Annotated in this window: 52 protein-coding genes and 2 pseudogenes (1 of these 54 only partly in view); 31 read left to right on the plus strand and 23 right to left on the minus strand. The window is 71.4% G+C overall.

Features of this window, described 5'->3' with window-relative positions; all coding sequences use genetic code 11:
* Positions 1–38 precede the first annotated feature (38 nt).
* From BS75_RS09425 to ctaC, 4 genes are all read right to left on the minus strand, one after another.
* Positions 39–1448: a L,D-transpeptidase gene (locus BS75_RS09425; protein ID WP_052069302.1), complete on the minus strand. Its 1410-nt coding sequence runs from the start codon at positions 1446–1448 to the stop codon at positions 39–41.
* Positions 1449–1647: 199 nt separating this feature from the next.
* The gene (locus tag BS75_RS09430) at positions 1648–2046 is read right to left on the minus strand and encodes a cytochrome c oxidase subunit 4 (protein ID WP_034087891.1); all 399 of its coding nucleotides are present in this window, start codon (positions 2044–2046) and stop codon (positions 1648–1650) included.
* A complete protein-coding gene (ctaD, locus tag BS75_RS09435) occupies positions 2043–3803 on the minus strand; it encodes an aa3-type cytochrome oxidase subunit I (protein WP_034087892.1) in 1761 nt (586 codons plus the stop codon). The genes BS75_RS09430 and ctaD overlap by 4 nt, the downstream gene beginning before the upstream one ends.
* Positions 3800–4672: an aa3-type cytochrome oxidase subunit II gene (gene ctaC / locus BS75_RS09440; protein ID WP_034087893.1), complete on the minus strand. Its 873-nt coding sequence runs from the start codon at positions 4670–4672 to the stop codon at positions 3800–3802. The genes ctaD and ctaC overlap by 4 nt, the downstream gene beginning before the upstream one ends.
* Positions 4673–5006: 334 nt before the next feature.
* Between ctaC and BS75_RS09445 the strand changes: the two genes are divergently transcribed.
* Positions 5007–6455 carry a cysteine desulfurase/sulfurtransferase TusA family protein gene (locus BS75_RS09445; RefSeq protein WP_034087894.1) on the plus strand — a complete coding sequence of 483 codons (1449 nt, stop codon included), beginning with the start codon at positions 5007–5009 and terminating at the stop codon, positions 6453–6455.
* Between the two features lie 51 nt (positions 6456–6506).
* On the opposite strand, the gene BS75_RS09450 is transcribed toward BS75_RS09445, so the two are convergent.
* The gene (locus BS75_RS09450) at positions 6507–7481 is read right to left on the minus strand and encodes a carbohydrate kinase family protein (RefSeq protein WP_034087895.1); all 975 of its coding nucleotides are present in this window, start codon (positions 7479–7481) and stop codon (positions 6507–6509) included.
* 194 nt (positions 7482–7675) lie between these two features.
* On the opposite strand from BS75_RS09450, the gene BS75_RS09455 reads away from it, so the two are divergent.
* On the plus strand, positions 7676–7912 hold the full coding sequence (locus BS75_RS09455; protein WP_034087896.1) for a hypothetical protein: 237 nt from the start codon (positions 7676–7678) through the stop codon (positions 7910–7912).
* 110 nt (positions 7913–8022) lie between these two features.
* On the plus strand, positions 8023–8613 hold the full coding sequence (locus BS75_RS09460; RefSeq protein ID WP_034087897.1) for a hypothetical protein: 591 nt from the start codon (positions 8023–8025) through the stop codon (positions 8611–8613).
* 70 nt (positions 8614–8683) lie between these two features.
* Here the strand turns inward: BS75_RS09460 and BS75_RS09465 are convergent, their stop codons facing one another.
* Positions 8684–9037 carry a HesB/IscA family protein gene (locus BS75_RS09465; RefSeq protein WP_034087898.1) on the minus strand — a complete coding sequence of 118 codons (354 nt, stop codon included), beginning with the start codon at positions 9035–9037 and terminating at the stop codon, positions 8684–8686.
* A 221-nt stretch (positions 9038–9258) separates the two neighbouring features.
* On the opposite strand from BS75_RS09465, the gene BS75_RS09470 reads away from it, so the two are divergent.
* Complete coding sequence (locus tag BS75_RS09470) at positions 9259–10143, plus strand: GNAT family N-acetyltransferase (RefSeq protein WP_034087899.1); 885 nt, start codon at positions 9259–9261, stop codon at positions 10141–10143.
* Positions 10144–10158: 15 nt separating this feature from the next.
* Here BS75_RS09470 and BS75_RS09475 read toward each other — a convergent pair whose 3' ends face one another.
* The gene (locus tag BS75_RS09475) at positions 10159–11523 is read right to left on the minus strand and encodes a pyridoxal phosphate-dependent decarboxylase family protein (RefSeq protein WP_231607728.1); all 1365 of its coding nucleotides are present in this window, start codon (positions 11521–11523) and stop codon (positions 10159–10161) included.
* A 220-nt stretch (positions 11524–11743) separates the two neighbouring features.
* On the opposite strand from BS75_RS09475, the gene BS75_RS09480 reads away from it, so the two are divergent.
* Positions 11744–12334 carry a Uma2 family endonuclease gene (locus BS75_RS09480; RefSeq protein WP_197091920.1) on the plus strand — a complete coding sequence of 197 codons (591 nt, stop codon included), beginning with the start codon at positions 11744–11746 and terminating at the stop codon, positions 12332–12334.
* 12 nt (positions 12335–12346) lie between these two features.
* Here BS75_RS09480 and BS75_RS09485 read toward each other — a convergent pair whose 3' ends face one another.
* Both BS75_RS09485 and BS75_RS09490 read right to left on the minus strand, forming a co-directional pair.
* Positions 12347–12829 carry an Lrp/AsnC family transcriptional regulator gene (locus BS75_RS09485; RefSeq protein ID WP_331281409.1) on the minus strand — a complete coding sequence of 161 codons (483 nt, stop codon included), beginning with the start codon at positions 12827–12829 and terminating at the stop codon, positions 12347–12349.
* A gap of 28 nt (positions 12830–12857) precedes the next feature.
* Positions 12858–14051 carry a low temperature requirement protein A gene (locus BS75_RS09490; RefSeq protein ID WP_042439305.1) on the minus strand — a complete coding sequence of 398 codons (1194 nt, stop codon included), beginning with the start codon at positions 14049–14051 and terminating at the stop codon, positions 12858–12860.
* A gap of 211 nt (positions 14052–14262) precedes the next feature.
* Here BS75_RS09490 and nadA point away from each other — a divergent pair, with 211 nt between their 5' ends.
* Positions 14263–15480: a quinolinate synthase NadA gene (gene nadA, locus BS75_RS09495; protein WP_034087901.1), complete on the plus strand. Its 1218-nt coding sequence runs from the start codon at positions 14263–14265 to the stop codon at positions 15478–15480.
* Positions 15481–15542: 62 nt separating this feature from the next.
* On the opposite strand, the gene pspAA is transcribed toward nadA, so the two are convergent.
* Entirely contained in the window at positions 15543–15821 is a 279-nt protein-coding gene (gene pspAA, locus BS75_RS09500) for a PspA-associated protein PspAA (RefSeq protein ID WP_034087902.1), read from the minus strand.
* A 10-nt stretch (positions 15822–15831) separates the two neighbouring features.
* Complete coding sequence (locus BS75_RS09505; RefSeq protein WP_081982211.1) at positions 15832–16596, minus strand: PspA/IM30 family protein; 765 nt, start codon at positions 16594–16596, stop codon at positions 15832–15834.
* Positions 16597–16863: 267 nt separating this feature from the next.
* On the opposite strand from BS75_RS09505, the gene BS75_RS09510 reads away from it, so the two are divergent.
* From BS75_RS09510 to BS75_RS09520, 3 genes are all read left to right on the plus strand, one after another.
* A complete protein-coding gene (locus BS75_RS09510; RefSeq protein ID WP_034087903.1) occupies positions 16864–17457 on the plus strand; it encodes a DUF3043 domain-containing protein in 594 nt (197 codons plus the stop codon).
* A gap of 119 nt (positions 17458–17576) precedes the next feature.
* The gene (locus BS75_RS09515) at positions 17577–18302 is read left to right on the plus strand and encodes a class I SAM-dependent methyltransferase (RefSeq protein WP_034087904.1); all 726 of its coding nucleotides are present in this window, start codon (positions 17577–17579) and stop codon (positions 18300–18302) included.
* A gap of 39 nt (positions 18303–18341) precedes the next feature.
* Entirely contained in the window at positions 18342–19346 is a 1005-nt protein-coding gene (locus BS75_RS09520; RefSeq protein ID WP_034087905.1) for an aldo/keto reductase family protein, read from the plus strand.
* Between the two features lie 69 nt (positions 19347–19415).
* Here BS75_RS09520 and BS75_RS09525 read toward each other — a convergent pair whose 3' ends face one another.
* A complete protein-coding gene (locus tag BS75_RS09525) occupies positions 19416–19619 on the minus strand; it encodes a hypothetical protein (protein WP_034087906.1) in 204 nt (67 codons plus the stop codon).
* 52 nt (positions 19620–19671) lie between these two features.
* Positions 19672–20163: an Ig-like domain-containing protein gene (locus tag BS75_RS09530; RefSeq protein ID WP_034087907.1), complete on the minus strand. Its 492-nt coding sequence runs from the start codon at positions 20161–20163 to the stop codon at positions 19672–19674.
* A gap of 211 nt (positions 20164–20374) precedes the next feature.
* Here BS75_RS09530 and BS75_RS09535 point away from each other — a divergent pair.
* From BS75_RS09535 to BS75_RS49185, 9 genes and pseudogenes are all read left to right on the plus strand, one after another.
* A pseudogene (locus tag BS75_RS09535) lies at positions 20375–20950 on the plus strand (bifunctional adenosylcobinamide kinase/adenosylcobinamide-phosphate guanylyltransferase); the annotation flags it as partial.
* A gap of 27 nt (positions 20951–20977) precedes the next feature.
* The gene (gene cobT / locus BS75_RS09540; protein WP_034087908.1) at positions 20978–22051 is read left to right on the plus strand and encodes a nicotinate-nucleotide--dimethylbenzimidazole phosphoribosyltransferase; all 1074 of its coding nucleotides are present in this window, start codon (positions 20978–20980) and stop codon (positions 22049–22051) included.
* Between the two features lie 6 nt (positions 22052–22057).
* On the plus strand, positions 22058–22894 hold the full coding sequence (locus tag BS75_RS09545; protein ID WP_042439308.1) for an adenosylcobinamide-GDP ribazoletransferase: 837 nt from the start codon (positions 22058–22060) through the stop codon (positions 22892–22894).
* A 199-nt stretch (positions 22895–23093) separates the two neighbouring features.
* Positions 23094–24605 (plus strand): leucyl aminopeptidase, encoded by a 1512-nt coding sequence (locus BS75_RS09550; RefSeq protein WP_034087909.1) that lies wholly within the window; start codon positions 23094–23096, stop codon positions 24603–24605.
* 282 nt (positions 24606–24887) lie between these two features.
* On the plus strand, positions 24888–26276 hold the full coding sequence (gene lpdA / locus BS75_RS09555) for a dihydrolipoyl dehydrogenase (protein ID WP_034087910.1): 1389 nt from the start codon (positions 24888–24890) through the stop codon (positions 26274–26276).
* An 87-nt stretch (positions 26277–26363) separates the two neighbouring features.
* Positions 26364–28181: pseudogene (gene sucB, locus BS75_RS43260) on the plus strand (2-oxoglutarate dehydrogenase, E2 component, dihydrolipoamide succinyltransferase).
* 158 nt (positions 28182–28339) lie between these two features.
* A complete protein-coding gene (locus BS75_RS09565; protein WP_034087911.1) occupies positions 28340–29710 on the plus strand; it encodes an esterase/lipase family protein in 1371 nt (456 codons plus the stop codon).
* The gene (locus BS75_RS09570; protein WP_052069303.1) at positions 29703–34748 is read left to right on the plus strand and encodes a tetratricopeptide repeat protein; all 5046 of its coding nucleotides are present in this window, start codon (positions 29703–29705) and stop codon (positions 34746–34748) included. Before BS75_RS09565 ends, BS75_RS09570 begins: the two co-directional genes overlap by 8 nt.
* A gap of 206 nt (positions 34749–34954) precedes the next feature.
* On the plus strand, positions 34955–35476 hold the full coding sequence (locus BS75_RS49185) for a DUF4240 domain-containing protein (RefSeq protein WP_034087912.1): 522 nt from the start codon (positions 34955–34957) through the stop codon (positions 35474–35476).
* Here BS75_RS49185 and BS75_RS09580 read toward each other — a convergent pair.
* Positions 35464–35997, minus strand: a complete 534-nt coding sequence (locus tag BS75_RS09580; protein WP_042440840.1) for a GNAT family N-acetyltransferase — start codon at positions 35995–35997, stop codon at positions 35464–35466. The genes BS75_RS49185 and BS75_RS09580 overlap by 13 nt on opposite strands.
* Before the next feature lie 44 nt (positions 35998–36041).
* Here BS75_RS09580 and BS75_RS09585 point away from each other — a divergent pair, with 44 nt between their 5' ends.
* Together BS75_RS09585 and BS75_RS09590 are read left to right on the plus strand one after the other, a co-directional pair.
* Positions 36042–36941 (plus strand): TIGR01777 family oxidoreductase, encoded by a 900-nt coding sequence (locus tag BS75_RS09585; RefSeq protein ID WP_034087913.1) that lies wholly within the window; start codon positions 36042–36044, stop codon positions 36939–36941.
* 466 nt (positions 36942–37407) lie between these two features.
* The gene (locus BS75_RS09590; protein WP_081982214.1) at positions 37408–38748 is read left to right on the plus strand and encodes an NAD(P)/FAD-dependent oxidoreductase; all 1341 of its coding nucleotides are present in this window, start codon (positions 37408–37410) and stop codon (positions 38746–38748) included.
* Positions 38749–38873: 125 nt separating this feature from the next.
* Here the strand turns inward: BS75_RS09590 and BS75_RS09595 are convergent, their stop codons facing one another.
* The 3 genes from BS75_RS09595 to BS75_RS09605 form a co-directional block, all read right to left on the minus strand.
* Positions 38874–40448, minus strand: a complete 1575-nt coding sequence (locus BS75_RS09595; RefSeq protein ID WP_042440839.1) for a hypothetical protein — start codon at positions 40446–40448, stop codon at positions 38874–38876.
* Positions 40449–40968: 520 nt separating this feature from the next.
* A complete protein-coding gene (locus BS75_RS09600; protein WP_034087914.1) occupies positions 40969–41556 on the minus strand; it encodes a TetR family transcriptional regulator in 588 nt (195 codons plus the stop codon).
* Between the two features lie 13 nt (positions 41557–41569).
* The gene (locus BS75_RS09605; RefSeq protein ID WP_034092728.1) at positions 41570–42571 is read right to left on the minus strand and encodes an aldo/keto reductase; all 1002 of its coding nucleotides are present in this window, start codon (positions 42569–42571) and stop codon (positions 41570–41572) included.
* A 187-nt stretch (positions 42572–42758) separates the two neighbouring features.
* Here BS75_RS09605 and lipB point away from each other — a divergent pair, with 187 nt between their 5' ends.
* From lipB to BS75_RS09625, 4 genes are all read left to right on the plus strand, one after another.
* The gene (lipB, locus tag BS75_RS09610; protein ID WP_034087915.1) at positions 42759–43577 is read left to right on the plus strand and encodes a lipoyl(octanoyl) transferase LipB; all 819 of its coding nucleotides are present in this window, start codon (positions 42759–42761) and stop codon (positions 43575–43577) included.
* Between the two features lie 254 nt (positions 43578–43831).
* The gene (gene lipA, locus BS75_RS09615; protein ID WP_034087916.1) at positions 43832–44788 is read left to right on the plus strand and encodes a lipoyl synthase; all 957 of its coding nucleotides are present in this window, start codon (positions 43832–43834) and stop codon (positions 44786–44788) included.
* A gap of 234 nt (positions 44789–45022) precedes the next feature.
* Positions 45023–45214, plus strand: a complete 192-nt coding sequence (locus BS75_RS09620) for a hypothetical protein (protein WP_042440841.1) — start codon at positions 45023–45025, stop codon at positions 45212–45214.
* Between the two features lie 103 nt (positions 45215–45317).
* On the plus strand, positions 45318–46001 hold the full coding sequence (locus tag BS75_RS09625; RefSeq protein ID WP_034087918.1) for a DUF4191 domain-containing protein: 684 nt from the start codon (positions 45318–45320) through the stop codon (positions 45999–46001).
* Positions 46002–46171: 170 nt separating this feature from the next.
* Here the strand turns inward: BS75_RS09625 and BS75_RS09630 are convergent, their stop codons facing one another.
* Complete coding sequence (locus BS75_RS09630) at positions 46172–46642, minus strand: RDD family protein (protein WP_034087919.1); 471 nt, start codon at positions 46640–46642, stop codon at positions 46172–46174.
* A 311-nt stretch (positions 46643–46953) separates the two neighbouring features.
* Here BS75_RS09630 and glnA point away from each other — a divergent pair, with 311 nt between their 5' ends.
* From glnA to BS75_RS09645, 3 genes are all read left to right on the plus strand, one after another.
* Positions 46954–48369 (plus strand): type I glutamate--ammonia ligase, encoded by a 1416-nt coding sequence (gene glnA / locus BS75_RS09635; protein WP_034087920.1) that lies wholly within the window; start codon positions 46954–46956, stop codon positions 48367–48369.
* 309 nt (positions 48370–48678) lie between these two features.
* Positions 48679–49332 carry a hypothetical protein gene (locus tag BS75_RS09640; protein WP_152646349.1) on the plus strand — a complete coding sequence of 218 codons (654 nt, stop codon included), beginning with the start codon at positions 48679–48681 and terminating at the stop codon, positions 49330–49332.
* A 115-nt stretch (positions 49333–49447) separates the two neighbouring features.
* Positions 49448–50431 carry a hypothetical protein gene (locus tag BS75_RS09645; RefSeq protein WP_034087922.1) on the plus strand — a complete coding sequence of 328 codons (984 nt, stop codon included), beginning with the start codon at positions 49448–49450 and terminating at the stop codon, positions 50429–50431.
* Between the two features lie 95 nt (positions 50432–50526).
* Here BS75_RS09645 and BS75_RS09650 read toward each other — a convergent pair whose 3' ends face one another.
* The 4 genes from BS75_RS09650 to BS75_RS09665 all read right to left on the minus strand — a co-directional run bounded on the left by BS75_RS09650 (position 50527) and on the right by BS75_RS09665 (position 53484).
* Positions 50527–51339: an ExeA family protein gene (locus BS75_RS09650; RefSeq protein ID WP_034087041.1), complete on the minus strand. Its 813-nt coding sequence runs from the start codon at positions 51337–51339 to the stop codon at positions 50527–50529.
* Positions 51336–51542, minus strand: a complete 207-nt coding sequence (locus BS75_RS09655) for a hypothetical protein (protein WP_034087040.1) — start codon at positions 51540–51542, stop codon at positions 51336–51338. Before BS75_RS09655 ends, BS75_RS09650 begins: the two co-directional genes overlap by 4 nt.
* Positions 51532–52971: a DDE-type integrase/transposase/recombinase gene (locus BS75_RS09660; protein WP_231607680.1), complete on the minus strand. Its 1440-nt coding sequence runs from the start codon at positions 52969–52971 to the stop codon at positions 51532–51534. The genes BS75_RS09655 and BS75_RS09660 overlap by 11 nt, the downstream gene beginning before the upstream one ends.
* Positions 52972–53067: 96 nt before the next feature.
* Positions 53068–53484, minus strand: a complete 417-nt coding sequence (locus tag BS75_RS09665) for a hypothetical protein (RefSeq protein WP_197091886.1) — start codon at positions 53482–53484, stop codon at positions 53068–53070.
* Between the two features lie 391 nt (positions 53485–53875).
* On the opposite strand from BS75_RS09665, the gene BS75_RS09670 reads away from it, so the two are divergent.
* On the plus strand, positions 53876–54145 hold the full coding sequence (locus BS75_RS09670; protein WP_034087923.1) for a hypothetical protein: 270 nt from the start codon (positions 53876–53878) through the stop codon (positions 54143–54145).
* 352 nt (positions 54146–54497) lie between these two features.
* Complete coding sequence (locus BS75_RS09675) at positions 54498–54791, plus strand: hypothetical protein (protein ID WP_034087924.1); 294 nt, start codon at positions 54498–54500, stop codon at positions 54789–54791.
* A 692-nt stretch (positions 54792–55483) separates the two neighbouring features.
* On the opposite strand, the gene BS75_RS46285 is transcribed toward BS75_RS09675, so the two are convergent.
* Positions 55484–55720: a DNA alkylation repair protein gene (locus BS75_RS46285; RefSeq protein ID WP_269330732.1), complete on the minus strand. Its 237-nt coding sequence runs from the start codon at positions 55718–55720 to the stop codon at positions 55484–55486.
* Positions 55721–55774: 54 nt separating this feature from the next.
* Between BS75_RS46285 and BS75_RS09685 the strand changes: the two genes are divergently transcribed.
* Positions 55775–57124: an IS701 family transposase gene (locus tag BS75_RS09685; protein WP_034087588.1), complete on the plus strand. Its 1350-nt coding sequence runs from the start codon at positions 55775–55777 to the stop codon at positions 57122–57124.
* 447 nt (positions 57125–57571) lie between these two features.
* A protein-coding gene (locus tag BS75_RS09690) for a hypothetical protein (protein ID WP_034087926.1) crosses the window boundary here: on the plus strand, positions 57572–57671 show its 5' portion. 1004 nt of this gene lie beyond the right edge of the window; only the first 100 of its 1104 coding nucleotides appear in the window; its start codon is at positions 57572–57574; its stop codon lies off the right edge, out of view.

Consider the following 57671-nt stretch of genomic DNA (forward strand, 5'->3'; position numbering starts at 1 on the left):
AGCGGATTGAGGGAGTTGGGACTTGTCCCGGGTCGGCGTCAGGCGGCCGGGCGGAGGTAGCCGGGACGGCTCTGCTCCTGGTCGGCGACGGCGCCCGCGCCGGTGTCCACCACCCGCTGGAGGGCGCTGTGCGACTTCCAGCGGTCCCAGTCGACGTTCCAGTCGCCGAAGCCGTTGCCGAAGGGCTCCATCATGTGGCCGTAGCTGTTGACCACCTGGACCAGGTCGCCCCGGCGGAAGGTGTCGTAGAACCAGTGGGCGTTGCCGGTGCTCATGCCGACGCAGCCGTGGCTGATGTTGGCCACGCCCTGGGCGCCGACCGACCAGGGGGCGGCGTGGACGTACTCGCCGCTCCAGGTGACCCGGGTGTCCCAGGCCACGTCCTTGTGGTACGAGTCGTCGGTCCCGTCCGGGATGCCCACGGTCGAGGAGTTCATGAAGACCACCGGGGACTGCTCCAGCACCACCTTGATCCCGCTGCGGGTGGAGAACCCGGGCTTGCCGGTGGTCACCGGGATGGTGTTGATGGCGTTGCCGTTGCGGTAGACGGTCAGGTAGTGGGCGGCGGCGTCGGTGAGCGCCAGCAGCTTGTCGCCGGTGCTGAAGGAGATCCGGCTGGCCGGACCGCCGTAGAGCTTGCCGCCGATCAGCCGGCCGTCCAGGTCGAAGGCGGCGCCGATCCGGGCGTGGGCCGGCCAGTAGCTCTCCGGGCGGAAGTGCAGGGTACTGTCGTCCACCCAGTACCAGGCGCCCTGGACGCCGGGGCTGGAGCTGACGCTCAGTCCGCCCTCCACCACCCGGCGCTCGGCCGGGTCGTGGATCGGGTTGCTGAGCGTGGCGGTGATCGGCTCGCCGACGCCGTAGACGGCCCCGTCGCCGGGCGTCAGCTTGGCGGTGAGGGTCTCGGGGGCGGCGCGGGTGGTGAAGGTCGCCACGGTGCTGCCACGGCCGCCCTGGCCGTCGTCCACGCCGACCCGGACGGTGTAGCTGCGCCCGGCGCTCAGCGGGCCGGTGGAGCTCCAGCTGCGGTCGTCGGCGGAGATGGCCCCGGCCAGCTGGGTGCCGTCCGGCCCGGCGACGGTGACGTCGGTCAGGGTGCCGTGCAGCGCGCGGACCACCACCGGCTGGTTCGGGTCGACCGAGCCCGGCACCGACGCCACCGGCGCGGCGGCGGCCGACGCGCCGCCGTCCTTCGCCGCCGCGCCCTGAGCCGCCGCGCCCTGAGCCGCCGCGTCCGATCCGGCGGCGGCCTTGGACGCGGAGGCGTTGGCGCCGGGGGCCGCGGCCGGGACGGCGTCGGAGGCCGTGCCCGGCCGCCCCGCCGGGCTGATGTTCACCATCCGGGCGACGTCCCCGGCGGAGAGCCGGTCCGCCCTGCTGCCGGAGCAGCCGCAGAGGGCCAGCGGTGCCAGTACGACCGCGACCGCTACGACAGTACGAGCCCTCATGGGCGTGGTCCCTTCCAGAATGTTCCAGAGCTGCGGGTGACGCATCGTCAGCCGACACACTGTCATATTCTATGAAAAATAGGACACAGCACCACTCGCAGGCCACCCGTGCGAGTGAACGCCGCAGGGGCCGGACGCCGTGGTGCACGACGTCCGGCCCCTGCCGGTACAGCGGTGGAACGACCGACTCAGCGGTGGATCACTGGGTCTGGTTCTCGCCCCGGTAGTACTCGAACACCCAGCCGAAGATCCCGATGAACAGGATCGGCAGCGAGAAGTACAGCAGCCACCAGCCGAAGATGACGCCCATGAACGCCATCGCGCCGCCGATGCCCAGGGAGAGCGGCTGCCAGCTGTGCGGGCTGAAGAAGCCCATCACGCCGGCGTCGTCGGAGACCTCGGCCTGCGGGTTGTCGCCGGCCCCGGTGTCCACCCGCTTGGCGGTGAACAGCAGGTAGAAGGCGATGAACGAGCCCAGCCCGAAGGCCAGGAACAGGCAGGTGGTACCCGTCGGGTCCTTCGACCAGATGCCGTACCAGATAGCGATGCCGAGGACGAAGACGGCGAAGCCAGCGAAGATCTTGCCCTGTTCCCTCATCGGTCACCCGCCTCCTCTTCCATCGCGGACTTGGCTTCGAGCGCGGCGATCAGGTGCGCGGGCACCTCGCCGTGGTTCTCCAGGTAGTCCTGCGCCGCGATCTCCGGGTGGTGCAGGTCGAACGCCGGGGACTCGGAGCGGATGCGCGGGAGGGTGAGGAAGTTGTGCCGCGGCGGCGGGCAGGAGGTCGCCCACTCCAGCGAACGGCCGTAGCCCCACGGGTCGTCGACCTCGACCTTCTTGCCGTACTTCGCCGTCTTCCAGACGTTGTAGAGGAACGGCAGGATCGACAGGCCGAGCAGGAAGGAGCCGATGGTCGAGATGGTGTTCAGCGTGGTGAAGCCGTCGGAGGGCAGGTAGGTCGCGTAGCGACGCGGCATGCCCTCGGCGCCCAGCCAGTGCTGCACCAGGAAGGTGGTGTGGAAGCCGATGAACAGCGTCCAGAAGGTGATCTTGCCAAGGCGCTCGTCGAGCATCTTGCCGGTCATCTTCGGCCACCAGAAGTGGAAGCCGGCGAACATCGCGAAGACGACGGTGCCGAACACCACGTAGTGGAAGTGCGCCACGACGAAGTACGAGTCCGAGACGTGGAAGTCGATCGGCGGGGAGGCGAGCAGAACGCCCGTCAGACCACCGAAGACGAAGGTCACCAGGAAGCCGACGGTCCACAGCATCGGGGTCTCGAAGCTCAGCGAGCCCCGCCACATGGTGCCGATCCAGTTGAAGAACTTGACGCCGGTCGGAACCGCGATCAGGAACGTCATGAAGGAGAAGAACGGCAGCAGCACCGCGCCGGTGACGTACATGTGGTGGGCCCACACGGTCACGGACAGACCGGCGATGGCGATCGTCGCCGCGATCAGGCTCTGGTAGCCGAACATCGGCTTCCGCGAGAAGACCGGCACGACCTCGGAGATGATCCCGAAGAACGGCAGGGCGATGATGTACACCTCTGGGTGACCGAAGAACCAGAAGAGGTGCTGCCAGAGGATGGCGCCGCCGTTGGCCGGGTCGAAGACGTGCGCCCCGAACTTTCTGTCCGCTTCCAGTGCCAGCAGCGCGGCCGCGAGCACGGGGAAGGCGAGCAGCACCAGAACGGCCGTCAGCAGGACGTTCCAGACGAAGATCGGCATCCGGAACATGGTCATGCCGGGGGCACGCATGCAGAGGATGGTGGTGATGAAGTTCACCGAGCCGAGGATGGTGCCGAAGCCGGAGAGCGCCAGACCCATGATCCACATGTCGGCGCCGACACCCGGCGAGCGGACCGCGTCCGACAGCGGCGAGTAGGCGAACCAGCCGAAGTCGGCCGCACCCTGCGGGGTGAGGAAGCCGCCGACGGCGATCAGCGAGCCGAACAGGTACAGCCAGTAGGCGAACATGTTCAGCCGCGGGAACGCCACGTCGGGCGCGCCGATCTGCAGCGGCATGATCCAGTTGGTGAAGCCGGCGAAGAGCGGGGTGGCGAACATCAGCAGCATGATCGTGCCATGCATGGTGAACGCCTGGTTGAACTGCTCGTTCGTCAGCACCTGACCGTTCGGCTGGGCCAGCTGCGCACGCATGGTGAGCGCCAGCACACCGCCGACCAGGAAGAACGCGAACGACGTCACCAGATAGAGGGTGCCGATCGTCTTGTGGTCAGTGGTGGTCATCCACTTGATGATCTGGGTACCGGACTTGCGCTCGAGCGCAGGCTTCCGGCCCACCACAGCGGTGCCACCGCTGAGGCCCTGGGGTTCGTTGAGGATCGTCATTTCGCGTTGTTCACTCCCGTGGTCGTGATGCCCGAGGGCACCGCGCCGCTCTGGCCCAGCGCGCGCAGGGCGGCGATATGGGCTTCGTACTGCGCCGGGGTGACGACCTTGACGTTGAAGAGCATCTGCGAGTGGTCGACACCGCAGAGCTCCGTGCACTTGCCACTGAAGGTGCCCAGCTGGGTGGGCGTCACCTGGAACTTGTTCACGACACCGGGGATGACGTCCATCTTCATGAGGAAGTCGACCGGCCAGAAGCCGTGGATCACGTCACGCGAGGTCAGCTCGAACTCGACCGACTGACCCTGCGGCAGCCACAGCGTCGGAATCGCGTCCGGGGTGCCGATGTCGTAGGCGCCGGGACCGTTGTCCCCGGCGGTGCTGGACTGCTCCTGCGGATTGACCGAGTGCTCGTAGTTGAACGCCCAGCTCCACTGGAAGCCCACCACGTTGATGACGTGCTGAGGCTTGTCGATCTTGAGGAGGTAGTCCTCGTCCCGCGCGGTGTAGAAGAAGAAAACCGACACCATGATCAGCGGAACCACTGTGAACAGTGCCTCAAGGGGCATGTTGTAGCGGAACTGCGGCGGGACCTCGACCTTGCTGCGGCTGCGCCGGTGGAAGTACACGCTCCACAGGATCAGACCCCAGACGAGAGCACCGACGGCCAGCGCCGCGATCCAGGAGCCCTGCCAGATGAAGAGGACCGTCTTGCCCTGCTCGTCGCGCGGAGTGGGCAGGCCGAGCCGAGGCAGTTGCGAGGATGTGCAGCCGGTGGCGGTGGCAAGGACGAGGCCCAGCGTCAGCGCTGAAAGCAGCTTCCGCCGCATCGAGCGCCGCGGCGAGCGGTCGGAGCCGTTGGGACTCACGTAGCGCCTTCCCGAAGTCTCGCCCGCTCACGCGCCAAGGGGACTGTGGGCCCGTTGGCCCGGTTTGCGGGCAGGGTTTGGATGTTTATGCGGGCCAAACCCTACTCCAGGCGTATCGGAGCTTCGCGGGCAGGTCCGGCTAACGCGCCGATACGGCCCCCGGATGGCCCCCGGATGGGTGGATCTGCAGGTCAGGGCGGCACTTACGGGCCTCCGTCAACCTTCCGGGTGACATGCCGGAGCAATCGGCTGACACACCATAAGCCACCCAAACGATCACGGCTCGGGCCGCCCCCTGACGAGCCGACAGCGAGGTGCTCGCTACCGTAGGAAGGTGCCGTACTTCGACGCAGCCTCGACCGCGCCGCTCCATCCGCTCGCCCGTCAGGCCCTGCTGTCGGCCCTCGACGAGGGATGGGCCGATCCGGCCCGGCTCTACCGGGACGCCAGGCGGGCCCGGATGCTGCTGGACGCGGCCAGGGAGACGGTCGCGGCGGAGCTCGGCGCCCGCGCCGACGAGGTCGCCTTCACCGCCTCCGGCACCCAGGCCAACCACCTCGCCGTGCTGGGCGCGCTCGCAGGGAATCACCGGAAAGGGGTCCGCCTCGTACATTCCGCCGTAGAACACTCCTCCGTACTGCACGCGGCGGAACTCCACGAGGCGTCAGGCGGCAGCACCGGCACGGTCCCGGTGGACCGGAGCGGACGGGTCTCCGCCGAGGGGTTCGCCGAGGCGCTGCTGCCCGGCACCGCGCTCGCCTGCCTCCAGTCCGCCAACCACGAGGTGGGCACCCTCCAGCCGGTCGCCGAGGTCGGTGCGCTGTGCGCGGCGGCCGGGGTGCCGCTGCTGGTGGACGCGGCCCAGTCGGCCGGACGGCTGCCGGTGCCGGCGGGCTGGTCGCTGCTGACCGCCTCCGCCCACAAGTGGGGCGGCCCGGCCGGGGTCGGGGTGCTGGCGGTCCGCAAGGGCGTCCGCTACCGCTCCCCGCTGCCGGCCGACGACCGCGAGTCCGGGCGGGTGCCCGGCTACGTGAACCTGCCGGGCGTGGTCGCCGCGGCGGTGGCGCTGCGCGCCGTCCGGCAGGAGGCCGAGCAGCTGAACGCGGTCCAGTCGGCGCGGATCGCCCGGCTCCGGGCCGAGCTGCCGCGGCTGGTGGCCGACCTGGCGGTGCTCGGCGAACCCGAGCGGCGGCTGCCGCACCTGCTGACCTTCTCCTGCCTCTACGTCGACGGCGAGGCGCTGCTGGGCGAGCTGGACCGGGCCGGCTTCGCGGTCTCCTCGGGCTCCTCCTGCACCTCCAGCACCCTGACCCCGAGCCATGTGCTGGCCGCGATGGGGGTGCTGACCGAGGGCAACATCCGGGTCTCGCTGCCGCCGGACTGCACCGACGCGGACGTGGACCTGTTCCTGGAGGTGCTGCCGCGCGCGGTGGCGACGGTGCGCTCGCAGCTGGAACCGCCCCCGGCCGCGCCGCCCGCACCGGCGACCGGCGGCCCCGCTGCTCCGGACACAGCTGGTCCGGACACCGCTGGTCCGGACACCCTGGTCCTCGACACCCTGGGGCGGCGCTGCCCGATCCCGGTGATCGAGCTGGCCAAGCACATCGGCGAGGTGCCGCTCGGCGGGCTGGTCGCGGTGCTCTCCGACGACGAGGCCGCCCGGCTGGACATCCCGGTCTGGTGCGAGATGCGCGGACAGGAGTACGCGGGCGAGTCGCCCGCCGCGACCTACGGCCCGGACGCCCCGCTCGGCGTCGCCTACCTGGTCCGCCGCCTGAGCTGAGCGCGGGCCCCGGGGCGGTGTCCGTGCGGACGCCGCCCCGGGGCGGCCGGCTCAGGCCAGGCGGGCGCCGACCTCGGCCGCCGCCGCGTCGCCGTAGGCGGCGGCGAAGCGCTCCAGGAAGGCCCCGCGCTGCAGGGTGTACTCCTGGGTGCCGAGGGTCTCGATCACCAGCGTCGCCAGCATCGAGCCGACCTGCGCCGCGCGCTCGAAGCCCAGCTCCCAGCTCAGCCCGGCCAGGAAGCCGGCCCGGAAGGCATCGCCGACACCGGTCGGGTCCACCTTGGCGGTCTCCGCCGGGACGCCGACCACGATCGGCACCTCGCCCTTGCGGTCGATCCGGGCGCCCTTGGCGCCCAGGGTGGTGACCCGGACGCCGACGCGGTCCAGGATCTCGCTCTCGGACCAGCCGGTCTTGGTCTCGATCAGCGCCTTCTCGTACTCGTTGGAGAAGAGGTACGCGGCGCCGTCGATCAGGGTGCGGATGGCATCGCCCTCCAGCCGGGCCAGCTGCTGCGAGGGGTCGGCCGCGAAGGCGTAGCCGCGCTCGCGGCACTCCTCGGTGTGGCGGACCATCGCGTCCGGGTCGTCCGCGCCGATCAGCACCAGGTCGAGCCCGCCGACCCGCTCGACGACCGGCAGCAGCTCGATGTTGCGGGCCTCGCTCATCGCACCGGTGTAGAAGGAGGCGATCTGGTTGTGGTCGCTGTCGGTGGTGCAGACGAAGCGGGCGGTGTGCCGGGTCTCCGAGATGTGGACCGAGGCAGTGTCCACGTGGTGCCGGTCCAGCCAGCCCTGGTACTCGGCGAAGTCGGTACCGGCCGCGCCGACCAGGATCGGGCGCAGACCGAGCAGCCCCATGCCGAAGCAGATGTTCGGGGCGACCCCGCCGCGCCGCACGTCCAGGGTGTCCACCAGGAACGACAGCGACACGGTGTGCAGCTGCTCGGCGACGAGCTGCTCGGCGAAGCGACCAGGGAAGGTCATCAGGTGGTCAGTGGCGATCGAGCCGGTGACGGCAATACGCACAGCGGTTCTCCCCAACGGGTGGCGGCCGGGACTGGCAGCGGGAATCGGACCGCCCCACGGTACCGTTCGCCGACCGACCGTCACTCCTTCACCCCCGAGTGGTTACTCTCTGGTAGGACTGGATGGCGGGGCGCTCCGGATCTAGGGTCGAAGCAGGGCTTCTGCCCTGCCACCTGCTGCATCGGAGTTCCGCCATGATGCCCAGCCACAACCCCGTGCACATCCCCGCGCACCTGCGCGGCGAGGCCGACAACGAGACGCTCGACGAACTGGTCAGGGCCGGGCGGCGGATGGGCCACTTCTGGCCGCTGCTGGCCGTCAACGAGCCGGCGCGCCCGCGTCCGGCCCGCGACCCGAAGCAGGGCTCCCCCTACCAGGTCAACCCGCGTTCGGCGGCGCTGCTCGACTCCTGGCTCGGCCTCGGCGACTGAGCCGGCCGCCCCGGGCCGCGACACGAACGGGCGGTCCGGCGGCGGAACCGATTGCCCGACCTCCACGTCCCAGTACCGTTCACCCAGGGACAGCTCCAGGAGGCGGCACCGTGCAGATCCACTCGCCCAAGCAGCAGACAGCCCTCGGCCGCCTGGTCAGGCTGGCCGCGCTGGCGGCCGCGACCGCAGCCGCAGCGACCGCGTGCGCATCGTCCGGCACCGCCTCGGCCCGGCCGAGCTCCTCGGTGGCCGGCAGTGCGACGCCCTCCCCCGGCGGCCCGGTCACCGGTTCCGCCACTCCGTCCGCCACGCCGTCCGGCAGCGCGAGCGTCAATCCCGGCGGGCCCGCCAGCGGTGTGTCGCCCTCCCCCGGCCAGCAGGTGATCCACGGGCTCGGCTACACCTCGAACGGCGACGAGCTCACGGTGAAGTTCTACGCCGGGATCTGCGAGAAGTACGGGCTGGACGCCGACCAGTCGACCGCCGGCGAGGTGAAGGTGCGGATCGTCGTCACCACTCCCGCCCCGTCCGGTCGGCCCTGCCCGATGGTGATCACCGAGCAGTCGGTCAGCGCCGACCTCGGCTCCCCGCTCGACCAGCGCAGCGTCATCGACGCCAGCACCGAGAAGCCGCTCCCCCAGCTCGACGCCGCGAGCGGGGTGAAGCACTACTCCCCCGGCCCGATCAAGATCGGCGGCTGAGCGGCCGCCCGAACGACGGAGCGCCCCGTCCGGAAGAACCGGACGGGGCGCTCTCGCGTCGGACCGCCGACTAGCTGAACGAGTCGCCGCAGGCGCAGGAGCCCGTGGCGTTGGGGTTGTCGATCGTGAAGCCCTGCTTCTCGATGGTGTCGACGAAGTCGATGGTGGCACCGCCGAGGTAGGGGGCGCTCATCCGGTCGGTGACGACACTGACGCCGCCGAAGTCCTTCAGCACGTCGCCGTCGAGCGAACGCTCGTCGAAGAACAGCTGGTAGCGGAGGCCGGAGCAGCCGCCGGGCTGCACGGCGACGCGCAGCGCCAGGTCATCCCGGCCTTCCTGCTCCAGCAGGCTCTGGACCTTGGCCGCGGCGGCATCGCTGAGGAGGATCCCGCTCTCGACGTTGGTCTCGTCCTGGACGGTCATCTGTGTACTCCCGGGTTGTGACGACTTACTGCTACCAGCGGCAAACCGGTGGCGCCCCCGAAGTATTCCGGGGAATGTCCCTGTCCCCCCATGCTCGCACACGCCACCGCGCGGGTCACGACCGCGCGACCGACCAGCCTGTGCGAGCACGGCCCGCCGCGGGGCCTGCCGATTCCCGACAATCCCCCGCCCCGGCCGGCCCTGCGGGCCAGACTTGTCGGATGATCCTCCGCCCGGTACGCGACTCGGCCTCGGATGCCCGCACGGTGCGGGAGATCGCGAAGGCGGCCTTCGACGCCCTGGAGGAGCAGCTCGGCCGCACCGGACCGGTCCCCGAACCGACCCCGGCGGCCGTCGCCGCCTCCGAGGCCCGGACCCGCCACCTCGCCGCCACCGACCCGGGCGGCTGCTGGATCGCGGAGGAGGCCGGCGAGGCGGTCGGCACGGCGCTGGCGCTGCGCCGGGAGGGCCTGTGGGGGCTGTCGCTGTTCTGCGTCCGCCCGGACGCCCAGGGCAAGGGCGTGGGCCGGATGCTGCTGGACCACGCCGCCGCCTACGGCCGGGGCTGCCTGCGCGGCATGATCGTGGCCTCGCCGGACCCCCGGGCCGCCCGCCGCTACCACGCGGCCGGGTTCCAGCTCCACCCGACGATGCAGTTCACCGGCACGGTGGACCTGCTGGCGCTGCCCGAGCCGGGCGGCATCCCGGTCCACCTGGGGGACGCCTCGCACCAGCAGCTGCTGGACTCGGTCGACCGGCGGGTGCGCGGTGGCGGCCACGGCCCGGACCACGCCCAGCTGCTCCGGATCGGCGACGAGCTGCTGGTGGTGGACACCCTGGCCGGCAGCGGCTACTGCTACCGCCGCGAGGGCCGGATCGTGCTGCTGGCCGCGACCTCGAAGCGGCTGGCGGCACGGCTGCTGACGGAGGCGCTGGGCCGGGTGCCGGTGGGAACGGAGGCGACTGTGGCGAACGTCACCGGCGAGCAGGAGTGGGCGGTCGACGTCTGCCTGGCCGGCGGGCTGTCCGCGGCCAACCGCGGCTACCTCGCGCTCCGCGGCCTGCGCCCGCCGACCCCGTACCTGCCGTCGGGCGCCTACCTCTGACCCGCACACCGTCCCTCACACCATGGTGTCGAGGATCTCCTTGACCATGTCCATGGTGGTGCCGGGGTGCAGGAAGGCGAACCGGGCGACGACCTCGCCCTCCCAGCCGGTCGGGGTGACGAAGCCGGTCTGCTCGGCCAGCAGCCGCTGGGACCAGGCGTAGTAGTCCTCGGCGGCCCAGCCCTTGCGCCGGAAGACCACGGCGGACAGCACCGGGTCCAGCACGACCTCCAGGTCCGGGTAGTCGGCGCGGATCAGCGCGGCGGTGTCCCGGGCCAGCCCGATGCCGGTCTCGATCGCCTCGGTGTAGGCGTCGGTGCCGTGCACCGCGAGCGAGAACCAGAGCGGCAGGCCCCGGGCGCGCCGGGTGAGGTGGTAGGCGTAGTCGGTCGGGTTCCACTCCTCGGTGTCCCCGGTGTGCAGGACGTCGAGGTAGGAGGCGTCCTGGGTGTGGACGCCCTTGGCCAGCCAGGGCTTGCGGTAGATCAGCGCGGCGCAGTCGAAGGGCGCGAACAGCCACTTGTGCGGGTCGACCACGAAGCTGTCGGCGTGCTCGATGCCGTCGTAGCGGGCCCGGACCGAGGGCGCGAACAGGCCGGCGCCGCCGTAGGCGCCGTCGACGTGGAACCAGAGGTCGAACTCGCGGGCGACCTCGGCGATGCCGGCCAGGTCGTCGACGATCCCGGCATTGGTGGTGCCGGCGGTGCCGACCACCCCGATCACCGGGATGTCGTCGTCCCCGGCCGCCAGTGCGGCGCGCAGCGCGGCCCCGGTGAGCCGGTGGCCCTCGGTCGGGACGACCAGCTTCTCCACGCCGATGATGTTCAGGGTGTTGGTCACCGAGGAGTGGGTCTGGTCGCTGACCGCGATCCGCATCCGGGCGCCGGGGGCCAGGCCCAGCCGCCGCCGGGCGGTGTCGCGGGCGACGACCAGGGCGGAGAGGTTGCCGGCCGAGCCGCCGGAGACGAAGCAGCCGCCGGCCGTGTCCGGCAGCCCGGCCCGGTCGGAGATCAGCCGCAGCACCTGGTTCTCGGCGGCGATCGCCCCGGCCGCCTCCAGCCAGGAGATGCCCTGCAGCGAGGCGCAGGAGACCACCATGTCGAACAGCAGCGCGGCCTTGGTCGGCGCACAGGGGATGAATGACAGATAACGGGGACTGTCAGCTGAGATCACGGCGCGCGACAGCTCGTGGTCGTAGAGCTTCAGCACCTCTGCAGGATCGTTTCCCTGGGCGTTCAGCAGGCCCGACAGCGCCTCGCCGAGGCGGGCCCCGTCCCCGGGGTGGTCCAGCGGCACCGGGTCGTACTGGAGCCGCTCCCGCATGTAGTCGAAGACCAGGTCGACCATGGTGGGGTCGTACCGATGCATGCGCTGGGTCACGGCGGAAGTCCTCTCGGGGCGGCGCTGACGTGCTCAACCCTAGGCAGCGACCGGCTTTCCCGCCCTGTCGGAACCCTGCGCACCGCGCAGCTTTCCTGCGTCCTCCCCGTCAACCGCGCAGGAAAGCTGCGCGGGTGGTTTCACCCGTGGGGCTGAACATTCCTCGGTCCCGCTGGGTAGCCTGGAAGCGGCTGTGAGGATTCCTTTCATGGGAGCACTGATGAGCGTGGCATCCGACTACGAGTGGCCGCGCCCCCCCGAGGGCGGCTGGACCGCCGAGGACCTGGACCGGCTTCCCAATCTGCCTCCGCACACGGAGCTGATCGACGGGAGCCTCGTCTTCATCAGTCCGCAGACCGATTTCCACTACCTCGCGATTCGGCTGCTTGAGTTCCGCCTGCTTCAGGCGGTTCCCCCGGAGTTGGACATCCGTTGCGAAATGACGGTGACCCTCGGCAGGCACAACCGGCCGGAGCCCGACGTGATGGTGATCCGGAAGCAGGCCGTCGACGGCCCACGGCGCACGACCTTCGCTCCGGAGGACGTGCTGCTGGCGATCGAGGTGGTCTCGGCGGAATCGGTCGAGCGCGACCGGATGTACAAGCCGTTGAAGTACGCCCAGGCCGGTATCCCGTCCTACTGGCGGGTCGAGAGCGACGGCGGCAAGCCGGTCGTCTACACCTTCGCGCTCGAACCGGCGAGCGGCTGCTACGTTCCGGTCGGGATCTTCCACGACACGCTGACCGTGTCCGTGCCCTTCCCGGTCAGCCTCGACCTCGCCGACATCGACAAGAACCCCTTCCAGCCCTGAACACCCGCGTCCTCAGCCGATCAGTCGGCTGAGGACGACCTGGCTGCGGCTGCGCTGGACGCCGGGCTCCTTGCGGATGCGCTCGATCACGGCCTCCAGGTGGCCGGTGTCGGCCGCGCGGAGGTGGACCAGGGCGTCGGCCTCGCCGGTGACCGTCCAGGCCGCGACGACCTCGGGGAACTGCCGCAGGGTGGACAGGATCTCCTCGGGCGAGGTCCGCTCCCGGCAGTAGACCTCGACGAAGGCCTCGGTCCGCCACTCCAGCGTCCCGGGGTCGAGCAGGACGGTGAAGCCGCGGACCACGCCGCGCTCCTGCAGCCGGTCGACCCGGCGTTTGACCGCCGTGGCGGAGAGGTTCACCAGGAGTCCGATCTCCGCGTAGGAGGCCCTGCCGTCCCGGGCGAGGAGTTCGAGGACCTTCCGGTCGGTCTCGTCCAGAGGGATGCCGGTACCGCCCGGGGGGACCTGATTCGATGGTGTTCGTCGTGCTGGCACGCGTACAGGACTAGCACATCTCGCACATTCACTCGGCTGTCCCGGGTCGGTACTGGAGGAACACGCCGAGGGCCACGGTGGCCGCGCACACCAGCCCGGCGCCCAGCACGCCCGAGCCGCCGCCCAGGAAGGTCGTCGCCAGTACCGCCAAGGCCGAGACGGGCAGCAGCAGTTGGCCGATCCCGTGCTTGCCGTGCCGGGCGTGCAGGGCCCAGACGGTGACCAGGTAGAGCGCCGTCGGCAGGGTCACCGCGGCCGCGGCCGCCTGCCGGGAGATCTCGGCCTTGCCCACCGCGTGCTCCACCCCGACCTCCAGGCCGGCCCCGATCGCCGCCGCCGAGAGCAGCACCAGGTAGTGGCCGTAGCCCCAGACGAACGCCTGCCGGTTGCTCTGCAGGTACTCGTGGACCGGGCGGGCGAAGTAGATCCACCAGGCCGAGAAGCAGATCAGCAGCCCGCCCCCGGCGATCGGCAGCAGTTCCCGCAGCGCCCCGTGCTCGTCCAGCGCCGTCTGGACGGCGATGGTCGCGGCCGAGACCGACTCACCGAGCACGATCAGGGTGAACAGCCCGTAGCGCTCGGCGATGTGCTCGGCGTGCCAGGGGGTGCTCCAGCGGCGCTCCGCGTACACCGGCACGCTCAGCTCGGCGGCGATCAGCAGCAGGATCACCGGCAACCTGGCCCCGTGCGGCAGGAAGAGCAGCACCACCCAGCAGACCTGGACGGCGGCGATGCCCCGGGCGTAGCGCAGCGCCATCACCCGCTGCTCGCCCTCGTTGCTCGCGGCGACCCGCAGCCACTGGACGACCAGGGCGCAGCGCATCACCAGATAGCCGAGCACGCCCACGGCGAGGTGCCCCTGGAGCAACTGGGGGATGCCGGCCGCCAGGATCAGCGCCCCGGTGATCTGCACCAGGGTGGCGATCCGATAGGGGACGTCGTCGGTGTCGTAGGCGGAGGCGAACCAGGTGAAGTTCATCCAGGCCCACCAGATGGCGAAGAAGGCGAAGAGGTAGCCGCCGACCCCCGAGCCCCAGTGGCCCTCGGCCAGCGAGTGCGCCAGATGGCTGCCGGCCTGGGCGACGGCGACCACGAAGCAGAGGTCGAAGAACAGCTCCAGCGGGGTGGAGGCCCGGTGTGCCTCGTCCCGGCTCCGGGGCAGCATCCGCCGCACCGCACGCTCACGCCCCGCGTCCACGTTCGCGTTCGACCACTCGCTCATCTGCGCGTACCCTTCCGGTCACCCCGTCTTGAGCCTGTCTCCCGTGCGCCCCGTGCGCCACTCGGATACCTCCGGTTCGGCAGAAGCGGCGTGGGTCACATTGCCACTCCGGCCGTCGCCTGCGCCGGACGGGCGAGTTATCATCGATAACGTCAGATAGACGAAAAGGGCGCGGCCCCCTCACCGCGCCCCCACAGGAGGGCAGCCGCCCGTGACCACCACCTATCAAGAGCCGGCGCCCACCCCGCTGGCCCTGCTGCTGCTCGGCCGGGACGCAGACCCGGCCAGTGAGCGCGGCGTCGACTGCCCCGGCGATCTCCCCGCCGCCTCCGACCCCGACCTGGTCGCCCGCGCCCGCGCCGCCAAGGCCGCGCTCGGCGACCGGGTGTTCATCCTGGGCCACCACTACCAGCGCGACGAGGTCATCGAGTTCGCCGACGTGACCGGCGACTCCTTCAAGCTCGCCCGCGACGCCGCCGACCGCCCCGAGGCCGAGTTCATCGTCTTCTGCGGCGTGCACTTCATGGCCGAGAGCGCCGACATCCTCACCGCCGAGCGCCAGCGGGTGATCCTGCCGGACCTCGCGGCGGGCTGCTCGATGGCAGACATGGCCACCGCCGAGCAGGTCGCCGAGTGCTGGGACGCGCTCACCGACGCCGGGGTCGCCGACACCGTCGTGCCGGTCGCCTACATGAACTCCTCCGCCGACATCAAGGCCTTCACCGGCCGGCACGGCGGCACCATCTGCACCTCCTCCAACGCCAAGCGGGCGCTGGAGTGGGCCTTCGAGGAGAGTGCGGCGCGAAGCGCCTCGAGCGAGGGTGGTGGTGGGCGACGGGCGGGCGAGAAGGTGCTCTTCCTGCCCGACCAGCACCTGGGGCGGAACACCGCCGTCCGCGAGCTGGGGCTGAGCCTGGACGACTGCGTGGTCTACAACCCGCACAAGCCCAACGGCGGGCTGACCACCGAGCAGCTGCGCGCGGCGAAGATGATCCTCTGGCGCGGCCACTGCTCGGTGCACGGCCGCTTCTCGCTGGACTCGGTCGAGGAGGTCCGCGAGCGCGTCCCCGGCGTCACCGTGCTGGTCCACCCCGAGTGCAAGCACGAGGTGGTCGAGGCCGCCGACCTGGTGGGCTCCACCGAGTTCATCATCAAGGCGCTGGACGCCGCCGAGCCCGGCAGCAAGTGGGCGATCGGCACCGAGCTGAACCTGGTCCGCCGACTGGCCAAGGCGCACCCGGACAAGGAGGTCGTCTTCCTCGACCGCACCGTCTGCTTCTGCTCGACCATGAACCGGATCGACCTGCCGCACCTGGTGTGGACCCTGGAGTCGCTGGTCGAGGGCCGGGTGCCGAACGTGATCACGGTCGACCCGACCACCTCGGCCGAGGCCAGGGCGGCGCTGGACCAGATGCTGGCGCTGCCGTAACGGAGGCCGGGTACGGCGAAGGGGCACCCCGAGGGGTGCCCCTTCGCCGTACCCGTCACTGCTCAGCCGGGGATGAGCCCGTCGTGGTGCAGCAGCTCCCTGACCTCGTCGACCGTGGCCTCCTCGTAGGGCAGGGTCGCCTCGGAGGGCACGAGCGCGTCGTGCGCCACCGGCGTCCCGCCCGCGCGGACGGCGGCGAGCAGTGCGGCCAGGCTGACCCGGAAGTCGGCCTCGTCGGACGAGTCGAGGGCCGCCAGCACGGCGTTGTCCAGCTCATTGAGATGGTCAACCAGCGTGTCCGGAACCTCGAACTGGCCCTCCCCCATGATCCTGACGATCATGCGGCACTCCCTACTTGTCGAAGCGAGGTTGGTCCTGCGGGGTGCCCTGGCCCTGCTCGATCGCCGGGGTCGGCGCAGCCGAACCACCGGAGAGCTCGGCCTTCATCCGGGCGAGCTCCAGCTCGACGTCGGACCCGCTGGACATCCGCTCCAGTTCGGCGGTGATGTCGTCCTTGCGCATCCCGGTCGGGTCGTCGAGCGCGCCCGAGGCGAGCAGCTCGTCGATCGCGCCGGCCCGCGCCTGCATCTGCGCGGTCTTGTCCTCGGCCCGCTGGATGGCCAGGCCGACGTCGCCCATCTCCTCCGAGATACCGGAGAAGGACTCGGCGATCCGGGTCTGTGCCTGGGCGGCCGTGTAGGTGGCCTTGATGGTCTCCTTCTTGGTCCGGAAGGCGTCCACCTTGGCCTGCAGCCGCTGGGAGGCCAGCGTGAGCTTCTCCTCCTCGCCCTGCAGTGCCTGGTACTGCGTCTCCAGGTCGGCGACCTGCTGCTGGATCCCCGAGCGGCGGGTGAGCGCCTCGCGGGCCAGGTCCTCGCGGCCGAGCGAGAGCGCCTTGCGGCCCTGCTCCTCCAGCGTCGACGACTGCTTCTGAAGCTGCTGGAGCTGGAGCTCCAGGCGCTTGCGGGACGTCGCCACGTCCGCCACTCCACGGCGTACCTTCTGCAGCAGTTCGAGCTGCTTCTGATACGAGTAGTCGAGTGTCTCGCGCGGGTCCTCCGCACGATCCAAGGCCTTGTTGGCCTTGGCGCGGAAGATCATTGACATCCGCTTCATGATTCCGTCGCTCATGGGCCTCGCGCGCCCCCTTCTCCGGACTGCCGGTTCTCGATCCCAAGACTACGGGGCGCGGAGGGTTCACCGCAGCGCACCGGACTGCAACAAGAGTGCTACAGCGGCACGGGACGGGCCTCATCCGTGCGAGGGATTACCGTCGACGCCGTCTCGCCCTCAGGGCGGAGCCGGAGCTGAGGGTGTCCCCGGGCCGGATCCTTTCCCGCAGGGGCTAGGGAATACACCTTCTGACCACGTACTCTTGGCCGTGTGTTCCGACGAAGCTCCCAGGATGCCCCCGCCGACGCCCCGCTGATCGAGCTGGACGCGTCCGCCCGCCCCGAGGCCGAGGCCAAAAAGGGCCGCCCCACACCCAAGCGCAGCGAGGCCGAGGCCAGCCGCCGCGGCCGCGCCTACGTGCCCCAGGACCGCAAGGAGGCCGCCAAGGCCGCCCGCGACGAGCGCAGCGCCGCCCGCGAGCGCCAGCGGCTCGCGCTGCTGCGCGGCGACGAGGCCGGCCTGCCGGCCCGCGACCGGGGTCCGGTGCGGCGCTTCGCCCGCGACTACATCGACTCGCGGTTCACCGCGGCCGAGTGGTTCCTGCCGCTGGCGGTGATCGTGCTGGTGCTGAACGTGCTGCCGAACCCGTCGCTGAAGGACATCTCGCTGCTGATCTGGCTGATCATGATCGTGCTGATCGTGCTGCACTCGGTGCTGCTCAGCATGGGTCTGCGCAAGCAGCTGGCACAGCGGTTCCCGGAGAAGAACACCAAGGGCACGGTCGCCTACGCGCTGATGCGCTCGCTGCAGATGCGCCGGCTGCGCCTGCCGAAGCCGCAGGTGAAGCGAGGGCAGAAGTCCTGATCGAGACGTACAGCCACCCGGGTCACCTGCCGCAGCAGCGGCACGGCGGTTTCGACGCTGCCTCCGGGACCTGGCTCTCGGGCCTCAGCAACCTGCGCAACGTCGTCCGGCAGGAGCTGGTGGCCAGGCAGCTCGCCGAACAGGTCGCCGAGCACTTCGCCGAGCGGCTGCTGGACGGGCCGCCGCTGCGCGTCCTCGACGCCGGCTGCGGGCAGGGCACCCAGGCCGTGCGGCTGGCCCGGGCCGGCCACCTGGTCACCGGGCTCGACCCGGACCCGGTGATGCTCGGTGCGGCGCAGAACGCGCTGGCCGGCGAGGCCCACCAGGTGCGCTCCCGGGTGAAGCTGCTGACCGGCGAGGGCGGCGACTGCGGACGCTGGTTCGGGCCCGGCAGCTTCGACGTCGTGCTCTGCCACGGCGTGCTGATGTACCTGCCCGAGGCCGACCCGATGCTGGCCTCGCTGGCCCGGGTGCTGGCGCCCGGCGGCATGCTCTCGGTCCTGGTCCGCAACGGCGACGCGCTCGCCATGCGGGCCGGCTGCGCCGGGGACTGGGCCGGCGCCATGGAGGCCTTCGGCGGCGCCCGCTACGTCAACCGGCTCGGCATCCCCACCCGGGCCGACCGGCTGGAGCCGCTGGTCCGGACGCTCACCGAGATATCGGTACCGCTGCGGCGCTGGTACGGGGTCCGGGTCTTCACCGACCAGGCGCCCGACGACGCCCAGCCCCCGGCGGACTCCGCCGAGCTGGCCCGGCTGCTGGAGGCCGAGGAGCAGGCCGGACGCACCGACCCCTACCGCTCGGTGGCCGCGCTGCTGCACCTGGTCGGCACCCGCCGCGGCTGAACGGGTGGACGGGCGGCGCGGCAGGCGTAGGGTCTGATCATGGAGTTTCGTCACCTCGGCCGCAGCGGCCTGATCATCAGCGAGATCGCGTACGGCAACTGGCTGACCCACGGATCCCAGGTGGAGGAGGACGCGGCGGCAGCCTGCGTCCGGGCCGCCCTGGACTCCGGGATCACCACCTTCGACACGGCGGACGTCTACGCCGAGACCCGCGCCGAGGCCGTCCTCGGCCGCGCCCTCAAGGGCGAGCGGCGCGAGGGCCTGGAGATCTTCACCAAGGTCTTCTGGCCGACCGGCCCCGGCCGCAACGACCGCGGCCTGGGCCGCAAGCACATCATGGAGTCCATCGACGGCTCCCTGCGCCGGCTGCAGACCGACTACGTCGACCTGTACCAGGCCCACCGCTACGACCCCTCCACGCCGCTGGAGGAGACCATGACGGCCTTCGCCGACGTGGTCCGCTCGGGCAAGGCCCTCTACATCGGCGTCTCCGAGTGGACCGCCGAGCAGATCCGGGCCGGGCACGCGCTGGCGCAGCAGCTGAACATCCAGCTGATCTCCAACCAGCCGCAGTACTCCGCGCTCTGGCGGGTCATCGAGGCCGAGGTGGTCCCGGTCTCGGAGGAGCTGGGCCTGGGCCAGATCGTCTGGTCCCCCATCGCCCAGGGCGTGCTGACCGGCAAGTACCTGCCCGGTGCCCCGCTGCCGGCCGGCTCGCGGGCCACCGACGAGAAGGGCGGCGCCAACTTCGTCGGCCGCTTCCTCCAGGACGACGTGCTGGAGCGGGTGCAGCTGCTGCAGCCGCTGGCGGCCGAGGCCGGGCTGTCCTCGGCCCAGCTCGCGGTGGCCTGGGTACTGCAGAACGCCAACGTCTCGGCGGCGATCATCGGCGCCTCGCGTCCGGAGCAGGTCACCGAGAACGTCAAGGCGGCCGGCGTGAAGTTGGACGACGCGCTGCTCAAGCGGATGGACGAGATCCTGGCCCCGGTCGCCGAGTTCGACCCGGCGAAGACCGCGGCCAACTCGCCGAAGACCCGCCCCTGACCGACCCGGCACCACGCCGGAGGGCGGCCGTCCCCCAGGGGGCGGCCGCCCTCCGGCGTCGTCCGACGACTACTCGGCGTGCAGGTTCATCGGACCGTAGATCTTCTCGCCGTCCTCCAGCAGCACGACCTGGTCGATGCCGCCCTCCAGGAGTTCCTTCCAGGTCTCGCCGACCCAGGACTCGGCGTCGCCCTGGGTGGGGAACTCCTCCGTCCCGTTCGGCGCCGCCACCGTCGAACCGTCGGCCTTCTCGAACCGCCACGTCCACACCATGTTGGAACTCCTTCTGCGCGCGCTGCTCCGTTCACGCAGACTACCCATCCGCTCAGGCGGCGTACGCCAGTGCGGGGAAGCCGGACGCCGGTTCGGCGCCGGGCGCGGCCGAACCGGGCTCGGTGACCGGGGCGACCGAGACGGCGACGGTGACCCGGGCGACCCGGCCGTCCTCGTCGGTCAGCCGGTAGCCGAAGCTGTCGGTCCCGGTGAAGCCGGGCGCCGAGGTGTAGACGGCGGTGGCGTCGTCGCTGAGCACCACCCGGCCGTGCCGGGGACGGCCGAACAGCGAGACCCTGACCCCGGCGCCGGTGCCGGTGCCGAGCAGGTCGATGGCGACCGGGCTGCCGGAGACGGCGTCGGCGCGGTCCTCGGAGTCCGGGGCGAGGGCGATCGGCACGGCGGTGGGGAGGATCATCCGCAGCCGGCGCGGCTCGGGTCCGGGCTTGGCCCACACCCCGACGCCCGCCCGGCGGACGGGATCGACCGCGGCCTCCGCGATCCTGAGGGCATTGGCACGACGCTGACGGCTGACGGCGTTCATCTGTCTCCCCTTCCCGAGGTCCTGGCCTTCCGGTGGTCCTGGCCTTCCGGTGGACCGGGCTACTGAAGCCTAAGATCTCAAGAAGATAACAAAGCTCCAAATCCGACTTTTATCCGCTGCTGATACCGCTACGGCGGGCGGCGGGCGGTACGGCAGAATGCCGGGCATGCGGATCTTCCTGGAGCGGTCGGACGACGGCAGCCGGCGCCTCGGCCTGGCCTTCGGCCGGCCCGTGCCACCCCGGCGGACCCTGGTCCTCGGCGGGGCCCGCTCCGGCAAGTCGGTCACCGCCGAGCGGATGCTGGCCACTGCACCGGACGTCCTCTACGTCGCCACCGGCGGCACCCGCGACGGCGACGCCGAGTGGGCGCAGCGGGTCGCCCTGCACCGGGACCGCCGCCCCGCGCACTGGCGCACCGCCGAGACCTGCGAGTTGGAGCCGCTGCTCGCCGCCGGGGGCGGCCCGCTGCTGGTCGACTGCCTGGCACTGTGGCTGACCGCCGCCATGGACGAGTGCGACGCCTGGGACGACGCGGCCTGGGCGGCCACCGGCGAGCGCCGGCTGCGCGCCCGCACCGGGGCGCTGACCGCCGCCTGGCAGGCGACCTCGCGACGGGTGGTCGCGGTCAGCAACGAGGTCGGCAGCGGCGTCGTCCCGGCCACCGCGTCCGGACGCCGGTTCCGCGACGAGCTGGGACGGCTGAACGCGGGCATCGCGGCCGCCTCCGAGCAGGTGCTGCTGGTCGTCGCCGGGCAGCCGCTCGCGGTGAAGGGGCGCTGCGCGTGAAAGGGCCGGGACGGTAACGTTCCGCCGGTGAGCACCTTCGACAGCGACAGCGCCCTGAACCTCGACGAGTTCTCCGCGTTGGTGGCCCGGCCCGACGACGAGTACCGGCAGGCGGCCGAGGAGCGGTGGGCCGCCCTCGACCAGCCTCGCGGCTCCCTGGGCACGCTCCAGGGCCTCGGCGGCTGGCTGGCCGCCGTCCAGGGACAGTGCCCGACCAGACCGATCGAGCGGGCCAAGGTCGTGGTCTTCGCCGCCGACCACGGCATCGCCGAACTGGGTGTCTCCGCGCTGCCGCCCGGCAGCACGGTCCGCCGGGTGCACGCGGTGCTGGACGGCAGCGCCGCCGTCTCGGTGCTGGCGCAGCGCTTCCAGGCCGGGGTCCGGGTGGTCGACATGGGCGTGGACGCCGATCCCGACGAGTTCCCGGCCGGTGTGAGCACCCACCGGGTGCGCCGCGGGTCCGGCCGGATCGACATCGAGAACGCGCTCACCCGGGAGGAGGCCGAGGCGGCCTTCCGGGCCGGCATGGCCGTCGCCGACGAGGAGGCCGACTCCGGCACCGACCTGGTCGTCCTCGGCGACCTCGGGGTCGGCTCCACCACCGTCGCCGCCGTGCTGATCGGCGCGCTCTGCGGCAGCGACGCCGCCGCCGTCACCGGGCGCGGCTCCGGCATCGACGACCGGGTGTGGATGGTGAAGTGCGCGGCGATCCGCGACTCGCTGCGCCGCGCCCGCCCGGTCCTGGCGGACCAGCTCGACCTGCTGGCGGCGACCGGCGGCGCCGACTTCGCCGCGACCACCGGCTTCCTGCTGCAGTCCGCGCTGCGGCGCACCCCGGTGCTGCTGGACGGCGTGGTTTCGGCCGCCTGCGCCCTGGTGGCGCAGCGGATCGCGTTCCGGGCCCCCGAGTGGTGGCGGGCCGGCCAGGCGACCGGCGAGCCGGCCCAGGCCAAGGCGTACGACCGGATGAGCGTCGAACCGCTGCTGGACCAGCAGGTGAGCCTGGGTGCGGGCACCGGCGCGCTGATGGCGCTGCCGCTGCTGCAGGCCGCCTCCACGCTGCTGGCGGAGCTGCCGCTGGCGCCGGTCGACCAGGCCTAGCCGCCGATGCCGGACGGGCCGACCTCCACGCCGGACCGGCCGGCCTCGGCGGCGGACGGGCTGCGCTTCGCCTTCGGGACCCTGTCCGTGCTCCGGGTCCCGGTCCGCCGCTGGGACCGGCCGACGGCGGGGCGGGCGATGCTCTGCGCCCCGCTGGTCGGGCTGGTGCTGGGACTGGTCGCGGCGGCGGCGGGCGCGGCGCTGTCCTGGCTGGGCGGCGGAGCGCTGCTGGCCTCGGTCGCCGTCGTCGGCGTGCTCGCGGCGCTGACCCGCGGCCTGCACCTGGACGGACTGGCCGACGTCGCCGACGGCCTGGGCAGCAACAAGCCGCCGGAGGCGGCGCTGCGGATCATGAAGGCCTCGGACATCGGGCCCTTCGGGGTGCTGGTGCTGCTGCTGGTGATGCTGGCTCAGATCGCGGCGCTGGAGCGGGCGTTCGAGGCGGGCACGGCCCAGGGGGCGTGCGGCGCGGTGCTGGCCGCCGCGGTCGGCCGGGCCGCGCTGCTGCTCGGCTGCCGCACCGGCGTCCCCTCCGCCCGCCCCGACGGCCTGGGCGCGACCGTCGCCGGGACGGTGCGCACCGGATCCGCGCTGGTGGCGGCGGTGCTCACGGCGGCGGCGCTGGCCGCGGCCGGCTGGGCCACCGGCGGCCACGGCGGTCACGGCGCGCGCCTGGCGCTGGCCGCGCTGCTCGCCCTGGTCTGCGGGCCGGTGTGTTCTTCGCTGCTCCTGGCCCGTTGCGTGCGACGCTTCGGGGGGATCACCGGCGATGTCCTGGGTGCGATGGTGGAGACCTCGGCGACCGCCGCCGTGGTGCTCTGGGCCCTGTTCGCCGCCTCCTGACGCCGACCGACAGGCTTCTGACAGTCCGACATGCCGCGTGACACCACAAGCTGTGGTGACTCGAACCCCCCTGGGGGGCGCGGCTTTCCAGCATGCGGACTACCATGCAAGACGAGGTGCCCGGACCCAGTCGTGGCACCGCGAACCCTCGCCTCCTCAGCACCCGGCCGAGGACCGCATACAGAACAGGACGCATTACGTGACTTCAGTGTCTCTGAGCACCTCCGCGGCCAACGCGCTGCGCGCGGACGCCGTCGTCGTGGCGGTGGCCAAGGGCCCCAAGGGCCTCGTCCTCGCCCCGGGCGCCGAGACCGTCGACGAGGCGTTCGACGGCAAGCTCGCCGCCGTCCTCACCACCCTGGGCGCCACCGGGGCCGAGGGCGACTCCGTGAAGCTGCCGGCCCCGGCCGGCGTCAAGGCTTCGCTGATCCTGGCCGTCGGCCTGGGTGACGCGACCGAGGGCGACGCCTTCGACGCCGAGGCCCTGCGCCGCGCCGCCGGCACCGCCGCGCGTGCTCTCCACGGCTCCAAGAAGGCCGCCTTCGCGCTGCCGCTGGCCGACGCCGCCGCCGTCGAGGCAGTCGCCCTGGGCGCGCTGCTCGGCGCGTACACCTTCACCGCGTTCCGCAGCGAGGCCGCCCTGGCCGGCGGCAAGGACCCGCTGGCCGAGATCGCCCTGGTCGGCGCCAAGCGCGGGGACAAGGCGAACAAGGCCGCCGTCGACCGGGCCACCGTCGTCGCCGAGGAGATGAACCGCACCCGCGACCTCATCAACACCCCGCCGAACGACCTCTTCCCGAAGTCCTTCGCCGACATCGTCACCACCGTCGGCAAGGAGCACGGCCTCAAGGTCGAGGTGCTGGACGAGAAGGCGCTGACCAAGGGCGGCTTCGGCGGCATCATGGGCGTCGGCATCGGCTCCGCGCGCCCGCCGCGCCTGGTCAAGGTCGCCTACACCCACCCCAAGGCCAAGCAGACGCTCGCCTTCATCGGCAAGGGCATCACCTACGACTCGGGCGGCATCTCGCTCAAGCCGGCCGGCCACAACGAGACCATGAAGTGCGACATGTCCGGCGCCGCCGCCGTGTTCGCCGCCGTGGTCGCGGCCGCCCGCCTCGGGCTGCAGGTCAACGTCACCGGCTGGCTGGCGCTGGCGGAGAACATGCCCTCGGGCTCGGCCACCCGCCCCGGCGACGTGCTCAAGATGTACGGCGGCAAGACCGTCGAGGTGCTGAACACCGACGCCGAGGGCCGGCTGGTGCTGGCCGACGCGATCGTCCGCGCCGGCGAGGAGAAGCCCGACGCGATCGTCGACGTGGCGACCCTGACCGGCGCCATGATGATGGCGCTGGGCAGCCGCACCTTCGGCATCATGGCCAACCAGGACGACTTCCGGGACAAGGTCTTCGCCGCGGCCACCGCCGCCGGCGAGCAGTCCTGGCCGATGCCGCTCCCGGCCGAGCTGCGCAAGGGCATGGAGTCCCCGACCGCGGACATCGCCAACATGGGCGACCGGATGGGCGGCGGCCTGGTGGCCGGCCTGTTCCTGCAGGAGTTCGTCGCCGAGGGCATCTCCTGGGCGCACCTCGACATCGCCGGACCGGCGTTCCACGAGGGCGCGCCCTACGGCTACATCCCCAAGGGCGGCACCGGCTCGGCCGTGCGCACCCTGGTCCAGCTCGCCGAGGAGGCTTCGGCCGGAGCTCTGTAGCACCCCGGTCCCGACCGGTTCGAGGGGCGGCCCGCGCGGAATGCGCGGGCCGCCCCCGGCGTTCGCCATGAGCGCAACCGCACGGGCATCCGAGTGATGAGTGGACCGCAGGGCACCGCTGAGCGGGCTCACCGCGTCCACAGAGCGACCCGGGACATCATGCGGTGTGAACAAGTGCGAGGATGTATATCCGGCACGACTGGTCTCCCCACAAGGGAGTACCCAACCCCGGCCGGAGATCGACCGGGACGATCCGCACCCCTTTTGCATGGAGGACGTGACGTGGCGAACGACGCCAGCACCGTTTTCGACGTTGTCATTCTCGGAGGCGGAAGCGGCGGATACGCCGCCGCGCTGCGGGCGGCCCAGTTGGGGCTGCAGGTGGCCCTCATCGAGAAGGGCAAGCTCGGCGGTACCTGCCTCCACAACGGCTGCATCCCGACCAAGGCTCTGCTGCACGCGGGAGAGGTCGCCGACCAGACCCGCGAGAGCGCGGGCTTCGGCGTGAAGGCCACCTTCGAGGGCATCGACATCCAGGGCGTCCACGCCTACAAGGACGGCGTCATCGCCGGCCTGTACAAGGGCCTGCAGGGCCTGGTGGCCAGCCGCAAGATCACCTACGTGTCCGGTGAGGGCCGCCTCTCGTCCCCGACCACGGTGGACGTCAACGGCGAGCGCTACACCGGCCGCCACATCCTGCTGGCGACCGGCTCCGTGCCGAAGTCGCTGCCCGGCCTGGCCATCGACGGCGACCGGGTCATCTCCTCGGACCACGCGCTGACCCTGGACCGGGTCCCGCAGTCCGTGATCGTGCTCGGCGGCGGCGTCATCGGCGTCGAGTTCGCGTCGGTCTGGAAGTCCTTCGGGGCCGAGGTCACCATCATCGAGGCGCTGCCGCACCTCGCCCCGCTGGAGGACGAGAACTCCTCCAAGCTGCTGGAGCGGGCCTTCCGCAAGCGCGGCATCAAGTTCGAGCTGGGCGCCCGCTTCGCCGGTGTCGAGTACACCGCGACCGGTGTCCGCGCCTCGCTGGAGAACGGCAAGCAGGTCGAGGCCGAGCTGATGCTCGTCGCCGTCGGCCGCGGCCCGGTCTCGGCCGGCCTGGGCTACGAGGAGGCGGGCGTCGCGACCGACCGCGGCTACGTCCTCGTCGACGAGTACATGCAGACCAACGTCCCGACCATCTCCGCGGTGGGCGACCTGGTCCCGACCCTGCAGCTGGCGCACGTCGGCTTCGCCGAGGGCATCCTCGTCGCGGAGCGGCTGGCCGGCCTCAAGGTCGTCCCGATCGACTACGACGGCGTGCCGCGCGTCACCTACTGCAACCCCGAGGTCGCCTCCGTCGGCATCACCGAGGCCAAGGCCAAGGAGCTGTACGGCGCGGACAAGGTGGTCGTCGCCAAGTTCAACCTGGCCGGCAACGGCAAGTCGAAGATCCTGAAGACCGCCGGCGAGGTCAAGCTGGTCCAGGTCAAGGATGGCGCCGTGGTCGGCGTCCACATGGTCGGCGAGCGCATGGGCGAGCAGGTGGGCGAGGCCCAGCTGATCTACAACTGGGAGGCCCTGCCCAACGAGGTCGCCCAGCTGATCCACGCGCACCCGACCCAGAGCGAGGCCCTCGGCGAGGCCCACCTGGCGCTGGCCGGCAAGCCGCTGCACAACCACGACTGACGTCCCTCGCACCGCGTCCGACCCGGGGGCTGCCCCCGGAGCCCCAGGGCCACCCATCCGCACGCACCACAAGGAGCAACTGAAACCATGGCGGTCTCAGTAACACTGCCCGCGCTCGGCGAGAGCGTGACCGAGGGCACCGTCACCCGCTGGCTCAAGGCCGAGGGTGAGCGCGTCGAGGTCGACGAGCCCCTGCTCGAGGTCTCCACCGACAAGGTCGACACCGAGATCCCGGCGCCCGTGTCCGGCATCCTGGCCTCGATCAAGGTCGCTGAGGACGAGACGGTGGAGGTCGGCGCCGAGCTGGCCGTCATCGACGACGGCACCGGCGCGCCCGCGCCGGTCGCCGCACCCGTGGCCGCGCCGGTCGCCGAGCCGGCGCCGGTCGCCGCCGCTCCGGCCCCGGTCGCCGCGCCCGCCCCGTGGCCGCCGCGCCCGCCCCGGTCGCCGCCCCGGCTCCGGCCGCCGCCCCGGCCGCGCCGGTCGCCGGCACCCCGGTGCTGCTGCCCGCCCTGGGCGAGAGCGTCACCGAGGGCACCGTCACCCGCTGGCTCAAGGCCGAGGGCGACACCGTCGAGGCCGACGAGCCGCTGCTCGAGGTCTCCACGGACAAGGTCGACACCGAGATCCCGGCCCCGGTGTCCGGTGTCCTGGTGAAGATCAGCGTCGGCGAGGACGAGACGGTGGAGGTCGGCGCGGAGCTGGCCGTCATCGGCGTCGCCGGTGCCGCCCCCGCTGCCGCCCCGGCCCCGGTCGCCGCTGCTCCGGCCCCGTCGCCGCCCCGGCACCGGCCCCCGTGGCCGCTGCTCCGGCGCCGGTCGCCGCGCCCGCCCCGGTCGCCGCGCCCGCCCCGGCCCCGGTCGCCGCCCCCGTGGCCGCTCCGGTCGCCGCCCCGGCCCCGGTCGCCGCTGCCCGGCCCCGGTCGCCGCTCCGGCCCCCGTGGTCGCTGCTCCGGCCGCGCCGGTCGCCGACGCCGGCGACGCCTACGTCACCCCGCTGGTCCGCAAGCTCGCGGCCGAGCAGGGTGTCGACCTGGGCTCGCTGGAGGGCTCCGGCGTCGGCGGTCGCATCCGCAAGCAGGACGTCATCGCCGCCGCCGAGGCAGCCCGCGCCGCCGCTGCGGCCACGGCCGCCCCGGCCGCCGCCGCGAAGGCCCCGGCGACCATCGCCGAGGCCTCGCCGCTGCGCGGACAGACCGTCAAGCTGACCCGGATGCGCAAGGTCATCGCCGACAACATGCTCAAGGCGATGCAGACCACCGCGCAGCTCACCACCGTGGTCGAGGTGGACGTCACCAACATCATGCGGCTGCGCGCCAAGGCCAAGGCGGGCTTCCAGGCCCGCGAGGGCGTCAAGCTCTCGCCGATGCCGTTCTTCGTGAAGGCCGCGACCGAGGCGCTCAAGGCGCACCCGGTGGTCAACTCCACCCTCAACGACGCCGAGGGCACGATCACCTACCACGCGACCGAGAACGTCGGCATCGCGGTGGACACCGAGAAGGGCCTGATGGTCCCGGTCATCCACGACGCGGGCGACCTCAACATCGCCGGCATCGCCAAGAAGACCGCCGACCTGGCCGCCCGCACCCGGGACAACAAGGTCAAGCCGGACGAGCTGTCCGGTGGCACCTTCACCGTCACCAACACCGGCTCGCGCGGGGCGCTGTTCGACACCCCGATCTTCACCCCGCCGCAGGTGGCGATCCTCGGCATCGGCGCGACGGTCAAGCGTCCCGTCGTGATCGAGAGCCCGGAGCTCGGCACCACCATCGCCGTCCGCGACATGGTCTACCTGGCCCTGTCGTACGACCACCGCGTGGTCGACGGCGCCGACGCCGCCCGCTTCCTGGGCACCGTCAAGGCCCGCCTGGAAGAGGGCGCCTTCGAGGGCGACCTCGGCCTGTAAGGCCACCCCGCACCACGGCACCACCCCGCTGCCCCCGTCCCGCCCCGGCGAGACGGGGGCAGCGGTGCGTTCGGGGATCTACCCGGCCGGTGTCGGCGGCTGCAAGTACGGTGGTCCCACCAGCGGGGAGCGGGGCGGGTGGGGAAGCGGGGGCACGCGTGGAACGGCAAGCGGTCAGGGATCTCGTCGTGGTGCTGCCGGGCATCATGGGCAGTCGGCTGAGCAAGGACGGGCACGAGGTCTGGGGCCTGTCCGGCTCGGCGCTGCGGCGCGGGATCCGGACGTTCGGCGGTTCGGTGCGGCAGTTGACGCTCCCGCAGGACCTCGGCGACGAGCACCCGGGCGACGGGGTCGAGGCCACCGGACCGATGCGTGACGTCCACGGCCTGCCCGGGATGAGCCCGCTGATCAGCGGCTACACCGACCTGCTGGACTGGCTGGAGCGGAGCTTCACCCTCGATCGCGAGGACGCCCAGGGCACGCCCAACCTCGTCGCCTTCGGCTACGACTGGCGGCTCTCCTGCCGCTACAACGCCGAGCGGCTGCGGGTGACCGTCGACCGGGCGCTCGGCCGCTGGCGGGCCAGCCGGCCGGAGCGGGCCGAGGCCGAAGTCGTGCTCATCTGCCACTCGATGGGCGGCCTGGTCGCCCGCTACTACGCCGAGTGCCTGGGCGGGGCCGAGGTCGTCCGGCGCATCATCACCCTGGGCACCCCGCACCGGGGTTCGCTGGACGCCCTGCAGTCGCTGGTGCACGGGGTACCCGGCCTGAGCGGCTTCGCCCGGAGCCTGCCCTCGCTGCACCAGCTGCTGCCCGACTACGCCTGCCTGGTCGACGGCGGCAGGGGTCTGCTGCGCGTCGACGAGATGCCGGGGCTCCCCGGGGTGGATCCGAAGTTGCTGGCGGACGCCGCCGAGTTCCATGCCCGGATCCGGGCGGGCGGCGGAGGGTACGAGCTGATGCCGGTGACGGGCGTGCTCCAGCCGACGCTCACCACCGGTACCTACTCCGCCGGGAGCGTACTGGGCCTGGAGACCATCGGCGCGAGCGACGAGGGCGGCGACGGCCGCGTGCCCCGGCTCTCCTCCTGCCCCGACGGCTTCTCCCCCGCCTTCACCCCCAGCGAGCAGCACGGCTCGCTGCAGAACAACCCCGGCGTGCGCGACGCGATCTGGGGCTGGCTCGCATCCCAGCCGCGGTCCCATCGCGCCCCGGAGGACCAGGTCCGCTTCGGCATCAGGGCGGACGAGTACCCGTCGGCCGGGGCCGGCTGCCGGGTCGAGGCCGTCGTCCCGGAGACCTTCCGCGACTGGGATGCGCTGGCCCTGCGCGCCGAGCTGAGCCCTGTCGACGGCGGCGCGGGCCGCCCGGTGCAGCGGACCCTGGGCAATCGCGGCGAGGGCCGCTACGCCACGGAGTTCCCGCCGTCGGCCCCGGGCCTGTACCGGCTGACGGTCCGCCCGGCGTCGGCGCGGGAGGCGCAGAGCCTCACCGCACACGTGCTGGTCGGAGCGGCTGACGATGAGTGAGGAGCGCGGCACCCTGCTGGGGGTGGTGACCGAGCACTACGACCACGAGGCGGTCTTCCCCCACCTGCACGGCGCGAACGACCAACTGGAGCAGTTGGCGCAGCAGCTGAGCGAGTTCGGCTACCGGCCGGAGATCGTCAAGGACCAGCCCCTCGCCACCGTCAGGGCCCGGGTGAAGTCCTGGGCGGAAGGGCACCGCACGGACCACGGTCACTCGGCCGCGCTGGTCATCTGGTCCGGCCACGCCGAGGTCGTCGGCTCCGACCTGCGGTTCGCGGCCAGGGACAGCCTGCGGACCAAGGACCCCGATGACGCCTATGACGCGTCATCCCTGACCTACCGGGCCCTGGAGAGCGGTGCCGACCAGGTCCTCATCCTCATCGACACCTGCTTCGCCGGGGCCGTCGCGCCCCAGGCTCTGAAGCAGGCGCTGGAGCGTCGTGCGGAGCAGGCGCTCGGGCCGGGGCGCTCGGCCTGGCTGGGCATCCTGGCGAGCTGCCAGGCCGACGAGCAGGGCGACGGGGCCGGCGTCCTGCTGGAGACCGCACGGCAGCTGCTGAGCACCGGGCCGGACACGTCCGAGTACCGCCACGAGTGGAGCGTCCGCAACCGGGGCATCACCGGCGCGACCCTGGCCCAGGCGATCTGCGCGCAGTGGCCGACCGACAGCCAGCGCCCGGTCCTGGTGACCGAGGGCCGACCCACGGTCATGTTCCGGAACCCGAGGTGGCAGTCGACCCGGCGCGAGTCGCTGGTCGAACACCTCGTCCTCGCCTCGCGCGGGATCGCGCCGACCGAGGAGGGGTGGTTCTTCACCGGCCGGACCCGGGTCCTGGAGCAGATCACCGGCTGGCTGGCGGCGGGGCAACCGGGGCTGTTCCTGGTCACCGGCGGCGCGGGCTGCGGCAAGTCAGCCGTGGCCGGGCGCATCGCGGCCCTCTCCGACCCGGCGCAGCGCGCCGCCGCGCACGCCCACGGCGCCTTCGACCACACTGACCCCGATCCCGGCGAGCGCAGCATCGCCGCCTCCGTGCACCTCCGTGGCCTCGACGCGCAGCAGCTCGCCGTCGTCCTGGCCGACCGCCTCGGCCTCCCCGAGCCGCAGACCCCGGCTGCGCTGATCGACCAGCTGCAGCAGCTCCGCAACGGCGGTCAGCCGCCGGTCGCGATCGTGCTGGACGGCTTGGACGAGGCCGCACCGGAGCAGGCCCACGCCATCGCCGAGCAGGTACTCGTCCCGCTGAGCCAGCTCGCGTGCGTGCTACTGGCGACACGCGATCGGCCGTTCCGGCTCCAGCAGCAGCCGCAGGAACCCCTCGACGCGGCGCTCGCCAGAACGCTCGGGACCCGGGTCCAGCTGATCGACCTGGAGGCCGAGCCAGACACCCGAACGGATCTGACCCGCTATCTGACCGCGCGGCTCCGAGCGGCCGAGCTGAATGACGAGCTGGTGGCCGAGGTCGCACCGGTGCTGGCCGCGCGGGCGGTGAACAGCGGCGGCGGTTTCCTCTTCGCCCGGATCGTCGCCGCCGATGTCGCGCAGCGGCTGCGGGAGCAGCCGGAGACCCCCTGGCAGGACACCGTCCCCGACTCGATCGCGGCAGCGTTCGCACACGACCTGGACACCGGACCGCAGCTGCAACGCGGCGGCCAGGTGCAGCCCGGAGCCGTCCGCGCCCTGCTGAGCGCGCTGGCCTGGTCGGAAGGGAACGGCGTCCCGGCCGGCGGTGTCTGGGAGACGATGGCGGCGGCACTCAGGCCCGGCGGTCCCGGCTACGACGCGGCAGACCTGGACCAGCTACTGACCCTCTACGGGCGCTTCATCGTCGAGGACTCCGATGGCGAGCAGGCCGTCTACCGGCTGTACCACCGCGAATTCGTGGACTTCCTGCGGCAGGACTCCCCGCTGGTGCCGACCGGCGACGGCGGGACGGTGCCCCCGGCGCTGGCCCTGACCGGGGCCCTGATCGAGCTGACGCGGCAGCAGACCGGCGACTTCCAGCAGCCGGACAACGCCGACCCCTACCTTCGGCGCACCCTCTGGCTGCACGCCGCGACCGCCGGCGACCCTGGAGTCACCCGGTTCCGTGCCTTGGCCGAGGCCAATCCCACCGCTTACCTGCTCGACCTCGCCAGTGCCCTGAACAACCTCGCCATGCGGTTGGCCGGCGCCGGACAGCGTGAAGCCGCACTCGCACCCGCTCAGGAGGCCGCCGACCTCTCCCGCTCCCTCGTCCAGGCTGGTTGCACCGCTCACCTGCCCGAACTCGCCGCGATCCTCGGGAACCTCACCGGCCGCCTGTCCGAGCTCGGACGGCGTGATGACGCGCTCGCTTCCGCCCAGGAGGTTGCGGACCTGTACCGCTCTCTGGCCGAGGCCAATCCAGCCGACCACCTGCCCAACCTCGCCAGAGCCCTCAACAACCTCGCCGCCTGCGTCGCCAGCGTCGGGCAGCGCGAAGCCGCACTCACCCCCGCCCAAGAAGCCACCGACACCTTCCGCACGCTGGCCCAAGCCAATCCCTCCGCCCACCTCCCCCTGTATGCCAGCTCGCTCAACAACCTCGCCATCCACCTCAACAACGTCGGACAGCGCAACGCCGCGCTTGGCCCCGCCCAGGAAGCCACCGACATCTACCGTGTCCTGGCTGAGGCCAACCCTGCCGCTCACCTCCCCCACCTCGCCGGCTGCCTCAACAGCCTCGCTGCCGCTCTCGCCGACGTCGGCCGGCTCGAAGCCGCCCTCGCGCCAGCTCAGGAAGCCGTCACCCTGCAACGCGCCCTGACCCGAACCAACCCGGCCGCCCATTCCCCCCACCTTGCCGGGGCCCTGAACAACCTGGCCATGCGGCTGGCCGACAACGGGCAGCACCAGGCCGCCCTCGCGCCCGCACAAGAGGCCGTCAGCCTGCGACGCAGCCTTGCCGAGGCCAACCCCACCGCCTACCTCCCCGACCTGGCTCTGAGCCTCAACAGCCTCGCCACGCGGCTGGCTGACGTCGGAGAGCGCGAGGCCGCCCTCGCTCATGCCCAGGAAGCCGTCACCCTGCGACGCACCTTGGCCGAAGCCAGCCCCGACGCCCACCTGCCGGACCTCGCCAACTCCCTCCACAACCTGGCCATGCGGCTGGCCGACACCGGACAGCACCAGGCCGCCCTCGCGCCCGTACAAGAGGCCGTCACCCTGCACCGCACCCTCGCCCGGGCCAACCCCGGTGTCTACCTCCCCCACCTCGCCAACTCCCTCGACAACCTCGCTACACGGCTGGCCGACAACGGACAGCACCAGGCCGCCCTCGCACCCGCGCTAGAGACCGTCCCCCTGCACCGCGCCCTCGCCGAAGCCAACCCCGACGTTCACCTCCCCAATCTGGCCGGAGCCCTGAACAACCTTGCCGTTCACCTCACCGGCGTCGGACGACACGAGGCCGCCCTCGCACCGGCGCAGGAAGCCGTCGCCCTGCACCGCGCCCTCACCCAGGCCAACCCCAGCGTCCACCTCCCCCATCTCGCCGGGGCCCTGAACAACCTCGCGAGCCAACTGGCCGACAACGGACAGCACGAGGCCGCCCTCGCGCCCGCACAAGAAGCCGTCGCCTTTCGACGTCTCCTCGTCGAAGCCGACCTCACTGCCCACCTCCCCGCGCTCGCCCTGAGCCTCCACAACCTCGCCGTTCGCCTCGCCGGCGTCGGACAGCACGACGCCGCGCTCGAACCCGCGCTGGAAGCTGTGATCCTTCGACGCCGCCTCGCCCAGGACGACCCGGCTGCCCACCTCCCTGACCTCGCCGGCTCCCTCAACAACATCGCCATTCACCTGGCCGGCATCGAGCAACACGCGGCTGCTCTCGCCCCGGCCCAGGAGGCCAGCGACATCTACCGCGCTCTGGCTCGATCCCACCCCGCCGCACACGTCCCCGCTCTCGGCAATTCCCTCAGCATCCTCGCGCTCCTCCTGGCCGAGATCGGAGAGGGCGACGCCGCACTGGCCGCCTACTGTGCAGCCATCGACGACTTCGCAGACCTACCCGACGCTGCAGCGCAGCTGGTCTGCGGATTGGCCGACTTCCTCGTCGCCCACGACGGCATCGAGGCTGCTGGCCAGCTGCTGGCCCCGCTGAGCGAGCACGAGGCCGGGAGCGGGCTGTCCGAATCGACCGTCCTCCGCGCGCGTCAGCTGCTGCGCGATACCGGACACTCCAGCCCCGAGCGCTCGGCCCAGCTCGCTGCGCTCTGGCCGTCGATCACCGGTCAGCCTCTCCCTGCCTGGGCCACGCTCTCACCGGCCACCCTCCGGCTGGCCGCCGAGTGGATCGACGCGCCGTCCAGTCAGGCCTCGCTCGCCTTTCTCCAGGAGCACGAGCACGCCCTGCTCTCTCCGGAAACCCACACGGCCCTTGAAGAGCTCAGCCTGATGACCAGCGACGCCCTCGATCACCTCGCGCTGCTGGACACGATCCAAGCCGAGGGCGCGGTGGCCGCCTACGACATCCGAATGCGGAGCGAGATGTTCGTCGCGTGGATGGAGACGCCGAGTTGGGCGGAGTCCAGGGACTACCTCCGTACCCACCCGTCGCTGCTCGAAGCCGACGCCGTCGCCATCATGGATCAGTTCGCCGACGTGGAGTCGGCGGAAGGCTCGGCCGTCCTCCATACCGCACTGCTCGACCTCGTCCAGCAGCTGGGGCTGGACGCCGCCTACGCCTGTGTCACCGAACGTCACGCCCTCCACGACCTGGTGCAGCAGGCCCTGCACGCACCCGACGGATGGCTCCTGGATCGGGCTGCCGTGGTCGAGTGGCTCATCTTCGAGGACGCCTACTCGGCTTCTCTCCACTGCCTCGTTGCAGACATCCTCCTCGACCGTCCCACCGACCCGCCGTGCTCCTCCCTCGCGGAAGTCGCCACCGACTGCACCTACGAGATCCGCGACCGCTGCGCAGCCGAGATCGCCGCGCTGATCGGCCGGGCGCCGGAACACGCCGTCGACCTCAGCACTCTCCTCCAGGCCGTCCTCGCCACCGTCCCTGCGGCCTGAGCAGAAGCCGCGTCCCCTGCCGGAGGCTGCTCGGGGCCGCGTCGACCGGGCTTCACGCCGCGTTCACGGCCGGAGCGGTGCGAACGGCGCCGGCCGCGCCGCAACCCCGGCCATCCCCTGTCCTCCCACGTGACCCGCGACACGCTGCCGTGCCCGCACGGCGCATTTCGTGTGCGCGGGGCCGCTGGGACAGCGATGCTAGGGGTGTGACCGACGAGACCGAGTTCTGGCAGCTGATTGACGACACCCGGGAGGCCGCTCAGGGCGACCCGGTCGAGCAGGCTGACCTGCTGGTGGAGCGGCTGGTGGAACTGACGCCGGACGAGGTGGTCGACTTCGCCCGGCTGTTCGAGGCCCGGCTGGCCCGGGCCTGGCGGTGGGACCTGTGGGGCGCGGCCGACCTGCTGCTCGGCGGGGCCGGCGACGACGCCTTCGACTTCTTCTGCTGCTGGCTGATCGGTCAGGGCCGTGAGGTCTTCGAGGGCGCACTCGCCGACCCGGACGACCTCGCCGAGCTCGTCCCCGACTTCGACGAGGAGCTGGACGGCGACGCCGAGGAGCTGGGCGACGCCGCCGACCGCGCCTACGAGCAGCTGACCGGCCTGCACCTGCCCGAGCTGGGCATCGCCCCCAAGGCGTCGGAGCCGCTCGGCAGCAGCATCGACTTCGATGACGCCCGCGTCATGGAGGAACGATTCCCCCACCTCTGGGACCGCTACGGAGCCTGACGGCCGGTGGTGTTCTGCCCCTGGTCCAGCGTCAGGCCCATGATGACGTCGTCGACATATCTGCCGTCCAGGTAGAACTCCTCCGGGGTGCAGCCCTCGACCGCGAAGCCGACCGACTCGTAGAGCCTGCGGGCCGGGGCGTTGTGGCCGAGGACGCGGAGGGTGACCCGGCGGGCGCCGACCGCGCGGGCGCGGTCCACCGCCGCGTCGACCAGGGCGCGGCCGACGCCGTGGCGGCGGGCGGCGCGGTCCACGGCCAGGCCCTGGATCTGCCGGATGTGGGCGTTGCTCGGCAGTGGCGTCGGCGGGACCAGCCGGACGTAGCCGACCACCGCGCCGTCCAGCTCCGCCACCAGGTAGTCCTGGGGCTGGTGCCGCTCGTCGAAGACCGTGCTGTCGGCCGTCGGCGGGGCCGAGCGCTCCGCCACCTCGCTGAGGGGCGACCAGGCGGCGTGGTCCAGCCGGTAGAGCCGGTTGCCGTCCTCGGGCCGGGCGGGACGGGTGAGCAGAGTGTCGGACATGGGTTCAAGACTACGTTCGGCAACCGGCCTGCAAGGATGGCCCCATGCGTATCGCAGTCACCGGCTCGACCGGTCTCATCGGCTCCGCTCTGGTCCGCTCGCTGCTGGACGACGGGCACCAGGTGGTACGGCTGGTGCGGCGCACCCCCGCCGCGCAACCGGACGGCAGCACCGAGCTCCGCTGGAACCCGCAGCTGAAGCAGGTCGACCGGAAGGGCCTGGACGGCCTGGACGCGATGGTGCACCTCGCCGGGGCCGGCGTGGCCGACCGGCGCTGGACGACGGCGTACAAGCGGCAGATCCTCGACAGCCGGGTACTGGGCACCAGCACCGTCGCCGAGGCGCTGGCCGGGCTGGCGAGCCCGCCGAAGGTGCTGGTCTCCGGCTCCGCCGTCGGCTATTACGGGCAGACCGGCGACCGGGTGATCGACGAGTCCGCACCGGCCGGGGGCGACTTCCTGGCGCGGGTCTGCGTGGAGTGGGAGGAGGCCACCGCCCCGGCCGCAGCCGCCGGCATCCGAGTGGCGCACGCCCGGACCGGGCTGGTGGTCTCCGGCGCCGGTGGCGCCTGGGCCAAGCTGTTCCCGCTCTTCCGGCTCGGCCTCGGCGGCCGGCTGGGGAACGGGCGGCAGTACTGGAGTTTCATCTCGCTCCAGGACGAGGTCGCGGCGCTGCGGCACCTCATCGACACCCAGGAGTTGAGCGGCCCGGTGAACCTGACCGCGCCGGTGCCGGTGACCAACGCCGAGGTGACCAGCGCGATGGGCGCGGTGCTGGGCCGTCCGACGGTGTTCAGCGTGCCCGAGCCGGTGCTGAAAGCGGCGCTCGGGGAGATGGCCGTCGAGGTGGTGGGCAGTCACCGGGTCGTCCCGGGGCGGCTGTTGGACTCCGGCTTCCGGTTCACCCACACCACGGTGGAGCAGGCGATCCGCGCGGCCTGCTGAGCCGCGCGCCGCTGTCGACCGGCGGGCGGTATCGCGACCGCCGGGGTCGATGTCGACCACCGGGGCCACTGCGGGCCGAGGGGCAGGGTGACCGGTCGGGATGCGGGCGACCGGACGGGGTGCGGGCGACGGGACGGGGTGCGGGCGACGGGACGGGGCAGGGGTGACCCGGCAGGGCAGGGGTGACCGGGCCGTCGGGCGAACCGCCGGTGGCCGGCTGTGGTCGCACTGGGCGCAGGGGGGCAAACAAGGGGCGCATGGAAGCGTGCGGTGACTGTACGCGCCCCTTCCGCTCCCCCGGCTCACCCTCCGTGTCGGATTCGTCCCCTCAGACAAATCGGGGCCAATTCCTCTGTCTGATCTTTCGCTTGACGGGGCATCACCGGATGAAGCCGGTCAGCTGACCCGTGTCCGCACATGCGTTGGAGTCCGCCGCGGGTCAGGGCCATGGAGGGAGAGCCATCCCGTGCCTGCAGCCACCCCGCTCCACCACCCGCAGCAGCACTCGCTCAAGTCCGTACGCAACCGCCGTGCCTCCGACGTCGTCGTCATCGGGGCCGGGGTCGCCGGGCTCGCGGCAGCCGGACGGCTGAGCCGCGCCGGTCTGAACGTCACCGTCCTGGAGGCCGGCGACCGCGTCGGCGGCCGGATGGCGGCCCACGAACACGAGGGCTTCCGCCTCGACCACGGGGCCCACCTGCTCAACACCTCGTTCCCCGATCTGGGCGGATCCCTGGACCTGCAGCGGCTGGAGCTGCGGGAACTGGCCGCGGACGTGCTGGTGCACCGGCGGGGCCACCGCTATCCGATCGGCTCGCCGACCAGCCCGCGGCGGGCGCTCAGCACCGCCCGCGCGCCCATCGGCGGGGCCTGGGACAAGGCCCGTCTTGGCACCTCGCTGGCCCGGCTCGCCGCCACCCCGACCTCGAAGCTGCTGGCCCGCCCCGAACGGACCGCCGCCCAGGCCCTGCTGGAGCGCGGCATCCCGGTCCGGACCCTGGACGGCTTCATCCGCCCGCTGCTGGCCGCGCTGCTCGGCGACCCCGAACTCGGCACCAGCAGCAGGGTGGCCGATCTGGCCCTGCGCGGCTACGCCCGGGGGCGGCTCTGCCTGCCCGCAGGCGGCGTCTCCGCCGTCCCGCTGCAGCTCGCCGAGGCGCTGCCGCCCGGCACGGTCCAACTCGGCGTCCGGGCCGAGGCGGTGGCCGCCAACGGGGTGGACACCGCCGGGCACGGCCGCTTCGGCTGCCGGGCGGTGGTGATCGCCACCGACGCCCGCACCGCCGGGGAGCTGCTGCCGGGGCTGCACCAGCCCGCGCACCACCCGGTGACGACCTACTACCACGCCGCCTCCGAGTCGCCGCTCCGCGAACCGCAGCTGCTGCTGGACGCGGACCCGGACGAGGCCGTCTCGCACACCCTGGTGCTCAGCGAGATCGACCGCTCCTACGCTCCGGCGGGCGCCGCGCTGATCGCCACCACCGTCCTCGGCCGCCGTTCCTTCGACGCCGACGGCCCGGCCGCGCTGGAACCCGCCGTCCGTCTCCGGCTGGGTCGGCTGTACGACGTCGACAGCAGGGACTGGGAGTTCCTGGCCGTCCGGCACCAGCCGGACGCGCTGCCGGCCATGCCGCCCCCGCACCACTTCCGCCGCCCGGTCCGGGTGCTGCACGGCCTGTACGTCTGCGGCGACCACCGGGACACCAGCAGCGCCCAGGGTGCGCTGGCCTCCGGCCGCCGCGCGGCCATGGCCGTCCTCCGCGACCTCGGCCTGGCCACCACCGCCGAGGGCGAACTGGCGGCCTGACCGCGAGCCGGGGGCCGCGAGCCGGGGGCGGGGCGGAAGCACCCCGAACCGCGCCGCCCCCGTCCTGTCCCGACCCGCGCCACCCGCTCGTCCCGGCCCGCTCCGCGGCCGGTGACCGCCGCTCCTCAGATCACGCCCGCGCCGTGGGCTGCCTCCTCGAAGGCGCGGACCGAGGGGTTGCCGCGATAGGGCGCCAGCCTGCGGCTGAACTCGCGGAGGTACTCCACCGCGCGCAGCGAGCGCATCTCGGAGGCGCCGCGCAGCGCCTCCGTCGCGGCGGCGCAGGCCTCGTCGACCTCGCCCATCCCGAGCCGGGCGGTGGCCAGGACGGTCCGGCAGAAGACCCGGCTGCGGGCGAAGTTGGCGCCGCGCAGCCGCAGCGAGCGCTCGGCGTGCTGGGCGCAGGGGCGCCACTGCTGGAGGTCGCGGTAGCAGTGGCCGAACTCGTCGGCGAGTTGGGCCTCGTCGAAGAACCGGGCCCAGCCCGGCAGGTCGTCGCCGGGACGGGCGGCCTGCAGCGCCCGCTCGGCACGCACCAGCGAGGTGGTGCAGGAGCGGGCGTCGCCGATCAGCCCGTGGCCGCGCGCCTCGGCCGCGTGCATCAGCGCCTGGATCGCGTTCGGCGCGACCGTGCCGACACCCTGCTGGGCGACCCGCGCCAGTTGCACGGCCTCCCGGCCGTGGCCGAGGTACACCGCCTGCCGACTCATGGTGACCAGCACATAGGCGCCGTAGGCGCGGTCGTTGGCGGCCTGGGCCAGCCGCAGCGACTGGACGAAGTAGCGCTGGGCGAGCCCGTGCGCGCCGATGTCGTACGAGGTCCAGCCGGCCAGCCGGGTGAGGTCCGCCACCGCGCCGAAGAGCGAGCGGCCGATGGCCTCGCTGTACCGGCCGCGCAGCATCGGCTCGGCCTCGCTCTCCAGGTAGCGGATCAGCGCCTGCCGGGCGTGGCCCCCGCCGTACGCGTTGTCGAGCGAGCGGAACAGGTCGCCGACAGCACGGACGGCCGCGATGTCGCCGCGCCCGACCCGTTGCAGGCCACGGGTGACCGGCGGGACCACGGCCGGGCCGCCCGGCTCGACGGGGCCGACCGGACGACGGCCCTGCGGCGGGACGCCGACCGCCGCCACCGGTCCGCCCACCGGTCCGACCGGCCGCATCGGCACCCGCGCGGGCGGCGTGATGCCGAGGTCCTGCGGCGTTTCCCGGGCCACCCGGTCGTCACTGCGGCCGATCAGCCAGTCCCGGCTGGGCACCACGAGTCCGGCCGGAGTGAACGCGATCCGGCGCAGCTCGGAGTGCGCCCCGGTGTCCTTCCGCCACATGCTGCTGACGATGTCGACGGCCTCGGCCGGTGACTCGGCGAACTCCAGCCCGGCGTAGACCGGGGCGCAGGCGTCCAGGCCGAGGTCCTGGGCCGACAGCCGGCGGCCCAGCCGACGGGTGAAGACCTCGGCGATCAGCGCCGGGGTCGCCCCCCGGGGCTGCTGGCCGCGCAGCCAGCGGGTGACCGAGGTCTTGTCGTAGCGCAGGTCCAGGCCGTGCTCGATGCCGAGTTGGTCGACCCGCCGGGCCAGCCCGGCATGGGAGAAGCCGGCCTCCTCGATCAGCGCCGAGAGCCGCTGGTTCTGGGGTCGCTGGCTGCGCTCCCGTTGATCGTCCGAGCGGACCGGGGCCGGCCGGGCGGAGCCGGGGTTCATGGAGGACTCCAGAGCCCTGGGCGGGCTGATCCGCGCGTCGACGGGCCGGGACCGGTCCGGGACGGCGGGGCGGTCCGGACGGGGCTCGATCGTCGGCCGCTCGGTTACTGGCCGTTGGGGCATATGCCACACACCTTCCGGGTGCCCGCGCCGCCACGAGGGATTCCTCCCCCGAGCCCGGCGCGAGCTCCCTACGGGAACGGCGTGAATGTAGCGAGCATTTGACCCGTATGGCCGAATACGTCGGTCTGTTCCTCCGATCGAGTGACAATGACCGCCCGTTGTGGGGACATCGCGGGCCCGCGTCCGCCGAGGCGAGTACACGCAGCCCTCGGCGCCGTCGGCGGCGCTGCGGGCCGCGGCACGCTGCCGCTGGCACGTGCCCTGCGCGCCTGCCCGCGCGCCCGCCCCTGCGCCGGGTTGCGCGCCCGCCCGTCGGCAGACCCCGATCCCGGGCCGGTCATCCCCGGGCCGATCAGTCCCGAAGCGGTCAGTCCCGAAATGGTCAGTCCCGAAGCGGTCAGCCCCGGGCCAGTCCGCGCAGTAGCAGGTCGATCAGCGCGCCGAGATCCTTCGCCGCGTCCGGCTCGGCCCAGTACGGCGCGTAGACCGGGTCGTGGAAGTGGGCAGTGGCCTGGAAGACGGCGTGGGCCAGCACCAGCGGGTCGCCCTCGGCGGCGAAGAGGCCGACGTCCTGGCCCTCCGCGACGATCGCGGCGAGCTGGGCCTCCAGCTCCGCCAGGTGCTCGGCGATGAGCGCGCTGCTCTCACCGACGAGCACCGTGTAGGTGGCGAACAGCTCCGGGTCGTCCAGGGCCTTGTGCTGCTTCGCCTCGAACAGCGTCTCCAGCCAGAGCCGCAGCCGCCGGTCGGGCAGCTGCGGGCCGGTGGCGACGGCCGGCAGCGCCGCGTGGGCACGGTCCAGCCAGCGCCCGGTGACCGCCTCGCGCAGCGCGGCCTTGCTGGGGAAGTGCCGGTACACCGTGCCGTGACTCACCCCGAGGGCCCTGGCGACGTCCACCACGGTCGCCTTGGCCGGGCCGAAGCGGCGCAGCACGTCCTCGGCCGTCGCCAGGATCTGCTCGCTGCTGAGCGCTGCTTCCGCCATGTCGGGTCCGGCCTTACTTCTCGCTGTCCAGATGTGCCATCTGGGCAGCAATGTACCGGTCGCCCGCGGCCGCACCGGCGGGTACCGCCGCCTCGACGGCCTGCAGGTCCTCGGCCGTGAGCGTCAGCTCCAGCGCCCCCAGGGCCTCGGTCAGCCGCTCGCGCCGCCGGGCGCCGACCAGCGGGACGATGTCCTCGCCCTGGGCCAGCACCCAGGCGATGGCAGTCTGCGCCACGGTCGCGCCCCGGGCCTCGGCGACCGCCCGCAGCGCCTCGACCAGGGCCAGGTTGGCGTCCACGTTGCCGGCGCCGAAGCGCGGGCTGATGCCGCGGAAGTCGCCGGGCGCGATCGCCCGGTCCGCGCTCCAGTGACCGCTGATCAGCCCCCGGGAGAGGACGCCGTAGGCGGTGACCCCGATGCCGAGTTCGCGGGCGGTGGGCAGGATCTCCTCCTCGATCCCGCGCGAGATCAGCGAGTACTCGATCTGCAGGTCCGAGATGGGGTGCACGGCGTGGGCCCGGCGCAGGGTCTCGGCACCCACCTCGGACAGGCCGATGTGGCGCACGTGGCCCGCCTTGACCTGCTCGGCGATGGCGCCGACGGTCTCCTCGATCGGAACGGCCGGGTCGAGCCGGGCCGGGCGGTAGATGTCGACGTGGTCGGTGCCGAGTCGGCGCAGGGTGTAGGCGAGGAAGTTGCGGACGGCCTCGGGACGGGTGTCGTTGCCGTACCAGCCGCCGTCGGCGTCGCGCAGCGCACCGAACTTGACGCTGATGGCGACCTCGTCCCGGCCGCGTCCGCTGCTGCGCAGGGCGTCGCGGATGAGCAGTTCGTTGTGGCCCATGCCGTAGAAGTCGCCGGTGTCGATGAGGGTCACCCCGGCGTCCATGGCGGCGTGGAGGGTGGCGACGGACTCGGCCTCGTCGGCCGGGCCGTAGAGGTCGGACATGCCCATCGCGCCCAGGCCGAGGGCGGAGACGCGGGGACCGGTGCGGCCGAGGCTGCGCTGCGGCATGGGAGCGGGGCTGCTGTTCGGGGTGGCGTTCATGGCGGTCAGATGTCCTTTCGGCGGGGGGTGATAAGACAACTATGCACGATGGACTGACAGATTTCAATATCTGTCAGTCCATATCCGATACGGCGCCCCCGGCAGTCGTACAGTTGCCACGAGGCAGGAGAGCGACCATGAAGGGGCGGCGAGGGTGAGCAGCGAGCTGCGTTTTGTGCACCTGGGGATAGGCGAGCGGGCAGTGCCGTACGAGGAGGCCCTGGCGGAGCAGCTGCGGCTGCACGCCCTCCGGGTGGCCGACGAGATCCCGGACACCGTCCTGCTGCTGGAGCACCTGCCGGTCTACACGGCCGGCCGGCGCACCCGCCCCGAGGACCGGCCGCTGGACGGCACCCCGGTGGTGGAGGTGACCCGGGGCGGCGAGATCACCTGGCACGGCCCCGGCCAGCTGATCGGCTACCCGATCGTCAAGCTCGCCGAACCGCTGGACGTGGTCGCCTACGTGCGCCGGCTGGAGGAGGCACTGATCCGAGCCTGCGCCGACTTCGGCGTCGGGACCACCCGGATCGAGGGGCGCAGCGGCGTCTGGGTACTCGGCCAGGAGCTGCCCGGCGCGGTCGTGGACGAGGACAAGGTCGTCAACATCGGCGCGCTCACCCTGCGGATGGGCGCCAAGCTGGGCCTGGACCCGCGCCTGGCCGGCCCCGAGTACGCGCCCTCCAACGCCGGGCAGCGCGGCGACGACCGCAAACTCACCGCCATCGGGGTGCGGGTCGCCCGGGGCGTGACCATGCACGGCTTCGCGCTCAACTGCGACCCCGACATGACCTGGTTCGACCGGATCATTCCCTGCGGCATCCGTGACGCGGGCGTCGGCTCGCTCAGCACCGAGCTGGGTCGGGACGTCCCGGTCGCCGAGGCGCTGCCGGTCGTGGAGCGGCACCTGCGCGAGGTGCTGCAGTCATCCGGCACGGCCGCCGCCGCGCCCCGGGTCGAGCCCGCCGCCGTCTGACTGTCTCCGCCGCCGGCTGAAGTCCACGGCCGTCCGATGCCTTCGGGGCCGTCCGAGCCGGCCCGCAGCACGGGTATCGGCCACGGGAATCACCTGCCGGGGGCGACTGTTGCCCCCAATGGGTTCCTCCACCCGCCGACCGCCCTTCGATAGGACGTGCCAGGGGCGGAAGAACCTGTGAAAGCACAGGCGTACCCTGGGGGCACCGCCTGACCAACGAAATGGCCAAACGCCAACTTAGAGGGAGCCGCTACGTGTCCGCTGTCGCGCCCGACGGCCGGAAGATGCTGCGTCTGGAGGTCCGCAACAGCGAGACCCCCATCGAGCGCAAGCCGGAGTGGATCAAAACCCGGGCGAAGATGGGTCCCGAGTACACCGCCCTCCAGTCCCTGGTGAAGCGCGAAGGCCTGCACACCGTGTGCCAGGAGGCCGGGTGTCCCAACATCTTCGAATGCTGGGAGGACCGCGAGGCCACCTTCCTCATCGGCGGCGACCAGTGCACCCGGCGCTGCGACTTCTGCCAGATCGACACCGGCAAGCCGGCCGACTTCGACCGTGACGAGCCGCGCCGGGTCGCCGAGTCCGTGCTGACCATGGACCTCAACTACGCCACCATCACCGGCGTGGCCCGCGACGACCTGGAGGACGGCGGCGCCTGGCTGTATGCCGAGACGGTCCGCCAGATCCACGCCGTGACCGCCGGCCGGGAGACCGGGCGCACCGGCGTCGAGCTGCTGATCCCCGACTTCAACGCGGTGCCGGAGCAGCTGGCCGAGGTCTTCTCCTCCCGCCCGCAGGTGCTGGCGCACAACGTCGAGACGGTGCCCCGGATCTTCAAGCGCATCCGCCCCGGCTTCCGCTACGAGCGCTCGCTCAAGGTGATCACCGAGGCCCGCGCGGTGGAGCTGGTCACCAAGTCGAACCTGATCCTGGGCATGGGCGAGACCCGCGAGGAGGTCAGCGAGGCGCTGCGGGACCTGCACGAGGCCGGCTGCGAGCTGATCACCATCACCCAGTACCTGCGCCCCTCGCCCAGGCACCACCCCGTGGAGCGCTGGGTCAAGCCGCAGGAGTTCGTCGAGCTGCAGCAGGAGGCCGAGGAGATCGGCTTCGCGGGCGTCATGTCCGGTCCACTGGTCCGCTCCTCCTACCGCGCCGGCCGCCTGTACCGGCAGGCACTGGAGCACCGGAGCGCGACCGCCACCGTCTGACCGGCGTCCCTCGGGGCACGGATGTGTGCAAAAGCACACGTAGAGGATTCATCAGGGTTTGACCCCGGGGTCACCGACCGGTAACACAATGTGGTGAGGATGGAGTGGCGGCCGCGGAACGGGGAGTTCCCCTCCGGGGGCCGCGCCGCCACCTTCCTCCGTACGGCGCCGCCGCCGTACGGCACCGCACCTTCGCCAGTAGCAGTAGCACGACCACAAGGGGAGTGGTTCATGATGCAGCCGCAGTTCACCGGGATCATCAGGCGGTCGCTGCTCAGCGGCGCCCTCCGCCGGGCCGAGTCCGTGCTGCTCAGCAGCGGTCAGCAGACCGCGCGCCGCAACGCCTGGGACTCCGTCTGCGAGAACCGGCGTCTCGCCCGTGACCGGCAGGAGAGCGAGCGGGTGCTGCTCCGCGCCACCCGCTGATCCACCCCGCGACGGGCTCCGAGATCACAAAGAGATCGACCCGAGACAGATGCGGCCCCCCGGCCTTGGGCAACGGGGGTCGCGGACACGTACGATGAGCCACATGGCGAGGCAGGAAACCACCGACGAAAACCCCGGACGGCTCAAGCAGATCCGTCTGGCGTACACCATGACCAAGCGGGTCGACCCGAAGATCGGTCTCATCACCGCCGGCATCGGGATCGGCACCTTCGCGGTGCTCCTCATTGTCGGCTTCGCGATCGGACACCCGATCTACCTGGGCATCCTGGGCTTCGTGCTCGGTCTGCTGGGTGCGGTCATCATCTTCGGCCGCAGGGCCGAGAAGGCCGCCTTCGGTCAGATGGAGGGCCAGCCCGGCGCTGCGGCGGCCGTGCTGAACAACATCAAGCGCGGCTGGAGCGTCACCCCCGTGGTGGCGGCGACCCGGCAGCAGGACGCGATCCACCGTGCGGTGGGGCGTCCCGGCATCGTGCTGGTGGCCGAGGGCAATGTGAACCGGCTGCGCCCGATGCTGGCCGAGGAGAAGCGGAAGATGAACCGGGTGGTCGGCAACGTCCCGGTGATCGACATCATCGTCGGCGACGGCGAGGGCCAGATCCCGCTGAAGAAGCTGCACATGCATCTGACCAAGATGCCGCGCACGCTCCCCGCCTCCCAGGTCACGCAGATCAACGACCGACTGCGTGCGTTGGGCGACCTGATGAGCAACGCGCCGATCCCGAAGGGTCCGATGCCCAAGGGCGCACGGATGCCCAAGGGACGCTGACCTCACCGGTCGACCACTCCCCCACCGGAAACTCCACGGCCCCGGCCGCGACTCCTCCTCCGAGGAGCGCGACCGGGGCCGCTTCACTGCTCTGTGCTGCTCTGTCGGCTCCGCTCGCCGCCCGGCCGGTTCCGCCGTCCCCACCGGCTGCCCCTGATGACGCGACAGCGTCAGATCCGGACCTCGACGGTGGCCACGGCCTTGTCGTGCAGGCCGCGGCCGTCGCGGTCCCAGATCAGCGCCGGAATGGCCAGCAGCAGCAGCACGGTGCGCAGCGCCACCTGCGGGATGCTCGGGCGTCCGCCGTCCAGCCGGATCAGCCGCAGGCCGAGCAGCCGCTTGCCGGGCGTGCTGCCGATGGTGGCCAGGGTGAGCACGCTCATGACGAAGAAGACGAACATCGTCCAGTAGTTGGCGGCGAGCGGGTTGCGGTGCGCGATCAGCCCGTAGGCGATGAGCGCGCAGAGCCACCAGTCGATGACGATCGCCAGCAGTCGGCGGCCGGTCGACGCGATCGATCCGGTGCCCTCCTCGGGCAGGCCCAGCCGGCGGCCCCGGTAGCCGAAGTCGTCACCCTGCCGCTCGGGGTCTATCTGCGGGCCTTCGATCCACGAGCCGAGAATCTTTCTGCTGTCTTCCACGGATCCACAGTATCCGGCCGTGGTTGCCGCTTTCGTCCGCGGGGGTGGAGTGCGGGTGTGAGGTGATCCGGAGCGGGAAAGAGGTATAGACCACCCTCCTGGGAGTGAACCGTGGACACCACGGTCACCCCCTCGGAGGCCAGGAACCGCAAGGGTTTTCCGGTCATTGACCTGCTGCGCTTAACATGCGTGAAACATTAGGGTCACGACTGGGAAACGGCCGGTTCCTATCGTGGCCAGCACCGGTGCCGCCGGCGGGACCGGCGGCTCCGAACCCGCAATCCTGGCGCCCGCCGGGTCGAGGAGGATGGATGTTCAACAACGCCGACGAGGTGTCCGCCTACATTCGGGACAACGACGTCAAGTTCGTCGATGTCAGGTTCTGTGACCTGCCGGGCGTCATGCAGCACTTCACCGTCCCGGCGGAGATCTTCGACCCCACCGAGACCCTGATGTTCGACGGTTCCTCGATCCGGGGCTTCCAGGCCATCCACGAGTCCGACATGGCACTCGTCCCGGACCTCAGCACCGCACGCGTCGACGGCTTCCGCAAGGACTCCACCCTCAACATCAACTTCTTCATCCACGACCCGATCACCGGCGAGCAGTACAGCCGTGACCCGCGCAACGTGGCCAAGAAGGCCGAGGCGTACCTCGCCTCCTCCGGCATCGCCGACACCGCCTACTTCGGCCCCGAGGCGGAGTTCTACGTCTTCGACGACGTCCGCTTCGAGACGAAGCAGAACAAGTCCTTCTACGAGATCGACTCCGAGGCCGGCGCCTGGAACACCGGTCGCGTCGAGGAGGGCGGCAACCGCGGCTACAAGGTCCGCTACAAGGGCGGCTACTTCCCGGCCCCGCCGGTGGACCACTTCGCCGACCTGCGCGCCGAGATGTCGCTGGAGCTCGCCGCCAACGGGCTGCAGGTCGAGCGGCAGCACCACGAGGTCGGCACGGCCGGCCAGGCCGAGATCAACTACAAGTTCAACACCCTGCTGGCCGCCGCCGACGACCTGATGCTGTTCAAGTACATCATCAAGAACGTCGCCTGGCGGAACGGCAAGACCGCGACCTTCATGCCCAAGCCGATCTTCGGCGACAACGGCTCCGGCATGCACTGCCACCAGTCCCTGTGGCTGGACGGCACCCCGCTCTTCTACGACGAGCAGGGCTACGCCGGGCTCTCGGACATGGCCCGCTACTACATCGGCGGCCTGCTCAAGCACGCCCCCTCGCTGCTCGCCTTCACCAACCCGACGGTGAACTCGTACCACCGCCTGGTCCCCGGCTTCGAGGCCCCGGTCAACCTGGTGTACTCGCAGCGCAACCGCTCGGCCGCGATCCGCATCCCGATCACCGGCGCCAACCCCAAGGCCAAGCGCATCGAGTTCCGCGCGCCGGACCCGTCCTCCAACCCGTACCTCGCCTTCTCGGCGATGCTGATGGCGGGCCTCGACGGCGTGAAGAACAAGATCGAGCCGCTGGAGCCGGTCGACAAGGACCTCTACGAGCTCGCCCCGGAGGAGCACGCCTCCGTCCCGCAGGTCCCGGCCACCCTCCCGGCCGTCCTGGAGGCCCTGGAGGCCGACCACGAGTACCTCCTGGCCGGCGGCGTCTTCACCCCGGACCTGATCGAGACCTGGGTCGACTACAAGCGCACCCAGGAGGTCCTCCCGATCTCCCTCCGCCCCCACCCGCACGAGTTCGAGCTGTACTTCGACTTGTAAAACCGGCAAGCGGCCTACCTGCCGGGATCACCGATAGATGGCCTCTGACCTGCAAAGATACCTCTCATCGTCTCTCATTGAATCGCAGTGATTCTCGTCCTCTTGTGCACCCGATGTGCACCGGCGTCCGGGATACCTGATTCACCGTCAGATATGAGGACCTAGCAAAGCCCCGCTGTTCTCGATACAGAGAGTGGCGGGGCACGCTTCTTTGGTGGCGTGGGCGCTGGGCACCTGGTCCTGATGGGCATCTGTCCAGGTATCCCAAAATTGGTGGCGCCCAGGTCGGCGGCCTCTCATTCTGGACCCATGGACGATGACGACGATCTCCTCAATCTCCCAAGACCTCAAGGGAAGTTCGCCGAGATGGTCACTTTCGGGGAGTGCCATGAGGACGATTTCGATATCGCGAGCGGTTACATCCGGGTCGCTGAGATCGCCGCGCGTGACTGGATCCGCAACGGTGGCTCGCCTATCGGCACGGCCATCCCGATCCTCTACAACTACAGGCACGGCATCGAGCTCTCTCTCAAGGCGGCGATCAGGATGGCCGCCGACTGCTTGCGGCGGGACAGCTTCACTGCGGAGAACCTGGCTTCCGAGGTGATCGACGAAAAGCTCCACACCCACAACATCAAGAAGTTGGCCGACCTGCTGGACCAGTACATGGGTTACCTGGAGCCGGGTTCCACTTCCGGGCGCCTCGACAAGGCCGAGCGGGAACTGGTGCTCTGGCTCGACAGCGAGGACCAGACCGGGGAGACGTTCCGGTACGCCACGGTCGGCCGCGGCAACCGCAGCCGCCCGGCACGTCCGGACACAGTGCACTTCAACTTCTACGAGGTGGTGAACGGACTCCACAAGCTCGCATACATGCTCTACGCGGGCTACTCCGGGTATCTGGAACATCTTGCCGACATGCAGTCCGAGTACGAATCCGAGATGGAGCAGTTCGGACCGTGACCCTGTTGTCTACGCGTGCGGCCGGGCCGGGGAAGCAGCGGCCAGTTACCAAGTCATGCCCTGTCGTCCTGGCCGGCCGCAGTATGGCACCGAACCGATACGGCGGAGCACGCTGATGAGCAGGTCGAGCAAGACGAAGCAGGCCACCGCGTCCCAGGCCCCGGAGGGCTGGAGGCTGTGGCACCACCCCGACCTCACCTCGTCCGGGTGGGAGTTCCTGCTCTACAGCAACTCGGCGATCCGGGGAACGCCCTACTACGGCTCACCCGAGACGCTGGGCCCCTACGTCCTCTTCCCCACCGGGGCAGACACCGACGGGCACCTGGCCACCGCGCAGCTCACCGTTCGCATCCTGCACTCGCACCCGCTGCCCGGCTGGCAGGTCGATCCGGCTGAGCTGGCACCCAGCGACCCCGCGTACAAGGGCACCGCAGAGTGGTATACCGCGCAGAGCAGCGACGAGGAGTTGGCCTCGCTGCTGGCCCTGGCCCTGGGAATCCGTCTTCGCTCGGGCGGGATGGTCCGGCAGTTCCGCTTCGGCCCAGACGAGGACCCAGCCGGTGAGCCGGCCTTCCACGACCACCGCCCGCCGGTCCTGCCCCACACCCCGAGCCGTCGCACTCAGGTACCCGGTCGCAGCGGCGAGGACGTCCCGCTGAGCGAGGGCCTGGAACTGCTGGGCCTGTACCCGCAGCTGACACCGACGGAAGCGGTCGCCCTGGTCAAGGCGGCCAAGCACTTCGCCGATGCGCTCTGGGTCGCGAACAGCGACCCTGAACAGACATGGCTGCGCCTGGTGACCGCGATCGAGGTGCTGGCTGATCTGGAGAAGGCGGACACCGCGGACCCGTCGGTGCTCTTCGCAGCGAAGTTCGAGGGCTCGGCTGAGCTGATTCGTGCCGCTGGTGGCGAGAGCGTCCTGGCCCAGGTTGCCGAGGAAGTCACCCGGGTGGACGGAGCCACGAGGAAGTTCCTCGGCTTCGTGGCCAAGTATGCCCCGGGGCCACCGACCGGCGTGCGGCCGAAGGATGAGGACTACCGGGTCGAGTGGGATCGACTCGGCAAGGCCATGGCTGTTGAGCGACGTTCGTTGTGGTGATGACGGCGTCATTGGTTTTGGTGCTGGGCAGCGACGGGAAGGGCCGGTCCGACGGAGTCGGACCGGCCCTTGTGTTCATGTCGCCGCGGTGATGCTCACTCTGTCGTGACTTCGGCGACAGCGGCGCGTGCTGACGCCTCGTCGACGATGGTCTTGTTCTGGACGAAGACGTCGAGCAGGGCCTGGACGGCAAGATTGTTGACCGCGCGGGGCAGTCCGCGCCCGGTGGTGTGGATCAGTTGGACGGCGTCATCGGAGAACAGCGGGTCGGACCGGCCGGCCAGGGCGAGGTGGTGTTTGAGGTAGCTGCCGGTCTCCTCGCCGGTCATCGGGGGCATCGCGAACCGCAGCGCGATCCGCTGGTCCAGCGCGGCCATGGTGCCCATCTTGATTCTCCTGCGCAGGGTGGGCTGGCCGATCAGCAGGCAGGCGAACGGCGACGCGGAGTCCATGTCCTGGTTGGTGAGCATCCGCACCGACTCCAACTGGTCGTGGCTCAGCAGGTGGGCCTCGTCGAGCACCAGGACGGGGACGCGGCCGCGCTCGGCGCGTTCGGTGGCCAGCGCGTCGGCGGCCTGCGGGATCAGCGCGGCAGTATGCGGGTGCGGGCTGCCGCCCAGCGCGGAGACGATCGCGCGGTGGATCCCGCGCGAGCCCACGGCGGGGTTGCCCAGGTAGATGACCTGATGGCGGACCGGGTCCAGAGCTGCCAGGGCGGCGCGGACAGCGACGGTCTTGCCCGCGCCGACCTCCCCGGTGACCACCCCGATCGCGCGCTCCGCGACCGCCCAGCTGATCCGGGCCACCGCCTCAGCATGCGCGCCGTGACGGTGCAGAGCCCCAGGGGCCAGGCTCTTGCCGAACGGCATCTTGGTGAAGCCGAAGTACTGCTGCAGGCGCTCGATCACCGCGTCACCTGCGCGTTCGCGGCCCGCTGCAGGGCGTCGGCCCGGTCGAACAGGGCGAAGGCCAGACGCGCGGCGGTGAACACGGCCTGGTCGGCCAACTCGGTGTCACGGAGCTTCGCGCGCTGGCAGACACGGTCGGCCAGGTCCAGCGCCCGAGTCGACAGCTCCCAGGCCCGGTCCAGTGCTTGCAGGTCAACCGGCACGGTGATCCCCTTCGCTGTCGCTGTCGCTGTCGCTGTCGCTGTCGCTGTCGCTGTCGCTGTCTTCGTGGAGGAGGGCCTTGTAGTTGATGCGTCCGGCGAGTTGTTCCTGGTGGGCGGCGTCCAGCAGGGCGAGGTAGTTGACCCCGGTCGCGGCGGCGGGCTGTTCGGGTGGGAGTTCGGGGCGGGCCTTGGGGTGGGAGTGGCGGCGGATCTCGAAGGGCGTCGCGGCGCCGAAGCTGCGGCTCCCGTGGCGGACCTCGATGTTCTCCAGGTCGAAGGGGTCGAAGACCAGCTCGACCTTGCGTCCCGCCAGAGCGGGTTCGACCTGGTAGGAGTTGGACTGCAGGCGCACGGTCGCAGTCTTGGACACGTTGCGCCACTCGGACCACAAGAACGCCTCCCGCAGCAGGTCCGGATGCGGCAGCCGCGGGCCCTGGCCCTTCTCCCAGCCCTCCTGCCAGCGGGCGAGTGGTCCTTGACCGGTCTCGGAGTGCTTGCGCGGGTGGTACTCGGTCTCCACCCAGGCCGTGAACTTCCGGTTCATCTCCGCCAATGCCGCTGCGGCCTGGTCGGCGGGCCGGTCGGCCAGGTCTGCGGTCTCGATCAGGAACTGGCCCCGAACCGTGCGGAAATAGCGTTCGATCTTGCCCCGGCCCTCCGGTCGACCGGGTCGCGAGTGGACCAGCTTGACCCCCAGGACAGCGCAGGCCCGCATCAGCCAGGAGTCCACGAACGGCGACCCGTTGTCCAGATAGACCCCTTCGGGGACACCCCGGGACGCCAACGCGGGACGAAGCGCGACCGCCAGGCGCACGGTGTCCTCAACGAAGCCGAACCGGGCCGCCATCACCGCCCGGGAGTGGTCGTCCAGGAACGCGAACAGGATCGTCTTGCGCCCGGCGACCAGCGGTCCGTGCAATGCGTCACCGACCCACAGCTCGTTCGGGCGCGAGGCCTCGAACCGGCCGAAGACCTCCTTCGGCCGGTCCTGGCCGAGCTGGTCCAGGCCCAGGCGCACGAAGTGCCGCTGCAAGGTGCGCTCCGAGGGCGCCCACCCCGAGTGCGCCCGCAGCACCCGCGCGACCTGCACCGCCGTGCGCCCGGGGTTCTCCCGCTTCAAGCCCGCCGCCAACTCCAGCACCTCGGCCGGCGTCCTGGCCGCGACCCGCATCGCGTTCGGGACCAGCGCCTCGAAGCCGCCCACCCGCCAGGAGCGGATCCACCGGTCCAAGGTGCCCCGCGCCACCTGCACCGGCTCCCCGTCCAGGCCGACATGGGTCAACGCGGCGATCTCGCGCACCAGCACTCCGCGCTGCTTGGCCGACAGCGCCGGGTCCAGCGCGTCCTGGACCACCCCGTAACGGAACAGACCCACCAGGCGGGCCCGCTCCGCGCGCTTGCGCATCTCTTCCTCGTACTGCGATGCCACCGGCACCGACCTCCCCTTGAGCACCAAGCCGGGCCGGCGACCGAAGGCGGCCGCCAGTCCCGGCCCACCACCCTCGCCCGCCCCACCGGCCCCGCATCAGGGGCGACTCGCGTTGATCGACGATCTTGGCCAGCCCGGTGCCAGCAGCCGCCCGCCCGACAACGCCGACGCCACCTGCCACGGCGACAAGGCGACCATCTCCGGCCACCTGGCGGTGACCGCGCCCGCCGCAGCAAGCACCGCCGCGACCCCGTCCGCGAACAGCGCGCCCCTCGGATCGGGCAGCACCGGATCCGAAGGCGCGACCTGCACCAACAGCACTGTGAACACCTCACGCACCACCCCGGCCCGGCCGGCGAACCGGCGCAACCAGCCCCGCACCGTCTGATCGGGAAGCCCCAGCCCGGCCGCGATCACCCGATGCCCGCTCCCAGCCGCCCGCGCCACCAGCGCCGCCCCGATCACCACCGCCGCGTCAGCACGCCGAAGCAGCACCGTGACCGGCAGCAACACATGCGTAGCCCCGCACTGCGGGCAGCGCGACCGACGCGGCCTCAACTCCAGCCGCAGCCCCCGCAGATCCCGCACCGACCGCCGCCCGGACCAACCCCACGGACGCAGCCCCGCACCGCACCCCGGACACGCGATCCGGCCCGCCGACAACCGCATCTCGACCCGAACCGGCGATACCTCTACCGTGACCACAGCGCCTCCGAGCGCGATGCGGCCCTCCCGGACTACTCGGCCAAGAGATCACCGGGAGGGCCGCGCCCATGTTCAACCATGAGCACGCTGTCGCCGCACACGACGAAGGGCAACCCCCCCGGGCTGCCCTCTCCCACATCACCACGACCCTGACGCGAACCCGCTCACCCATCACCACAACGAACGTCGCTCAACAGCCATGGCGCTGATCTACACCTACCGGTCGCGGTTTCTGCACGCCGGCGCGCCGTTCCCCGTCGCGATGTCGCAGACCATCCTGTACCGGGACGACGACGGGGTGCTGCCCGAGTGCCCGGACCGCAGCACCGGACACGCGGCCCAGGACTCCAACTGGGCGCCGAGCGCGATTCCGATGCACCTATGGGTCTTCGCCTACATCACCCGTGCGGCGCTGATCAGCTGGTGGCGCGAGCGCGCGAACGGTGGGCATGGCACCACCCTGGTGTAGCGACAGTACTTGCCGGACGTGGCCCAAGCGCTACGGCTGGTGCGCGACGGTGGCAGCACACGGCTGCGAAACTTCCACGAAGATCATCTCGGCGGCGGGCAGCCGGACGGGCTCGGCACCGTCGACAAGTTGACGCGATCTGGTCACTCCACCCTGCGCCCCCTACCGTCGTCACATGACGTGGACACCGCTCCTCGCGACGCTCCTTGGTGCTGTTATCGCCCTCAGCACAGCAGTCCTGGTCGAACGGCGACGGGAACACCGCGAGGATCGCGTGGAGCGCTGGAAGACCAAGCGGGAGGTGTACGGGAGGTAGCTCGCTGCCCACGCCGAGACGCGCACGCAGCTGAGGATGCTGTCCCTTGCCGCAGGACTGACCGATGAGGACAGGAAGAACCGGGCATTCGGCGCCTACGCGGCCTGCTACGCGGCGCGATACGAGCTGGCGGTATTGGCCCCTCAATCGGTGCTGACGCCGGCGAACGAGTTCGACAGATATGCGCGGGAGTTTCGCGACCTGGTGGTGGACGGTAGGAACATGCACTCTGCGGCCGGGGAGCCGCCGCGGATGCAGAACTATCTCAAAGCAATGGACCTCGTCCACCTGGCGATGCGCATCGACCTCGGCGCAGATGAGAGCAACTGAAGGCGGACACCGTCCGCAAGATCATCTCCCTCGGGGGATACCCCGGGCAAACCAAGCACGGGAACCCTGGGCAGGTAGCGCACTGATCCGCAACAGGGTTCCCCCTGATCACCACAGAGATCAGGACATCGAGCGGTTTGGCGAGCAAAGTACGAGCCTCGTGTGACTGGTCGAGATAGATGTCACCGATTCGGAGACTGAGCTGGGCTTTCGTAGTGCAGTCGTCGCGCTTCTTGTCACCAGATGGTCGGGTTTGTTGTCACCTGCTCCAACTCTTCATCCTGGCTGTCACCCAGTGGGCGGCGATTCCACTGCACGAAGAGGTTCCACCGGGCGGTCAGAAACTCCAGCTGTAGAGGCCACCGCCCGTGCTCACCGCGGACGCCGCGAGCCGGGCAACTCCCTGCAGAACCGCACGTAGATCATCGTCGGTCATATCGTCTCTGTCAGCAGACGAGAGCCTCACGGTCCAGCGACCGGCAAGCCCTTCCAGCTCGGTGGAGCTAGCGGTGGCCAACGCCCGGGTCAAGCGCTGCGGCAGAGCAAACACCTCAACGCCATCGTTCAAGGGCGGAGTGACCCACTCCGGCCACGGCCGCCACCTGGGGTGAGCGGCAGGTCGGTGTAGCCGGCGTGGCGACCGTCCCTGCTCCATTCGGTCTGGCTGTGATGCACCAGGATCACGTCGCCCATCAGCTTTTCTTCCTTTTCTTCTTGTTCTTCGCCTTCTCCGGTTCCGGGCCGCGCTTGCGTGCCTCGCTTACCGAGAGCGGCGACAGTCGTCCCCGCTCCCGGTCGATGTAGGCGTGGACGGCGAGCGGGTCGGTCTTGGCGTACTGCCGCAGCGCCCAGCCGATCGCCTTCCGAATGAAGAAGTCCTCGTCACGGCAGCTGTAGATCGTGATCTCGGTGGTGTTGCTCCTGGTCAGCGAGGCCGGGGCCGTCTGCGGGCATGAGGACAGCCGCCGCGATCATGACGAGATGTGACTCAACATCAGTACGCGGCGGCTGCCGCGCCGACGATAGCGCATGACTGGCACCGTGAGCTCTTCGAGGACCTCATGGGCGCTGTGGCCAGCGGTTTTCCCCGCCGGGAGACGCGTTCGACGTTCCGCCAGCTCGCCGAGGGGCTGCTGATGGAACTGGAGAACGTCAACTGCTGGACCCTGGCCGAGGCGATCGGCCACAGCGGCCCACACCGCCTGCAGCACCTGCTCTCCCGCGCGAGCTGGGACGACGAAGCGGTGCTGGACGCGGCCGCCGCCTGGGCCGTCGCCGCGCTGGACGACGGCGACGCGGTGCTGATCGCGGACGAGACCGGCGACGCGAAGTCCTCCACCGACGCGGTCGGCGCCGCCCACCAGTACTCCGGCTCGCTCGGCGGGATCGGCCTGTGCCAGGTCGCCGTCCACCTCACCTACGCCACCAGCCGCGGCCACACCATCGTCGACCGCGTCCACTACCTCGGCCGTCAGTGGGCCGCCGACGAGGAGCGTCGCGAACACACGGGCGTGCCAGAGGAGTTGATGTTCGCAACCAAGACCGCCCAGGCCCAGGCCATGCTGGAGAAGGCGCACGCCGCCGGGGTCCGCGCGAGCTTCTTCGCCGGGGACGAGGTCTACGGCGCCAAGGCCCTGCGGACCACCTGCCGCCGGCTCGGCCTCGGCTACGCAGTCGCGGTCCGCAGCAGCCACCACCTCACCCTGCCCTCGGGCGCCAGGCTGTCCGCCGCCAAGGCGAAAGCCCTGGTCCCCAAGGGGGCCTGGCAGCGGATGCGCACCGGAACCGGCAGCAAGGGCGCACGCGACTACGACTGGGCCATGCTCGACGTCCACCCCGACGACACCCCCGCCGACCACGCGGAAGGCGGGGTCTCGGTGCTGCTGGCCCGCCGCCACCGCTACACCGGAACCGTCTCCTACTACCGTTGCTGGAGCCCGATACCGGCGAGCCTGGCGCGGCTGGTGGGCATCGTGTGCCTGCGCTGGAAGATCGAGGAAGACTTCCAAGCCGCGAAGAACACCGTCGGCCTGGACAAAGGCCAGGTCACCACCTGGACCAGCTGGCACCGCTGGTCCACCGCCGCCCTGGTCGCCTACGCATTCCTCGCCGTCGCCACCGCCCTCGAAGCAGGCGAACCCACACCCGCCGGGCTCGAGCTGGTCCCACTCAGCAGCTTCGAACTCCTGCGCCTGCTCCGGCTACTGATCCTCCCCACGCCCCGCCGGGACGCCGGCCACGTCCTGCGCTGGTCCGCCTGGCGACGCCGCCACCAACACCGCGCCCGCGCCTGCCACCAACGCTGGCACGCCTACGCCGACAGCACCCCATGAACCCAAAGATCACGATCTACAGCTGCCGTGACTGCTACAGATCGTGGTGCTGCGAAGCCGCTTCTTGGTCACGCGACCTGTAGCCGTTCACGGGTTGGCCAGGGCCGGACCGGGGCGTCACGAATCTGCCCCAACAAGCTCAACGAGCCGCTGGCAGCACGGTTACGCCTGTTGAAGCATCCGCGGGAACTCACTACGGCGGGAGTCTGGGACTACGGCCCTGATGGCACCCGATCGGGTGATGACACTTGCACGCTACGTATTCGGATCAATAGATTGATGGCGGGTCGAGTGGAACCCTCCTCGTGTGCCTTGCCGGATCAGCGGCACAGCGTGTGGAAATAGGCGTCGTGCCGTCCCTCGCTTCAACTTCGCCCCCCGACACGCACATGGTCTTCCTGTGCTTCTTCGATCGCGTGAGATCCGGCCTCGCCATCGGGAGCGATCATGAGCTTTCAGGATGTGGTGGAACTCCGCCGCCGGTACACCGGCGAGACTGCGGCAGGCGCCGCCCAGGAAATCCGGAGACTTGCCAGGACCAGCGCCA

The organism is Streptacidiphilus albus JL83 (assembly GCF_000744705.1).
Lineage (GTDB): Bacteria > Actinomycetota > Actinomycetes > Streptomycetales > Streptomycetaceae > Streptacidiphilus > Streptacidiphilus albus.

Bases quoted from the DNA above. Each gene is read 5' to 3' on its own strand.
- BS75_RS09425 (WP_052069302.1), bottom strand. From the start codon at position 1,448: ATGAGGGCTCGTACTGTCGTAGCGGTCGCGGTCGTACTGGCACCGCTG.
- BS75_RS09430 (WP_034087891.1), bottom strand. From the start codon at position 2,046: ATGAGGGAACAGGGCAAGATCTTCGCTGGCTTCGCCGTCTTCGTCCTC.
- ctaD (WP_034087892.1), bottom strand. From the start codon at position 3,803: ATGACGATCCTCAACGAACCCCAGGGCCTCAGCGGTGGCACCGCTGTG.
- BS75_RS09455 (WP_034087896.1), top strand. From the start codon at position 7,676: ATGATGCCCAGCCACAACCCCGTGCACATCCCCGCGCACCTGCGCGGC.
- BS75_RS09465 (WP_034087898.1), bottom strand. From the start codon at position 9,037: ATGACCGTCCAGGACGAGACCAACGTCGAGAGCGGGATCCTCCTCAGC.
- BS75_RS09470 (WP_034087899.1), top strand. From the start codon at position 9,259: ATGATCCTCCGCCCGGTACGCGACTCGGCCTCGGATGCCCGCACGGTG.
- BS75_RS09480 (WP_197091920.1), top strand. From the start codon at position 11,744: ATGAGCGTGGCATCCGACTACGAGTGGCCGCGCCCCCCCGAGGGCGGC.
- BS75_RS09490 (WP_042439305.1), bottom strand. From the start codon at position 14,051: ATGAGCGAGTGGTCGAACGCGAACGTGGACGCGGGGCGTGAGCGTGCG.
- pspAA (WP_034087902.1), bottom strand. From the start codon at position 15,821: ATGATCGTCAGGATCATGGGGGAGGGCCAGTTCGAGGTTCCGGACACG.
- BS75_RS09505 (WP_081982211.1), bottom strand. From the start codon at position 16,596: ATGAAGCGGATGTCAATGATCTTCCGCGCCAAGGCCAACAAGGCCTTG.
- BS75_RS09520 (WP_034087905.1), top strand. From the start codon at position 18,342: ATGGAGTTTCGTCACCTCGGCCGCAGCGGCCTGATCATCAGCGAGATC.
- BS75_RS09525 (WP_034087906.1), bottom strand. From the start codon at position 19,619: ATGGTGTGGACGTGGCGGTTCGAGAAGGCCGACGGTTCGACGGTGGCG.
- BS75_RS09530 (WP_034087907.1), bottom strand. From the start codon at position 20,163: ATGAACGCCGTCAGCCGTCAGCGTCGTGCCAATGCCCTCAGGATCGCG.
- BS75_RS09545 (WP_042439308.1), top strand. From the start codon at position 22,058: ATGCCGGACGGGCCGACCTCCACGCCGGACCGGCCGGCCTCGGCGGCG.
- BS75_RS09570 (WP_052069303.1), top strand. From the start codon at position 29,703: ATGAGTGAGGAGCGCGGCACCCTGCTGGGGGTGGTGACCGAGCACTAC.
- BS75_RS09580 (WP_042440840.1), bottom strand. From the start codon at position 35,997: ATGTCCGACACTCTGCTCACCCGTCCCGCCCGGCCCGAGGACGGCAAC.
- BS75_RS09585 (WP_034087913.1), top strand. From the start codon at position 36,042: ATGCGTATCGCAGTCACCGGCTCGACCGGTCTCATCGGCTCCGCTCTG.
- BS75_RS09595 (WP_042440839.1), bottom strand. From the start codon at position 40,448: ATGAACCCCGGCTCCGCCCGGCCGGCCCCGGTCCGCTCGGACGATCAA.
- BS75_RS09600 (WP_034087914.1), bottom strand. From the start codon at position 41,556: ATGGCGGAAGCAGCGCTCAGCAGCGAGCAGATCCTGGCGACGGCCGAG.
- BS75_RS09605 (WP_034092728.1), bottom strand. From the start codon at position 42,571: ATGCCGCAGCGCAGCCTCGGCCGCACCGGTCCCCGCGTCTCCGCCCTC.
- BS75_RS09620 (WP_042440841.1), top strand. From the start codon at position 45,023: ATGCAGCCGCAGTTCACCGGGATCATCAGGCGGTCGCTGCTCAGCGGC.
- BS75_RS09625 (WP_034087918.1), top strand. From the start codon at position 45,318: ATGGCGAGGCAGGAAACCACCGACGAAAACCCCGGACGGCTCAAGCAG.
- glnA (WP_034087920.1), top strand. From the start codon at position 46,954: ATGTTCAACAACGCCGACGAGGTGTCCGCCTACATTCGGGACAACGAC.
- BS75_RS09640 (WP_152646349.1), top strand. From the start codon at position 48,679: ATGGACGATGACGACGATCTCCTCAATCTCCCAAGACCTCAAGGGAAG.
- BS75_RS09645 (WP_034087922.1), top strand. From the start codon at position 49,448: ATGAGCAGGTCGAGCAAGACGAAGCAGGCCACCGCGTCCCAGGCCCCG.
- BS75_RS09670 (WP_034087923.1), top strand. From the start codon at position 53,876: ATGGCGCTGATCTACACCTACCGGTCGCGGTTTCTGCACGCCGGCGCG.
- BS75_RS09675 (WP_034087924.1), top strand. From the start codon at position 54,498: ATGCTGTCCCTTGCCGCAGGACTGACCGATGAGGACAGGAAGAACCGG.